52 protein-coding genes, 4 tRNA genes and 2 pseudogenes (2 of these 58 only partly in view) are annotated in these 57,671 nt (G+C 55.3%); 43 read left to right on the forward strand and 15 right to left on the reverse strand.

The features are described 5' to 3' along the window. From FQ179_RS15350 to rpoC, 14 genes are all read left to right on the forward strand, one after another. Positions 1–454, forward strand: the 3' end of a protein-coding gene (locus tag FQ179_RS15350) for a short-chain fatty acid transporter (RefSeq protein ID WP_149398175.1). Its footprint begins 857 nt before the window's first position; 454 of the gene's 1,311 nt are visible here — the last part of the coding sequence; its start codon lies off the left edge, out of view; its stop codon occupies positions 452–454. A gap of 92 nt (positions 455–546) precedes the next feature. Next, positions 547–633, forward strand: a tRNA-Tyr gene (locus FQ179_RS15355). Between the two features lie 69 nt (positions 634–702). Then, positions 703–776 (forward strand) — tRNA-Gly (locus tag FQ179_RS15360). Between the two features lie 47 nt (positions 777–823). Beyond that, positions 824–898, forward strand: a tRNA-Thr gene (locus FQ179_RS15365). 41 nt (positions 899–939) lie between these two features. Continuing rightward, a complete protein-coding gene (tuf, locus tag FQ179_RS15370) occupies positions 940–2,130 on the forward strand; it encodes an elongation factor Tu (RefSeq protein WP_149398176.1) in 1,191 nt (396 codons plus the stop codon). Positions 2,131–2,214: 84 nt separating this feature from the next. Further along, positions 2,215–2,290, forward strand: a tRNA-Trp gene (locus tag FQ179_RS15375). A gap of 48 nt (positions 2,291–2,338) precedes the next feature. After that, positions 2,339–2,719 (forward strand): preprotein translocase subunit SecE, encoded by a 381-nt coding sequence (secE, locus tag FQ179_RS15380; protein WP_149398177.1) that lies wholly within the window; start codon positions 2,339–2,341, stop codon positions 2,717–2,719. 9 nt (positions 2,720–2,728) lie between these two features. Further along, entirely contained in the window at positions 2,729–3,262 is a 534-nt protein-coding gene (gene nusG, locus FQ179_RS15385) for a transcription termination/antitermination protein NusG (RefSeq protein ID WP_149398178.1), read from the forward strand. 65 nt (positions 3,263–3,327) lie between these two features. Next, the gene (gene rplK / locus FQ179_RS15390) at positions 3,328–3,759 is read left to right on the forward strand and encodes a 50S ribosomal protein L11 (RefSeq protein WP_149398179.1); all 432 of its coding nucleotides are present in this window, start codon (positions 3,328–3,330) and stop codon (positions 3,757–3,759) included. 2 nt (positions 3,760–3,761) lie between these two features. Then, a complete protein-coding gene (gene rplA, locus FQ179_RS15395) occupies positions 3,762–4,457 on the forward strand; it encodes a 50S ribosomal protein L1 (RefSeq protein ID WP_149398180.1) in 696 nt (231 codons plus the stop codon). 267 nt (positions 4,458–4,724) lie between these two features. After that, the gene (rplJ, locus tag FQ179_RS15400; RefSeq protein WP_149398181.1) at positions 4,725–5,249 is read left to right on the forward strand and encodes a 50S ribosomal protein L10; all 525 of its coding nucleotides are present in this window, start codon (positions 4,725–4,727) and stop codon (positions 5,247–5,249) included. A 72-nt stretch (positions 5,250–5,321) separates the two neighbouring features. After that, the gene (gene rplL / locus FQ179_RS15405; RefSeq protein WP_149398182.1) at positions 5,322–5,696 is read left to right on the forward strand and encodes a 50S ribosomal protein L7/L12; all 375 of its coding nucleotides are present in this window, start codon (positions 5,322–5,324) and stop codon (positions 5,694–5,696) included. Between the two features lie 164 nt (positions 5,697–5,860). Continuing rightward, positions 5,861–9,973 carry a DNA-directed RNA polymerase subunit beta gene (gene rpoB / locus FQ179_RS15410; protein WP_149398183.1) on the forward strand — a complete coding sequence of 1,371 codons (4,113 nt, stop codon included), beginning with the start codon at positions 5,861–5,863 and terminating at the stop codon, positions 9,971–9,973. After that, positions 9,973–14,223, forward strand: a complete 4,251-nt coding sequence (gene rpoC, locus FQ179_RS15415) for a DNA-directed RNA polymerase subunit beta' (protein ID WP_149398184.1) — start codon at positions 9,973–9,975, stop codon at positions 14,221–14,223. Before rpoB ends, rpoC begins: the two co-directional genes overlap by 1 nt. Before the next feature lie 95 nt (positions 14,224–14,318). Here rpoC and rocF read toward each other — a convergent pair whose 3' ends face one another. Together rocF and FQ179_RS15425 are read right to left on the reverse strand one after the other, a co-directional pair. Continuing rightward, complete coding sequence (gene rocF / locus FQ179_RS15420) at positions 14,319–15,272, reverse strand: arginase (protein ID WP_149398185.1); 954 nt, start codon at positions 15,270–15,272, stop codon at positions 14,319–14,321. Then, positions 15,269–16,357, reverse strand: coding sequence for an ornithine cyclodeaminase (locus tag FQ179_RS15425; protein ID WP_149398186.1), 1,089 nt, complete (start codon positions 16,355–16,357; stop codon positions 15,269–15,271). The genes rocF and FQ179_RS15425 overlap by 4 nt, the downstream gene beginning before the upstream one ends. Positions 16,358–16,500: 143 nt before the next feature. On the opposite strand from FQ179_RS15425, the gene FQ179_RS15430 reads away from it, so the two are divergent. Next, a complete protein-coding gene (locus FQ179_RS15430; protein ID WP_149398187.1) occupies positions 16,501–16,956 on the forward strand; it encodes an Lrp/AsnC family transcriptional regulator in 456 nt (151 codons plus the stop codon). Positions 16,957–17,032: 76 nt separating this feature from the next. On the opposite strand, the gene FQ179_RS15435 is transcribed toward FQ179_RS15430, so the two are convergent. Genes FQ179_RS15435 through FQ179_RS15445 form a run of 3 tightly spaced genes read right to left on the reverse strand, consistent with a single transcriptional unit; the run spans position 17,033 to position 20,850 of the window. Next, positions 17,033–19,027 carry a CHASE2 domain-containing protein gene (locus FQ179_RS15435; RefSeq protein WP_149398188.1) on the reverse strand — a complete coding sequence of 665 codons (1,995 nt, stop codon included), beginning with the start codon at positions 19,025–19,027 and terminating at the stop codon, positions 17,033–17,035. A 3-nt stretch (positions 19,028–19,030) separates the two neighbouring features. Beyond that, positions 19,031–20,137 carry a FecR domain-containing protein gene (locus FQ179_RS15440; protein ID WP_149398189.1) on the reverse strand — a complete coding sequence of 369 codons (1,107 nt, stop codon included), beginning with the start codon at positions 20,135–20,137 and terminating at the stop codon, positions 19,031–19,033. Further along, positions 20,134–20,850: a response regulator transcription factor gene (locus tag FQ179_RS15445; RefSeq protein ID WP_149398190.1), complete on the reverse strand. Its 717-nt coding sequence runs from the start codon at positions 20,848–20,850 to the stop codon at positions 20,134–20,136. Before FQ179_RS15445 ends, FQ179_RS15440 begins: the two co-directional genes overlap by 4 nt. A 407-nt stretch (positions 20,851–21,257) precedes the next feature. On the opposite strand from FQ179_RS15445, the gene rpsL reads away from it, so the two are divergent. The 8 genes and pseudogenes from rpsL to FQ179_RS15480 all read left to right on the forward strand — a co-directional run bounded on the left by rpsL (position 21,258) and on the right by FQ179_RS15480 (position 29,068). Further along, positions 21,258–21,635: a 30S ribosomal protein S12 gene (gene rpsL, locus FQ179_RS15450; protein ID WP_088602190.1), complete on the forward strand. Its 378-nt coding sequence runs from the start codon at positions 21,258–21,260 to the stop codon at positions 21,633–21,635. A 139-nt stretch (positions 21,636–21,774) separates the two neighbouring features. Then, on the forward strand, positions 21,775–22,245 hold the full coding sequence (rpsG, locus tag FQ179_RS15455) for a 30S ribosomal protein S7 (RefSeq protein WP_149398191.1): 471 nt from the start codon (positions 21,775–21,777) through the stop codon (positions 22,243–22,245). A 15-nt stretch (positions 22,246–22,260) separates the two neighbouring features. Further along, entirely contained in the window at positions 22,261–24,363 is a 2,103-nt protein-coding gene (gene fusA / locus FQ179_RS15460; RefSeq protein ID WP_149398192.1) for an elongation factor G, read from the forward strand. 79 nt (positions 24,364–24,442) lie between these two features. After that, entirely contained in the window at positions 24,443–25,633 is a 1,191-nt protein-coding gene (gene tuf, locus FQ179_RS15465) for an elongation factor Tu (RefSeq protein ID WP_149398176.1), read from the forward strand. 66 nt (positions 25,634–25,699) lie between these two features. Further along, positions 25,700–26,011 (forward strand): 30S ribosomal protein S10, encoded by a 312-nt coding sequence (rpsJ, locus tag FQ179_RS15470; protein ID WP_149398193.1) that lies wholly within the window; start codon positions 25,700–25,702, stop codon positions 26,009–26,011. A gap of 151 nt (positions 26,012–26,162) precedes the next feature. Next, positions 26,163–27,128, forward strand: a pseudogene (locus FQ179_RS22950) (ABC transporter substrate-binding protein); the annotation flags it as partial. 255 nt (positions 27,129–27,383) lie between these two features. After that, a complete protein-coding gene (locus FQ179_RS22955) occupies positions 27,384–28,250 on the forward strand; it encodes a proline/glycine betaine ABC transporter permease (RefSeq protein ID WP_223146282.1) in 867 nt (288 codons plus the stop codon). Continuing rightward, complete coding sequence (locus FQ179_RS15480; protein WP_149398195.1) at positions 28,250–29,068, forward strand: betaine/proline/choline family ABC transporter ATP-binding protein; 819 nt, start codon at positions 28,250–28,252, stop codon at positions 29,066–29,068. The genes FQ179_RS22955 and FQ179_RS15480 overlap by 1 nt, the downstream gene beginning before the upstream one ends. A gap of 20 nt (positions 29,069–29,088) precedes the next feature. Here FQ179_RS15480 and FQ179_RS15485 read toward each other — a convergent pair whose 3' ends face one another. The 3 genes from FQ179_RS15485 to xsc all read right to left on the reverse strand — a co-directional run bounded on the left by FQ179_RS15485 (position 29,089) and on the right by xsc (position 32,741). Beyond that, positions 29,089–29,841: a sulfite exporter TauE/SafE family protein gene (locus FQ179_RS15485; protein WP_149398196.1), complete on the reverse strand. Its 753-nt coding sequence runs from the start codon at positions 29,839–29,841 to the stop codon at positions 29,089–29,091. Then, positions 29,838–30,848: a phosphate acetyltransferase gene (gene pta, locus FQ179_RS15490; protein WP_149398197.1), complete on the reverse strand. Its 1,011-nt coding sequence runs from the start codon at positions 30,846–30,848 to the stop codon at positions 29,838–29,840. Before pta ends, FQ179_RS15485 begins: the two co-directional genes overlap by 4 nt. Before the next feature lie 75 nt (positions 30,849–30,923). Then, positions 30,924–32,741, reverse strand: a complete 1,818-nt coding sequence (gene xsc / locus FQ179_RS15495) for a sulfoacetaldehyde acetyltransferase (protein ID WP_149398198.1) — start codon at positions 32,739–32,741, stop codon at positions 30,924–30,926. Positions 32,742–32,926: 185 nt separating this feature from the next. Between xsc and FQ179_RS15500 the strand changes: the two genes are divergently transcribed. Together FQ179_RS15500 and FQ179_RS15505 are read left to right on the forward strand one after the other, a co-directional pair. After that, the gene (locus FQ179_RS15500) at positions 32,927–33,904 is read left to right on the forward strand and encodes an AAA family ATPase (RefSeq protein ID WP_149398199.1); all 978 of its coding nucleotides are present in this window, start codon (positions 32,927–32,929) and stop codon (positions 33,902–33,904) included. Between the two features lie 14 nt (positions 33,905–33,918). Further along, entirely contained in the window at positions 33,919–35,619 is a 1,701-nt protein-coding gene (locus FQ179_RS15505) for a cobalt chelatase (RefSeq protein WP_149398364.1), read from the forward strand. Here FQ179_RS15505 and FQ179_RS15510 read toward each other — a convergent pair. Beyond that, complete coding sequence (locus tag FQ179_RS15510; protein WP_149398200.1) at positions 35,616–36,428, reverse strand: IclR family transcriptional regulator; 813 nt, start codon at positions 36,426–36,428, stop codon at positions 35,616–35,618. The genes FQ179_RS15505 and FQ179_RS15510 overlap by 4 nt on opposite strands. A 179-nt stretch (positions 36,429–36,607) precedes the next feature. Here FQ179_RS15510 and FQ179_RS15515 point away from each other — a divergent pair, with 179 nt between their 5' ends. The 18 genes and pseudogenes from FQ179_RS15515 to FQ179_RS15600 form a co-directional block, all read left to right on the forward strand. Further along, the gene (locus FQ179_RS15515; RefSeq protein WP_149398201.1) at positions 36,608–38,113 is read left to right on the forward strand and encodes a PLP-dependent aminotransferase family protein; all 1,506 of its coding nucleotides are present in this window, start codon (positions 36,608–36,610) and stop codon (positions 38,111–38,113) included. Between the two features lie 149 nt (positions 38,114–38,262). After that, a complete protein-coding gene (locus FQ179_RS15520; RefSeq protein WP_149398202.1) occupies positions 38,263–38,655 on the forward strand; it encodes a nuclear transport factor 2 family protein in 393 nt (130 codons plus the stop codon). Between the two features lie 36 nt (positions 38,656–38,691). After that, positions 38,692–40,131: an FAD-binding oxidoreductase gene (locus tag FQ179_RS15525; protein ID WP_149398203.1), complete on the forward strand. Its 1,440-nt coding sequence runs from the start codon at positions 38,692–38,694 to the stop codon at positions 40,129–40,131. A 56-nt stretch (positions 40,132–40,187) separates the two neighbouring features. Continuing rightward, the gene (locus FQ179_RS15530; RefSeq protein WP_255475012.1) at positions 40,188–41,174 is read left to right on the forward strand and encodes a TRAP transporter substrate-binding protein; all 987 of its coding nucleotides are present in this window, start codon (positions 40,188–40,190) and stop codon (positions 41,172–41,174) included. 95 nt (positions 41,175–41,269) lie between these two features. Next, the gene (locus tag FQ179_RS15535) at positions 41,270–41,818 is read left to right on the forward strand and encodes a TRAP transporter small permease (protein ID WP_149398204.1); all 549 of its coding nucleotides are present in this window, start codon (positions 41,270–41,272) and stop codon (positions 41,816–41,818) included. 14 nt (positions 41,819–41,832) lie between these two features. Further along, a complete protein-coding gene (locus tag FQ179_RS15540) occupies positions 41,833–43,173 on the forward strand; it encodes a TRAP transporter large permease (protein WP_149398205.1) in 1,341 nt (446 codons plus the stop codon). A 15-nt stretch (positions 43,174–43,188) separates the two neighbouring features. After that, on the forward strand, positions 43,189–44,142 hold the full coding sequence (locus FQ179_RS15545; RefSeq protein ID WP_188074626.1) for a cache domain-containing protein: 954 nt from the start codon (positions 43,189–43,191) through the stop codon (positions 44,140–44,142). Positions 44,143–44,374: 232 nt separating this feature from the next. Further along, positions 44,375–45,064 (forward strand): 50S ribosomal protein L3, encoded by a 690-nt coding sequence (rplC, locus tag FQ179_RS15550; protein ID WP_180117806.1) that lies wholly within the window; start codon positions 44,375–44,377, stop codon positions 45,062–45,064. Between the two features lie 2 nt (positions 45,065–45,066). Next, positions 45,067–45,687 carry a 50S ribosomal protein L4 gene (gene rplD / locus FQ179_RS15555; protein ID WP_149398208.1) on the forward strand — a complete coding sequence of 207 codons (621 nt, stop codon included), beginning with the start codon at positions 45,067–45,069 and terminating at the stop codon, positions 45,685–45,687. Further along, a complete protein-coding gene (gene rplW / locus FQ179_RS15560) occupies positions 45,684–45,980 on the forward strand; it encodes a 50S ribosomal protein L23 (protein WP_137238742.1) in 297 nt (98 codons plus the stop codon). The genes rplD and rplW overlap by 4 nt, the downstream gene beginning before the upstream one ends. After that, positions 45,981–46,808: a 50S ribosomal protein L2 gene (rplB, locus tag FQ179_RS15565; protein WP_149398209.1), complete on the forward strand. Its 828-nt coding sequence runs from the start codon at positions 45,981–45,983 to the stop codon at positions 46,806–46,808. A 12-nt stretch (positions 46,809–46,820) separates the two neighbouring features. Next, positions 46,821–47,096, forward strand: a complete 276-nt coding sequence (gene rpsS, locus FQ179_RS15570; protein WP_149398210.1) for a 30S ribosomal protein S19 — start codon at positions 46,821–46,823, stop codon at positions 47,094–47,096. 3 nt (positions 47,097–47,099) lie between these two features. Then, a complete protein-coding gene (gene rplV, locus FQ179_RS15575) occupies positions 47,100–47,429 on the forward strand; it encodes a 50S ribosomal protein L22 (protein WP_149398211.1) in 330 nt (109 codons plus the stop codon). A 10-nt stretch (positions 47,430–47,439) separates the two neighbouring features. Beyond that, positions 47,440–48,246 carry a 30S ribosomal protein S3 gene (gene rpsC / locus FQ179_RS15580; RefSeq protein ID WP_149398212.1) on the forward strand — a complete coding sequence of 269 codons (807 nt, stop codon included), beginning with the start codon at positions 47,440–47,442 and terminating at the stop codon, positions 48,244–48,246. Between the two features lie 2 nt (positions 48,247–48,248). Further along, the gene (gene rplP, locus FQ179_RS15585; protein WP_137238738.1) at positions 48,249–48,665 is read left to right on the forward strand and encodes a 50S ribosomal protein L16; all 417 of its coding nucleotides are present in this window, start codon (positions 48,249–48,251) and stop codon (positions 48,663–48,665) included. A 10-nt stretch (positions 48,666–48,675) separates the two neighbouring features. Then, a complete protein-coding gene (gene rpmC / locus FQ179_RS15590) occupies positions 48,676–48,867 on the forward strand; it encodes a 50S ribosomal protein L29 (protein ID WP_149398213.1) in 192 nt (63 codons plus the stop codon). Between the two features lies 1 nt (position 48,868). Then, positions 48,869–49,150 carry a 30S ribosomal protein S17 gene (rpsQ, locus tag FQ179_RS15595; protein ID WP_149398214.1) on the forward strand — a complete coding sequence of 94 codons (282 nt, stop codon included), beginning with the start codon at positions 48,869–48,871 and terminating at the stop codon, positions 49,148–49,150. Between the two features lie 262 nt (positions 49,151–49,412). After that, a pseudogene (locus FQ179_RS15600) lies at positions 49,413–49,583 on the forward strand (4-hydroxy-2-oxovalerate aldolase); the annotation flags it as partial. A gap of 128 nt (positions 49,584–49,711) precedes the next feature. On the opposite strand, the gene FQ179_RS15605 reads toward FQ179_RS15600, so the two are convergent. The 6 genes from FQ179_RS15605 to FQ179_RS15630 form a co-directional block, all read right to left on the reverse strand. After that, entirely contained in the window at positions 49,712–51,406 is a 1,695-nt protein-coding gene (locus FQ179_RS15605; protein WP_149398215.1) for an AMP-binding protein, read from the reverse strand. After that, the gene (locus FQ179_RS15610; protein ID WP_149398216.1) at positions 51,403–53,082 is read right to left on the reverse strand and encodes an AMP-binding protein; all 1,680 of its coding nucleotides are present in this window, start codon (positions 53,080–53,082) and stop codon (positions 51,403–51,405) included. Before FQ179_RS15610 ends, FQ179_RS15605 begins: the two co-directional genes overlap by 4 nt. A 3-nt stretch (positions 53,083–53,085) precedes the next feature. Then, positions 53,086–53,598: a PaaI family thioesterase gene (locus FQ179_RS15615; protein ID WP_149398217.1), complete on the reverse strand. Its 513-nt coding sequence runs from the start codon at positions 53,596–53,598 to the stop codon at positions 53,086–53,088. Between the two features lie 21 nt (positions 53,599–53,619). Then, positions 53,620–54,879 carry an OmpP1/FadL family transporter gene (locus FQ179_RS15620; RefSeq protein WP_149398218.1) on the reverse strand — a complete coding sequence of 420 codons (1,260 nt, stop codon included), beginning with the start codon at positions 54,877–54,879 and terminating at the stop codon, positions 53,620–53,622. 79 nt (positions 54,880–54,958) lie between these two features. Then, positions 54,959–57,010 carry a 3-hydroxyacyl-CoA dehydrogenase NAD-binding domain-containing protein gene (locus FQ179_RS15625; RefSeq protein ID WP_149398219.1) on the reverse strand — a complete coding sequence of 684 codons (2,052 nt, stop codon included), beginning with the start codon at positions 57,008–57,010 and terminating at the stop codon, positions 54,959–54,961. Positions 57,011–57,019: 9 nt separating this feature from the next. Then, positions 57,020–57,671, reverse strand: the 3' portion of a protein-coding gene (locus FQ179_RS15630) for an acetyl-CoA C-acetyltransferase (RefSeq protein WP_149398220.1). Its footprint extends 641 nt past the window's final position; only the last 652 of its 1,293 coding nucleotides appear in the window; its start codon lies off the right edge, out of view; its stop codon occupies positions 57,020–57,022.

The raw sequence follows: 57,671 nt of genomic DNA on the forward strand, positions 1-57,671 counted from the left end.
TCGACTACTTGATAGTCTTAACGAAGCCATTAAAGGCACGTCGGGCATTGTCATCCAGTTCCCTTTCTATGCCGGCATCATGGCCATCATCATGCATTCGGGACTGGCTGCAAGCCTGTCTGACTGGCTCACCTCGTTTGCCACGGCAACCAGTCTGCCGTTCTGGACGTTTCTCAGTGCCGGTATCGTCAACGTATTTGTGCCATCGGGAGGCGGGCAGTGGGCGGTGCAAAGCCCCGTCGTCATTGCCAGTGCTCAGGCGCTGGGTGCTGACATGCCGCGGGTAGCCATGGCCGTCGCCTGGGGCGATGCATGGACCAATCTGCTGCAGCCTTTCTGGGCCTTGCCAGTACTCGCCATTGCTGGTCTGAAGGCAAAAGATATCATGGGGTATTGCCTGATTCAGTTATTTATTACGGGTGCCATTATCGCCATTGGCCTGACCTGGTTTTAGATCGTGGGCTTTATCTGACAGTCAAATAGATATTTTGAATAGATCCATTTGACACAGTCGAAAAAAACTTGCATAATTCGCAGTTCGCTTTCGGTGGGATTCCCGAGTGGTTAAAGGGGGCAGACTGTAAATCTGTTGGCCTTGCGCCTACGTTGGTTCGAATCCAACTCCCACCACCAAACACGTTATGCTGGCTCTCTGGCCATTTTTAAAAATGGCCAGAGTGCAGCGGGTGAAATGAATCTATCGCGGGTGTAGCTCAATGGTAGAGCAACAGCCTTCCAAGCTGATGACGAGGGTTCGATTCCCTTCACCCGCTCCAGTAAGTTTATTTAGGTTTCGCTGTATAGCGAGAAGCATTTGATAGTTGCCCATGTGGCTCAGTGGTAGAGCACTCCCTTGGTAAGGGAGAGGTCACGCGTTCGATCCGCGTCATGGGCACCACACATTTTATTTATAGCTCAATCCATCGTCAGGAGTCAGCCATGGCAAAAGGCAAGTTTGAACGGACCAAACCGCACGTCAACGTAGGTACGATCGGGCACGTTGACCACGGCAAGACCACGCTGACGGCAGCGATAACGACAGTGCTTTCGACGGCATTCGGTGGCGAAGCCAAAGGCTACGCCCAGATCGACGCAGCGCCTGAAGAAAAAGCGCGCGGCATCACGATCAACACCTCGCACGTTGAGTACGAAACCAAGGCACGTCACTACGCACACGTAGACTGCCCGGGCCACGCTGACTATGTCAAAAACATGATCACCGGCGCAGCGCAGATGGACGGCGCTATTCTGGTGGTTTCGGCCGCTGACGGCCCCATGCCGCAAACGCGTGAGCACATCCTGCTGTCGCGCCAGGTGGGCGTGCCTTACATCATCGTGTTCCTGAACAAGGCTGACATGGTTGATGACGAAGAGCTGCTCGAGCTGGTCGAAATGGAAGTGCGCGAGCTGCTCTCCAAGTACGACTTTCCGGGCGACGATACGCCCATCATCAAGGGTTCGGCCAAGCTGGCTCTTGAGGGTGACGAAGGTCCTCTGGGCAAGCAAGCCATCATGCAGCTGGCCGACGCACTGGACAACTACATTCCTACGCCTGAGCGTGCCATTGACGGCGCATTCCTGATGCCTGTTGAAGACGTGTTCTCCATCTCGGGTCGCGGCACGGTGGTTACCGGTCGTATCGAGCGTGGCATTGTCAAGGTCGGCGAAGAAATCGAAGTGGTCGGTATCAAAGACACCATCAAAACGACCTGCACGGGCGTTGAGATGTTCCGCAAGCTGCTTGACCAGGGTCAGGCAGGCGATAACGTGGGTGTGTTGCTGCGCGGTACCAAGCGTGAAGACGTCGAGCGTGGTCAGGTTCTGGCCAAGCCCGGCTCGATCAAGCCGCACACAGACTTTGACGCTGAAGTGTACATTTTGTCCAAAGATGAGGGTGGCCGTCATACGCCGTTCTTCCAGGGCTATCGTCCACAGTTTTACTTCCGTACTACCGACGTAACGGGTACGATTGAGCTGCCGGCCGACAAAGAAATGGTTCTGCCAGGTGACAACGTGTCCATGAAGGTTAGCCTGATTGCACCGATCGCCATGGAAGAAGGCCTGCGTTTCGCTATTCGTGAAGGCGGCCGTACTGTTGGTGCAGGCGTTGTAGCCAAGATCCTCAAGTAAGTATTGCTTGACCGGCCGGGTGGTATATCCGGCCAAAAAGTTCGAAAAAGCGTTGGTGTGTAAACGCCATCGCTTTCAGAGTCTAGGGGTATAGCTCAATTGGCAGAGCGTCGGTCTCCAAAACCGAAGGTTGTAGGTTCGATTCCTACTGCCCCTGCCAGACATTTAGTCACATCGTAGCCATCGGGGCTACGCCATAAGCCGAAATATGTCTAACAGCAATGTAGAAACCGTAACCAGCACAGCAGATCGCCTAAAGCTGGGGCTCGCTGTGCTCGTTATCGTAGCAGGCATAGTCGGCTATTCGATGCTCGAAGGCCAGCCCACGTTCGCCCGCGTTGGCGTGTTTATTGGTGGTTTGGTTGTCGCTGCCATTATCGCCTGGTTCAGTGAGCCAGGTAGGCGCACACTTAGCTTCGGGCGCGATTCATACAACGAAGTCAAACGTGTTGTGTGGCCGACGCGTAAAGAAGCCACGCAGATGACGGGCATTGTTTTTGCATTCGTCATTGCCATGGGCATCATGCTCTGGGTCGTTGACAAATCGCTAGAGTGGATCATCTACGGTTTGCTGCTAGGCTGGAAATAAAGGGCACACATGAGCAAACGCTGGTATGTCGTCCACGTTTATTCCGGTATGGAAAAAAGCGTGCACAAGGCGCTCGTAGAGCGTATCGAGCGTGCCGGGCTGCAAACCTCTTTTGGAAGCATCCTGGTCCCCTCTGAAGAAGTCATTGAAATCAAGGGCGGAAAAAAATCCATCACTGAGCGCCGTATTTTCCCAGGCTATGTTCTGGTCGAGATGGATCTCACTGATGAAACCTGGCACTTGGTAAAAAACACCAATCGGGTTACTGGGTTTTTAGGCGGTTCAGGTAACCGACCAGCACCGATTTCAGAGCGTGAAGTTGAGAAGATTCTTTCGCAAATGGAAGAGGGCGTCGAAAAGCCCAAACCCAAAGTTCTGTTTGAGGTGGGCGAAATGGTCCGCGTCAAAGAAGGTCCCTTTGCCGACTTCAACGGTAACGTTGAAGACGTCAATTACGAGAAAAACAAAGTGCGTGTATCGGTCACCATTTTTGGCCGTGCCACCCCTGTCGAACTCGATTTTGCTCAGGTCGAAAAAACCTGAATTTTCAACCCCGGGGAGCCTGCCATCACGTATGGCTTGGCGTTATCACCCGCAAGGAGTAAAGCATGGCGAAGAAAATCGTTGGCTTTATCAAGCTGCAAGTACCAGCTGGTAAGGCAAATCCATCACCCCCTATCGGTCCGGCGCTGGGTCAGCGCGGTCTGAACATCATGGAATTCTGCAAGGCGTTTAACGCCAAGACGCAGGGCGTTGAGCCCGGTCTGCCGATTCCTGTGGTCATCACCGCCTACGCAGACAAGAGCTTCACCTTCATCATGAAGACGCCGCCTGCCACTATCCTGATCAAAAAGGCCAGTGGTGTGCAAAAAGGTTCGGCACGTCCTCACCTTGATAAGGTTGGCACACTGACTCGCGCTCAGGCAGAAGAAATCGCCAAGACCAAGCAGCCCGATCTGACGGCTTCTGATCTTGACGCTGCCGTGCGTACGGTAGCCGGCACAGCCCGCAGCATGGGCATTACGGTTGAAGGGGTATAAGCATGGCCAAGTTGAGCAAGCGCGCGGCCGCTATTGCCGCCAAAATCGATCGCAATAAGTTTTACCCGGTTGCCGAAGCTCTGGCGCTGGTTAAAGACACCGCCACTGCCAAGTTCGATGAGTCCATCGACATCGCTGTGCAGCTGGGCGTAGACCCTAAAAAATCCGACCAGATCGTTCGTGGTTCGGTGGTTCTCCCAGCAGGCACCGGTAAGTCGGTACGCGTTGCTGTCTTTACGCAAGGCGAAAAAGCCGAAGCTGCCAAAGCAGCAGGCGCTGACATCGTCGGTATGGAAGACCTGGCTGAAGCCATCAAGGGCGGCCAGATGGATTTCGACATCGTCATTGCATCACCAGACGCCATGCGTGTCGTGGGTGCTTTGGGTCAGATTCTGGGCCCACGTGGACTGATGCCTAACCCTAAGGTTGGTACGGTTACGCCTGACGTGGTTACGGCCGTGAAAAACGCCAAAGCCGGTCAAGTGCAGTACCGCACTGACAAGGCTGGCATTATTCATGCCACCATTGGCCGCGCCTCATTCGAGGTTGAGCAGTTGCAAAGCAACCTTAATGCGCTGGTCGAAGCTCTGAACAAGGCACGTCCTACGGCTGCCAAGGGCATTTACATGCGCAAGCTCGCTGTGTCGTCCACCATGGGTGGCGGTGCGCGTATAGAAGTAGCTTCACTCGCTGGCTAATCAAGCCCGCGAGGTAAACAGACTTTGGGCTGTGTCTGGGGGTTTCTCCAGACATTGCTGTCAAAGACCGCTGGAGCCCTGCGACAAGGCAAGATGCTATGTCATCACGCCTTATCCAGAGCTTAATTCCAAGGCTACTTGTGCTTGGGTCCAGCGCAGACGGCGCCCATGGAAGAATTCTTGTAGTTTGAAGAACTCGACCAGGTGCGCCGCATTCGGTAGACACACGAGACCCTCTTGTGTGTCGTTAGATGGAGTGTTCAAACCGTGAGTCTCAATCGTGAAGAGAAAGCGGTAGTTATCGAAGAAGTCAACGCGGAAATCGCGAAGGCTCAATCGATCATTATCGCAGAGTACCGTGGTCTGGACGTCGCCTCCGTTACCGTATTGCGCAAAAACGCGCGTGAGTCAGGCGTGTATCTGCGTGTTCTCAAAAACACGCTAGTTCGTCGAGCACTGTCCGGCACCCCTTTCGAGGGTATCGCCGAACAGCTTTCCGGTCCGTTGATGTATGCAGTCAGCACGGATCCGGTTTCGGCGGCAAAAGTACTTGCTGAGTTCGCAAAAACCAACGAAAAGCTGGTCATCAAAGGCGGGGCATTGCCCAATAGCCTGCTTGACCAAGAAGGCGTCAAGGCTCTTGCCACCATGCCTTCCCGCGACGAGTTGCTTGCGAAACTTTTGGGTACGATGCAGGCACCTATCACGCAATTTGTGCGTACGCTCAACGAAGTTCCAACCAAGTTCGTTCGCGGCCTCGCGGCTGTGCGCGATCAGAAAGAAGCCGCGTAAGCGGTTTGTCTGGTCTTCGTTTAACTGGGCGATACCCAACCCTGGCATTTATATATATCTGGAGTTCTTAAAATGGCATTAAGCAAAGTTGAAATCCTCGACGCAATCGCCGGCATGACCGTGCTTGAGCTGTCCGAGCTGATTACTGAAATGGAAGAGAAGTTCGGCGTGTCGGCTGCTGCCGCTGCTGTTGCAGTTGCTGCACCTGCTGCTGCCGCTGCTGCTGCTGAAGAGCAGACCGAATTCACCGTGTTCCTGAACGAATTTGGCGCCAACAAAGTTAGCGTTATTAAGGCTGTTCGCGAAATCACCGGTCTGGGCCTCAAAGAAGCCAAAGATCTGGTTGACGGTGCACCAAAGCCTGTTAAAGAAGGCCTGTCCAAGGCTGATGCTGAAGCAGCACAGAAGAAGCTTGAAGAAGCTGGCGCAAAAGTCGAACTTAAGTAAGACTTTTCTTGCCTGCCCGGGGAGCGCATTTGCCTTCCCCGGGCTTTTGCGTCTCCAGAAAACCTGCAATTTAGTGTGGGTATTTATTACCCGAGTTGGGTTTTCTGGAGTCGTAAACCAGGGCCGTGGTTGACGGCCCATGTAACCCTCGAGTCGGAGTGCTCATGCCTTATTCGTATACCGAAAAAAAGCGCATACGCAAGAGCTTCGCCAAGCGTGAAGACGTTCAAGACGTCCCGTACCTTTTGGCGACGCAGCTGCAATCGTATATAACTTTTTTGCAGGCGGATACTACACCTTCCAAACGTAAAGATGAAGGCCTTCAAGCGGCTTTCACCTCCATTTTTCCAATAGTAAGCCATAACCAGATGGCGCGCCTTGAGTTCGTAAGCTACGTGCTCGGTGAGCCTGTGTTTGACGTCAAAGAATGCCAGATGCGGGGCCTGACGTTTGCGTCGCCCCTGCGTGCCAAGGTGCGCCTGGTGCTCATGGACCGCGAAGTTAGCAAGCCCACGGTCAAAGAGGTCAAGGAGCAAGAAGTATACATGGGCGAAATCCCGCTCATGACCAATACGGGCTCATTTGTCATCAATGGTACTGAGCGCGTCATTGTTTCGCAGCTGCACCGTTCGCCCGGCGTGTTCTTTGAGCATGATCGAGGCAAAACACACAGTTCGGGCAAGCTGCTGTTCTCGGCACGGGTAATTCCGTACCGTGGTTCGTGGCTCGACTTTGAGTTCGATCCGAAAGACGTGCTGTTCTTCCGCGTCGACCGTCGACGCAAAATGCCCGTCACCATATTGCTCAAAGCTATCGGCATGATGCCCGAAGCCATTCTGGCCTGCTTCTTTGATTTCGACAATATCGAAATCCAGAACGAAGGGGGCATGCTCGAGTTCGTGTCTGAGCGTTGGAAGGGTGAAGTCGTTCACTTTGACATTACCGATCGCGACGGCAAAGTCATTGTCGAGAAAGACAAGCGTATCAATGCCAAGCATTTGCGTGATCTGGCTGCCGCCAATATTGAATACGTCTCGGTACCTGAAGACTTTCTCCTTGGCCAGGTGCTTGCCAAGGCACTGGTTAACGAAGAAACCGGCGAAGTCATCGGCAATGCCAATGACGAAATTACCGAAACCATGCTGGCCGAGATTCGTGCTGCTGGCATACGCAACATCCAGACGCTGTACATCAACGACCTGGATCGCGGCGGTTATATTTCGCAAACGCTACGCACTGACGAAACCGCAGACCAGATGGCTGCACGTGTCGCCATCTACCGCATGATGCGTCCTGGTGAGCCACCTACCGAAGATGCGGTCGAGGCTTTGTTCCAGCGCCTGTTCTACAACGAAGACGCTTATGATCTTTCACGCGTAGGTCGCATGAAGGTCAATAGTCGTCTGGGCCGTGGTGATGACATCACCGGTCCGCTGACGCTCACCGATGAAGACATTCTTGAAACCATCAAGGTGCTCGTCGAGTTGCGTAACGGCCGAGGCCAGATCGATGACATTGATCACCTGGGTAATCGCCGTGTGCGCTGTGTGGGCGAGCTTGCCGAGAATCAGTTCCGTGCTGGTCTGGTGCGCGTAGAACGCGCCGTCAAAGAGCGTCTGGGCCAGGCTGAGGCTGAAAACCTTATGCCGCACGATCTCATCAACTCCAAGCCTATCTCTGCGGCCATCAAAGAGTTTTTTGGTTCGAGCCAGCTGTCGCAGTTTATGGACCAGACCAATCCATTGTCCGAGATCACGCACAAGCGTCGCGTCTCGGCGCTTGGGCCTGGCGGTCTTACGCGTGAGCGTGCCGGTTTTGAAGTGCGTGACGTGCATCCTACTCACTACGGCCGCGTCTGCCCCATCGAAACACCTGAAGGCCCGAACATCGGCCTGATCAACTCGATGGCACTGTACGCCCGTCTCAATGAGTATGGTTTTCTCGAAACGCCATATCGCAAAATTATTGACGGCAAGGTCAGCGCACAGATCGACTATCTGTCTGCTATCGAAGAAAGCAACTACGTCATTGCACAGGCCAACGCGCATCTTGACGAAATAGGTCAGTTTACCGACGATCTGGTCGCGTGCCGTCAGGCAGGCGAAACCATGTTGACGGCACCGTCCAACGTGCATTACATGGACGTGGCGCCTTCACAGATCGTTTCGGTCGCTGCATCGCTCATTCCGTTTCTTGAGCATGATGACGCCAACCGTGCGCTCATGGGTGCCAACATGCAACGCCAGGCTGTTCCTTGCCTGCGTCCTGAAAAGCCTCTGGTTGGCACCGGCATCGAGCGCTCCGTAGCGGTCGACTCGGGCACCACGGTGCAAGCACGTCGCGGTGGCGTGGTTGATCACGTTGACGCAGAGCGTGTGGTTATTCGCGTCAATGATGACGAGAACGTCGCGGGTGAAGTGGGTGTAGACATCTACAACCTCATCAAGTACACGCGTTCCAACCAGAACACCAACATCAACCAGCGTCCCATCGTCAAACGTGGTGACCTGGTAGCGCGTGGTGATGTGCTGGCTGACGGCGCTTCGACCGATCTGGGCGAGTTGGCGCTGGGTCAGAACATGCTTATCGCCTTCATGCCCTGGAACGGCTATAACTTCGAAGACTCGATTCTCATCTCCGAGAAAATCGTGGCCGACGATCGTTATACGTCCATCCACATTGAAGAGCTCACGGTTGTCGCCCGCGACACCAAGCTTGGGCCTGAAGAGATCACGCGAGACATCAGCAACCTGGCCGAAACTCAGCTTAATCGTCTTGATGACTCTGGTATCGTTCACATCGGCGCTGAAGTGCGTGCCGATGACGTGCTGGTTGGTAAGGTAACGCCCAAGGGCGAAACCCAGCTCACACCAGAAGAAAAACTGCTGCGCGCCATTTTTGGCGAGAAGGCATCAGACGTCAAAGACACGTCGCTGCGTGTGCCCTCGGGCATGGTCGGCACGGTTATCGACGTGCAGGTCTTCACGCGTGAAGGCATTGATCGCGACAAGCGCGCACAGTCCATCATTGATGACGAACTGCGTCGCTATCGCCAAGACCTCAATGACCAGCTGCGTATTGTCGAAGACGACGCTTTTGATCGTATTGGCAAGTTCCTGGTCGGCAAGGTCGTCAATGGCGGCCCGCGCAAGATGGCCAAAGGCACCGAGATCTCCAAAGAGTATCTGGCTGACCTCGATCGCTGGCAGTGGTTTGACATTCGTCTTTCCGACGAGGCGCACGCCGTACAGCTTGAGCAGACCAAAGAGTCACTCGAGCAGAAGCGTCACCAGTTTGATCTGGCCTTCGAAGAAAAGCGTAAGAAGCTTACGCAGGGCGACGAGCTGCCTCCTGGCGTGCTCAAGATGATCAAGGTGTATCTGGCCGTCAAGCGTCGTCTGCAGCCTGGCGACAAGATGGCTGGCCGTCACGGTAACAAAGGTGTTGTGTCCCGCATTACGCCTGTCGAAGACATGCCGCACATGGCCGATGGTACGCCTGCCGACATCGTTCTTAACCCGCTGGGCGTGCCTTCGCGTATGAACGTCGGGCAGGTGCTCGAAGTTCACCTTGGCTGGGCAGCCAAGGGCATTGGGTATCGTATCGCCAACATGATCGATGACGAGAAAGCACTGCAGATTAAAGATCTGCGCGACTATCTCGGACAGGTCTACGACACCACGGGTTCGGGTGCTCACCTTGAGCGGCTTACCGATACCGAGCTGATCGAAATGGCGCGTAATCTCAAGAGCGGCTTGCCGGTTGCCACGCCTGTGTTTGACGGTGCGACCGAAGAAGAGATCACCCAGATGCTCGAGCTTGCCTATCCTGACGACATCGCCGAAAAACTCAAGCTTACGGGTACGCGTACGCAGGCTTGGCTTTACGACGGTCGTACCGGTGAACAGTTCGAGCGTCCGGTCACCATCGGGTACATGCACTACCTCAAGTTGCATCACCTGGTTGACGACAAAATGCACGCCCGTTCTACTGGTCCTTACTCGCTGGTTACGCAGCAACCACTGGGTGGTAAAGCCCAGTTTGGTGGTCAACGTTTCGGTGAGATGGAGGTCTGGGCGCTGGAAGCCTACGGTGCTTCGTACACGCTGCAAGAGATGCTTACGGTCAAGTCTGATGACATTGCCGGCCGCACCAAGGTGTACGAGAACATCGTCAAGGGTGACCACGTCATCGAAGCTGGTATGCCCGAGTCGTTCAACGTTCTGGTCAAAGAAATTCGATCCTTGTCCCTGGACATGGATCTGGAGCGTAAATAATGAAAGCGCTACTCGATTTATTTAAACAAGTCTCGCAAGATGACCAATTCGATGCCATCAAAATTGGCATCGCATCGCCGGAGAAAGTGCGGTCGTGGTCTTATGGTGAGGTGCGCAAGCCCGAAACCATTAACTACCGCACTTTCAAGCCCGAGCGTGACGGTTTGTTCTGCGCCAAAATTTTCGGGCCAGTCAAAGACTATGAGTGTCTGTGCGGCAAGTACAAGCGCCTGAAGCATCGTGGCGTTATCTGCGAAAAGTGCGGTGTCGAAGTTACCGTAGCCAAAGTGCGCCGCGAGCGCATGGGTCATATCGAGCTGGCCAGCCCCGTCGCGCACATCTGGTTCCTCAAGAGCCTGCCGTCGCGTCTGGGCATGGTGCTCGACATGACGCTGCGCGATATTGAGCGTGTGCTCTACTTCGAAGCCTGGTGCGTTATCGAACCTGGCATGACACCGCTCAAGCGCGGTCAGATCATGTCCGATGATGACTATCTCGCCAAGACCGAAGAGTACGGTGACGACTTCCACGCACTCATGGGTGCCGAAGCCGTTCGCGAGTTGCTGCGCACGATCGATATCGATCGTGACGTAGAAACCCTGCGCGCCGAACTCAAGGCCACGTCATCAGACGCCAAGATCAAAAAAATCTCCAAGCGCCTCAAAGTGCTTGAGGGTTTCCAGAAGTCGGGCATCAAGCCTGACTGGATGATCATGGAAGTGCTGCCGGTGCTTCCGCCTGAACTGCGTCCGCTGGTGCCGCTTGATGGCGGCCGTTTCGCTACGTCCGACCTGAACGACCTTTATCGTCGCGTCATCAACCGCAACAATCGTCTGAAGCGTCTGCTTGAGCTCAAGGCACCAGACATCATCTTGCGCAACGAAAAGCGCATGCTGCAAGAGTCGGTTGATTCGCTGCTCGACAACGGTCGTCGCGGCAAGGCCATGACAGGCGCCAACAAGCGTCAGCTCAAGTCGCTCGCCGACATGATCAAAGGCAAAAGCGGTCGTTTCCGTCAGAACCTGCTGGGCAAGCGTGTTGACTACTCCGGCCGTTCGGTTATTGTGGTGGGCCCGCAGCTTAAACTGCATCAGTGCGGTCTGCCCAAGCTGATGGCGCTTGAGCTGTTCAAGCCGTTTATTTTCAATCGTCTTGAAATGATGGGTTTGGCGACCACGATTAAGGCTGCCAAGAAGCTGGTTGAGAGCCAGGAACCTGTGGTGTGGGACATCCTCGAAGAGGTGATCCGCGAGCACCCCGTTATGCTCAACCGTGCGCCTACGTTGCACCGTCTGGGTATTCAGGCGTTCGAGCCGGTACTGATCGAAGGCAAGGCCATTCAGCTTCACCCGCTGGTTTGCGCTGCCTTTAACGCCGACTTTGACGGTGACCAGATGGCCGTTCACGTGCCACTGTCGCTTGAAGCCCAGCTTGAGGCCCGCACTCTGATGCTGGCTTCCAATAACATACTGTTCCCGGCCAACGGCGAGCCCTCCATCGTGCCGTCGCAAGACATCGTGCTGGGGCTTTACTACGCAACACGCGAGCGTATTAACGGCAAAGGCGAAGGCATTTTCTTCACCGATGTAGCAGAGGTTCAGCGCGCTTACGACAACCACGAAGTCGAGCTGCAATCTCGCGTTACCGTGCGTTTGCCTGAGTACGAAAAAGACGAAAATGGTCAATGGCAGCCTATCGTGCGCCGTTTCGAAACCACTGTCGGCCGTGCTTTGCTTTCCGAGATTTTGCCTCAAGGGCTGCCTTTCTCCGTGCTTAATCGCGCGCTCAAGAAGAAAGAAATCTCGCGTTTGATCAACCAGTCGTTCCGTCGCTGCGGCCTGCGTGCCACCGTAATTTTTGCTGACAAGCTGATGCAATCGGGTTTCCGTCTGGCAACTCGTGGCGGTATTTCTATTGCCATGAGCGACATGCTGATTCCCTCGGCCAAGGAAGGTATTCTTGCCCAGGCCAGCAAAGAGGTCAAAGAGATCGACAAGCAGTATTCGTCAGGTCTGGTAACTGGTCAAGAACGCTACAACAACGTGGTCGACATCTGGGGCAAGGCTGGCGATAAGGTCGGCAAGGCCATGATGGAGCAACTGGCGACCGAGCCTGTGATCGACCGTCATGGCGAAGAAGTTCGTCAAGAGTCGTTCAACTCCATCTATATGATGGCTGACTCTGGCGCGCGGGGTTCCGCTGCACAGATCCGCCAGCTGGCTGGTATGCGCGGCCTGATGGCCAAGCCTGACGGTTCCATTATCGAAACGCCTATTACCGCCAACTTCCGTGAAGGCTTGAACGTACTTCAGTACTTCATTTCCACACACGGGGCGCGTAAAGGTCTGGCTGATACGGCGCTTAAAACGGCGAACTCGGGTTACCTGACCCGCCGTCTGGTCGACGTGACGCAAGATCTGGTCATTACCGAAATGGATTGCGGCACGACACGTGGCTACACCATGAAGGCGCTGATCGAGGGCGGTGAAGTGGTTGAGCCCCTGCGCGAGCGTATTTTGGGTCGAGTGGCGGCGATTGATATCGTCAACCCCGAAACTCAGGAAACCGCTGTAACGGCTGGCACGCTGCTTGACGAAGACACGGTCGAGTACATCGACAGTCTCGGCATCGACGAGGTCAAGATCCGTACGCCGCTCACTTGCGAAACGCGTCATGGCCTGTGCGCACACTGCTATGGTCGTGATCTGGGTCGTGGTTCTATGGTTAACCGTGGCGAAGCGATTGGTGTTATCGCTGCGCAATCCATTGGTGAGCCCGGCACGCAGCTTACGATGCGTACCTTCCACATTGGTGGTGCGGCATCACGTTCGGCCCTGGCCAGTTCGGTCGAGACCAAGTCTGCAGGTACCATCGGCTTTGCCATTGGCCTGCGTTATGTCACTAACGCTAAAGGCGAACGTGTCGCCATTTCGCGTTCCGGCGAGATCGTGGTGTTTGACGATAACCGTCGTGAGCGCGAGCGTCATAAAGTGCCATACGGTGCAACGATTGCCGTGGGCGATGGCGACGTCGTCAAGGCAGGTGCACGTCTGGCTTCATGGGATCCGCTCACGCGACCCATCGTGTCAGAGTACGCCGGTACAGTTCGCTTTGAGAACATCGACGAGGGCGTTACGGTTGCCCGCCAGGTCGATGATGTAACAGGCTTGTCGACGCTGGTTGTCATTACGCCCAAGACGCGTGGTGGCAAGATCGTCATGCGTCCGCAAATCAAGATCCTCAACGAAGCAGGCGATGAGATCAAGATTGCCGGTACTGATCACTCGGTCAATATCTCGTTCCCGGTTGGCGCATTGATTACCGTGCGTGATAACCAGCAGGTAACGGTTGGCGAGATTCTGGCGCGTATTCCGCAAGAATCGCAAAAAACCCGCGATATTACCGGTGGTCTGCCCCGCGTGGCCGAACTGTTCGAAGCTCGTTCCCCGAAAGATGCCGGTATGCTGGCAGACGTTACGGGTACGGTTTCCTTCGGTAAAGACACCAAGGGCAAGCAGCGCCTGGTCATCACCGACATGGACGGAATCAGTCACGAGTTTCTTATTCCCAAAGAGAAGCAGGTTCTCGTGCATGACGGTCAGGTCGTGAACAAGGGCGAGATGATCGTCGACGGCCCCGCCGATCCGCATGATATTCTGCGTCTCAAGGGCATCGAGCAGCTTGCCAACTACATCGTTAATGAAGTGCAAGACGTATACCGTCTGCAGGGCGTAAAGATCAACGACAAGCACATTGAAGTGATTGTTCGTCAGATGCTGCGTCGCGTAAACATTACCGATGCGGGCGATACCGACTTCATCACGGGTGAGCAGGTCGAGCGCTCCGAGTTGTTGAATGCAAACGATCGCATGGAAGCCGAGGCAAAAATTCCAGCCAAGTACGACAACGTACTGTTGGGTATTACCAAAGCATCACTGTCGACCGATTCGTTCATCTCTGCGGCGTCCTTCCAGGAAACCACACGCGTACTTACCGAGGCTGCCATTATGGGCAAGCGCGATGATCTGCGTGGCTTGAAAGAAAACGTTATTGTGGGTCGTTTGATTCCTGCGGGTACCGGGATGGCCTTCCATCTTGCCCGTAAGGATAAAGAGGCTAACGAGGCGGCAGAGCGCAAGGCCGCCCGTGCCATGGCTAACCCTTTTGAAGATGCTCCGGCCGCCGAAGCGGTTGAAGTTCATCAAGAAGCCCAGCCTACTGGCGAAGCTGAAGGGTCTGCAACCGAGTAAGCAGTGTTCGTGGCAATGTAAATGCAAAAGCGCCAGGTTTAAAAGCCTGGCGCTTTTGTTTTTGGTTCAGCCAACGTCAATGGGCGCTCACTTTGCTATACAGATCGCAGCAAGGTTGTTTTGCCGAACAAACTCTGGATCAGTTCGACAACCAGTGTGGCCGTCTGGTTGCGCACATCGAGGGCGGGGTTCAGTTCCACCACATCCAGGGATCCCAGGCACGCTGTTTCGGCGATCATTTCCATGCAAAGCTGGGCCTCACGGTAACCGGGGCCGCCACATACCGTCGTACCGGTGCCGGGAGCAATCGAAGGGTCCAGGAAGTCGACGTCGAAACTTACATGCAAATGCACATTGCCCTGGCGTATGTCGCGCAGCGCACGACGCATCACCTTATACATGCCTAGCTCGTCAATAAGACGCATGTCGTAGGCTTCAATACTTAATGCGCGAATCATCTGCTTTTCGGCGTCGTCCACGCTGCGCAGCCCTATCAGTTTAAGTTCGCCTGATGTAAGCGCGGGCGCTGAGCCAGCCAGGGTGGTCAGTTGCTCAGGACCCATACCATGCAGGCAGGCCACGGGTATGCCGTGAACATTGCCCGATGGCGAGATTTCGGGCGTATTGCAGTCTGCGTGTGCGTCCAGCCAGAGAACACGCAGAAGTTTGCCGTGTTTGCGGCAATGTTGTGCCACTGCACTGATAGACCCGATGGCCAGGTGATGATCGCCACCGAGCATAATAGGTGTTTGCCCATTGTCGAGTTCGTTCAGCACGGCGTCGAAAACCGTGTGGTTCCAGTGTGTACACTCGGCGAGATTACGTAGCCCATATGGCTTATCGCGTGGCCCTCGTGGGTTGGGTGGGCCCGATAGGTTGCCTAAGTCACTCACTCGTATGCCCAGTGTTTCAAGTGCAGACCCGAGCTGGGCCACACGCAAGGCCTCAGGCCCCATGCAGGAGCCAATGTTCGCTGCTCCTGCATCAGAGGGTGCTCCGATCAGCGATACGGAAGGTTGTGCTGCACGTGATGCCGCTGCGGTTCTCACGCTATCACTCGGTCAAAGAGCAACGCACCAGCCGCCTGTGCATTGAGCAGACCAAACAGGTTCTTCGGGTCTTGCAGTGCAGGAATCAGCTCAAGCGGCTGCAGTATCCCGGCTTCCTGGGCGCGCGCATACATGTAGCGCAGGGCAGAGTAGTCTTCCAGTGCAAAGCCGACCGAATCAAAAATAGTGATCTGGGTGGGTGACAGACGGCCAGGGGACGATTTTTGTAGTACCTGCCAAAGCTCAGTGACGGCGAAATCAGCAGGCATTTGCTGCAGTTCGCCTTCAATACGTGTCTGGGGCTCAAACTCGACGAAAACATTGCCTTTGTAAAGCAAGCTAGCCTCAAGCTCTGTTTTTCCGGGGCAGTCACCCCCCACGGCGTTGATATGCGTGCCGGGTGCCACCATGTCCGCTCGCAGAATGATGGCGTTGGTGTTATCTGCGGTGATCGTAGTGATAATGTCTGCGCCGCGCACGGCTTCGGCGGTGCTGGAACAACAAACCACTTCGATCGGGTAGGGAGCAAGGTTTTGATGAAGTTTGTGCATGGCCATCCCATCAATGTCGTAGATGCGAAGCGTATCAATGCCCAGCACGCCATGAAAGGCCAATGCCTGGAATTCACTTTGTGTCCCGTTTCCGATAAGCGCCATACAGTGGCTTTCTGGACGCATGAGTTGGCGCGCCGCCATGACGGATGTCGCTGCTGTGCGTAGTGCCGTGCTTAGCGTAAGTTCGCTGAGAAATATCGGCATGCCATTGGCCATATTGGCCAGGGCGCCAAAAGCCATTACCGTGGGCAAACCGCGGTGTGTATTTATGGGATGGCCATTGACGTACTTAAAGGCGTAGTCGCTGGCATCGGATATGGGCATGAGTTCAATGACACCATCTGGGCTGTAGTTGCCGATGCGCACTGATTTGGTGAAATCTTGCCAGCGCATGAAGTTATGTTCAATGGCTTGTGCCATACCTTGCAGGCATTCTATGACACCAACGCGTGTAACCAGTTTGGCTGCCTGGTTGTAGCCCAGAAAATCAGTATGTATGCCAAACGGTGTCAAATTTGCAGTGTGTGTCATGAGCGTGATCTCCTGTGCGTGTTGTACAGCGGCATATGCGCCACCTTACTTAACAGGTTGCCACAACACCTCTTCAATTCAAATCAGGCTAAATGCGTGCATAACGGTAGAATGTTGTCATTATGGCAACCTAATTTAACGAAATGGATCAAGTTGACCAGCAACTCATTGCGCTTTTGCGCAACAACGCCCGTTCGGGCGTAGCAACGCTCGCAAAGCGATTGGGCGTGTCGCGCGGCACGGTGGCCAATCGCATCCGTAAACTTGAAGACAGCGGCCAAATCGTGGGCTACACCATACGGCTGCGGCCCAAGTCCGAGGCGGCCGATATAGTTGCGTGGATGAGTATTTCCATAGAAGGCAACGACGCCCGCCGCGTGTCCTTCAGCCTGCTGGGTGAGCCTGGGGTGTCTTCATTGCATAGCACCAATGGGCAGTGGGATCTGCTGGCCGAATTGCGGGTGGCCAGTCTGGCAGAACTTGCCCAGGTGCTCGAAAGAGTGCGGCTCATCAAGGGTATTAGCAATACAGAAACCAGCATCCACCTTGAAACCTATCGGGCGTCGTTGAAGCAGGATAGGTCGCAAGAGCGAGCCTGACCTGGCGTGCACCATCGGACGAGGGGGCATGCAGTGGCAGACAAAACAGGGTTTTGATGATTGTCCGGAAATCCGGTTATTCGTCGCCCTCGGTATCCGGCGGCGGCGGGGCGCAAGCAGGTAAATGCACAATAAATTCTGTGCCATCACCTGGCTGGCTGCGCGCTTCAATGGTGCCGCCGTGGCGCTCGATAACGGTTTTGACAAAGGAAAGTCCCAGGCCAGCGCCTGTGGGGTTGTCAGCAGAATCAGTACCAAGGCGCTGGAAGCTGTGAAACAGCAGCCCAATCTCTTTTGCAGCAATGCCCCGACCCTGGTCCTTGATCTTTACCAACCAGTGTTGCCCCGAGGCAGAAGGTGTAATCGTGCAGCTTATACGGGTGTTCCCAGGGCTATATTTGATGGCATTGTCGATCAGGTTAGACAGTGCGCGACATAACAGCGTCCAGTCGCCGCGAACCCAGGCCTGTTCAGGGTGCTGTTCAATTTCGACAGTTATTTGTCGCCGCGTGGCCTGGGCCCAGAAATCATCCACAGCATGTTCTGTTAAATCGACCAGGTTAAAGACGGTATTCTGGAATTGCATGGCTTCTGCACGCGCCAGCTGCACAAAGCCATCAACCAGGTTAAGAGTTTTCGTGGCGTATAGCTGTACCCGTTTCATGGCCTCGGGCTGGCTCAGCGCCGTCGAAGGGTTGTTTTGCAATTGCGCCAACGCGATGATGGAGTTTTGTGGCGCGCGCATATCATGCGAGAGGAACCGCAGCGTGTCGTCACGTTTTTGCTGCGCCAACCGCAGTTGCCTGATCGCATTATGCAGTTGCGAAACACGTGACGAAAGGGTTTCATCCCCGGAAGATGGGTCGGTGGGTACCAGCTCTTCACCCAAGGCGAGCCGGTCTCCGGTCAGCGTTTCGAGCTCGCGGTCGAGCTGCTGCAGCGATACCTCTTGATTGCGCCAGCTCCATAACGGATACGCAACCGCCACGCCTATCAGCGAAGCGGTAATTGGCAGCCAGATGCCCGCAAAGTACATAACCAGTATGCAGCTTGTCGCCGTCAGTATTAAGGTACTGGCGGCGGCCAGAAATGCTCGGCGCGGAGACAGGCGTCGGAAAGCCAGACAGGCCAGCAAAACAGGCAGTGTGGACAATAATGCGGCCAACAGGCGGTTGGGCGTGTGAATCCAGTTATTTTCAAGAGATGAGTTCAGGGCGTTGGCGAGCACCTCCACGCCTGCCATGGTTTCTCCGTGCCGGGTCAGTGGCGTCGGAAAGGCGTCACCCAAGCCCGAGCCCCAGGAACCAACGAGTACATATTTGTTGCGGAAGGTTGCTGGAGGGATGTCGCCGTTCAATACATGGGCGTAAGGATAGTGTGTGTAATGCCCAGGTGGGCCTGCATAAGGAATTAGCAGAGCCTGGTCAGGGCGTGATACCACCCGTGCAGACGAATCAACGCCAGCAACGTCGAGCATGGACAGCACCAGGTGTTGAGCGGAAAGCCCTGACGGCAGCTCCATGCGCGGGATGATCGAGCGTATGACGCCGTCTTCGTCAGGGTAGATATTGAAGTAGCCCTGCTTGGCCGCCGCATTTATCAATGACGGCCTGGCTCGAATTAGTGCAGTCCCGTCATTGGTGACCATGGACGGCAGTACGACGCGCCCCTGGATGGCGATTGCTTTGGCCAGTAAGGAATCATCCAAGGGATATGCGGGGTTGGTATCGCTGAGCAGCAAGTCAAAACCGACGACCCGGGCTTGTTTCAGTTGCCCCAGCAGTCGCGCGTGTACCGCGCGTCGCCACGGCCAGTATCCGAGCGCTTCGATGCTGCTGTCATCAATTGTGATAATGACTATGTCGTTGTTGTGTGAGGGCTTCAGGGTATTGGCCAGCACCCTGTCGTAAAACGTGTGATCTATGCGGGCAATACCTGTTTGTGCGCCAAAATAGCTGAGCGTCAGGGTTAGCAGTACCATGAGCACGGTGACCAGCAGCCATTCTGTCTGAACACGACGGTCAAGGTTTCCCCAGAAATCCCCCGGCGTTGGTGCTTCGGACCCGGCCATGAATCAGTAGTCGTTAAGCATTATAGGCAAGCCAAAGCCCGACATGACGGGCTGGCCATCACCCCAACTTAGCACCGACTGCCCAAGAAAAGGTTGTGCTGCATCAGGCCCGCTCAGGCCATCGGCGTCAGTAGCCCGTACGAGTACATAGAAACTGCCGGCCTCTGGCGCATGGAATGTTACGTCTGGCTGAGAAAATGTCTGGCTGGAATACACACGCGTGCCGTTTATATCATCGGCTACATGGACGAGGTAGGACGCGGCTCCTGGAACTGCAGGAAACTGCAGACCCCAACCGCTGGGGCCTCGTTCAGGGGCGGACAGTTCTGGCGCGGGCAGAAGCGACCGCACGGCTTTAAGTGTGCCAGATGCATCTGTGACGGCACCCTGGCCTGCACGCAAGTTAGCCTGCCCCTGGCCCGAAGCCGCGAGAGCGGCGCGTCCTTCGAGCACTTCGGTGTGTGAGCCTTCGGGGTCTGCGCGCACACGCAGATCGGTGCCGCGCACCCCTGTGATGGTGACCGGAGTCCGCACCTCGAAGCGGCCCACGCCAGCTTTTTCTGGCGCCACCTGTGCCTCGAGAGCGCCGTCTTGCACGTGCATGATGGAGTCTGTGAGCCGGGCGCCTCTGAATACTTGCAGACGCTCAAAGCTGATCGACGAGTCGGCCGGGATGGATAAGGTGCTGCCGTCTTCGAGCTGCAGGGTTGCGTAGCTGTTGTCGCCGCTGGTGATAACCCCTGTTTCATCGACGCTGTCGCCGATCGACAACGGTCGGCCCGCAAGCGTTACCGTGCCTTGTACATGAAGCACGCGTGCCTGCGAAGGGTCTTCGGGAATCATCGAGAAGGGGATATGGATGGCTTTACCTATCTGCAACTCTGTGGGCTCGGGCACGTTGTTCAGGGTTTGCAGCACACGCCAATTGCTTGTGGCTTCAGTAAACCGTTGTGATACACCGCCAAGCGTGTCTCCGGGTTGCGCCAGATAGATAAAATTTTCGCCCTGGGCTCCGGCAGGCTGCGCACTGGTTAATGCAGGCACTAGCATGACCACCAGGGCCACAGCCGCTATCAGACTGCTCCCCATGTTTATCGATTTGGCAATCATGGTGTGGGGTCGTCCTGATTGTCTGCAAGTAGTTCTAGCCGGTAACCCAGCGCGTACGACGCAGTAAGTCGCACGCCGTTTTCAGGGCGCAACTGCAGCTTGCGGCGGATATTGGATAAATGCGTGTCCAGCGTACGTGACGTTGCGGGGATCTCGCGGTTCCATACGTTGTTGCTCAGAACATCTCTTGAAAACAGTCGCCCGGGGTTGCGAAAAAACAGCAAAGCCAACTCGTATTCTTTGGGAGCCAGTTCAACGAGAGCGCCATGAAGAGAGATAGTCTGTGCGGCGGGGTGTACAAGATAGTTGGCGCAATTGAAAGCGTCTTCCTGGCTGGCCACCGGCGTAGCTATGCGACGGTGCAGTGCATTGATACGGGCTATGAGTTCGCCTGTGCGCAAAGGCTTGACCACATAATCGTCAGCGCCGGCCTGCAGACCAGTAACCAGGTCGGATTCTTGCGTGCGATTGGTTAAAAACATGACGGGGATGCTCTGGCCAAGATTGCCACGCACCCACCTGACAATATCCAGACCGCTTATATCGGGAACTTGCCAGTCAAGCAGTAGAAGATCAAAATCGTGGTCGCGGCTAAGGGCCGCCAGAAAAGCTTTGCCTGTTACGAACAAAGTACAGGTATGCCCGGCCTCCTGGAGTACAGCCTGGATGAACCGACCTTGGACTTCATCATCTTCAAGGGAAGCTATGTGCATGTATGCGATAAATAAACGATTTTAATAACCTGAACCGCTATGTTACGACACATGTCTCTATAGTGTCGAGCAAGCTAACTATAAGCGGTATGGGTTCTCAGGCAGCAATGCTGAGTAATCAAAAGCATGTTGACGATTAACTTGTGCACGTGCTACTATGGCGAGCTTACTTTCAGGGCCTCTGTGCTATGGCACTAAAAGTAATACACCCAGCTTTGCTGCAAGACCCGCTCTTTTACGTATTTCGTGCCAGGCGGTTTTTGCGCAAACCGCCTGAGGCTGTAGTGGTAAGGCATCTCTTCAATTTATAGAGATATAGCCGGCCAGCAGCGACAGGCGTTTATCACTCATACGTCTAACAGTACGCAAGTACCGAATGCGTAAAAGTCACAGGATGCGTAAAGGTTATGCCAACCATTAGCCAACTCGTGCGTAAGCCGCGCGAAGTCAGCCGCGCAAGCAGCAAGAGCCCCGCGCTCGAAAACTGCCCGCAGCGCCGTGGTGTTTGCACTCGCGTGTACACCACCACCCCCAAAAAACCTAACTCAGCTTTGCGTAAAGTCGCCAAGGTTCGTCTTACCAACGGTTTCGAAGTTATTTCGTACATCGGCGGTGAAGGCCACAACCTGCAAGAACACTCAGTGGTTCTTGTGCGCGGCGGTCGTGTAAAAGACTTGCCAGGTGTGCGTTACCACATCGTTCGTGGCTCGCTCGACTTGCAAGGGGTCAAAGACCGCAAGCAGTCGCGCTCCAAGTACGGTGCAAAACGCCCCAAGAAAGCTTAAGTTTTTCCTCTGTCCGGCAAGTCCGGGCGTCTCAGTGCAGCCGTGGGCAGTCCGCCCGCAGCATGTAAGTGATCATCTTTAATGGGTGATCAAGGCCGCAATAACGCGGTTCAACTGAACAGTCACAAGGAAGTTAAAAATGCCTCGTCGTCGCGAAGTTCCCAAACGTGAAATTCTTCCCGATCCTAAATTTGGCAGCGTAGATCTTGCCAAATTCATGAACGTTGTCATGCTGTCTGGCAAGAAAGCCGTAGCCGAACGCATCATCTACGGCGCCTTTGATCACATCCAGGCTAAAACTGGCAAAGAGCCTATCGAAGTGTTCAATACTGCCATCAGCAACATCAAGCCTCTCGTAGAAGTGAAAAGCCGCCGTGTCGGTGGCGCGAACTATCAAGTGCCGGTTGAAGTGCGCCCTGTGCGCCGCCTGGCCCTTGCCATGCGCTGGTTGCGTGAAGCAGCCAAAAAACGTGGTGAGAAATCGATGGATCTGCGCCTTGCCGGCGAACTGCTTGACGCCTCCGAAGGTCGTGGCGGCGCCATGAAGAAGCGGGAAGACACGCACAAGATGGCAGAGGCCAACAAGGCATTCAGCCATTTCCGTTGGTAATCTAAGGACACAATCATGGCCCGCAAAACCCCGATCGAGCGCTATCGCAACATTGGTATTTCCGCGCATATCGATGCCGGCAAAACCACGACCACCGAGCGCATCCTGTTCTATACCGGCGTCAACCACAAAATTGGCGAAACCCATGAAGGCTCCGCCACCATGGACTGGATGGAGCAGGAACAAGAACGCGGCATCACCATCACGTCGGCTGCCACCACCGCCTTCTGGAGCGGCATGGCAGGTGATCGTCCTGAGCATCGTATCAACATCATCGACACCCCGGGGCACGTTGACTTCACCATTGAAGTTGAGCGTTCCATGCGTGTGCTCGATGGCGCCTGCATGGTTTACTGCGCTGTGGGTGGTGTTCAGCCCCAGTCTGAAACCGTATGGCGTCAGGCCAACAAATACGGCGTGCCCCGTCTTGCCTTCATCAACAAGATGGACCGCACCGGTGCAAACTTCTTCAAGGTCTACGATCAGCTCAAGTTGCGCCTGAAAGCCAACCCTGTGCCTATCGTTATCCCAATCGGGGCTGAAGACACCTTCAAAGGCGTGGTCGACCTCGTACTTATGAAAGGCATCGTATGGGACGAAGCCACCCATGGCACCAAGTTCGACTACATCGACATCCCCGCTGACCTGGTTGATCAGGCCAACGAGTGGCATGAAAAGCTGGTCGAGTCGGCGGCCGAAGCCAACGAAGAACTCATGGACAAATACCTTGAGTCGGGTGCGCTTTCTGCCGAAGAGATCAACGAGGGTATCCGCCTGCGCACCATTGCTGGCGAAATCCAGCCCATGTTGTGCGGTACTGCCTTCAAAAACAAGGGCGTGCAGCGCATGCTCGACGCAGTGCTTGACTACCTGCCTTCGCCAGTTGATATCCCGCCTGTCAAGGGCATGGATGATGACGGCAACGAAATCAGCTTGCCTGCTGATGACTCCGCCAAGTTCTCCGCACTTGCGTTCAAACTAATGAGCGACCCCTTTGTGGGCCAGCTTACATTTGTGCGCGTGTATTCGGGTGTTCTGCATTCCGGCGAGACGGTTTACAACCCGATCAAGTCGAAAAAAGAACGTATTGGCCGCATCTTGCAGATGCACGCCAATAACCGTGCCGAGATCAAAGAAGTTCTGGCGGGCGACATCGCCGCTGTGGTTGGTCTGAAAGACGTCACCACTGGCGAAACACTGTGCGACGTCGGTCAGCACATCTTGCTTGAGCGTATGGAGTTCCCCGAGCCTGTTATTTCGCAGGCTGTCGAGCCCAAGACCAAGGCTGATCAAGAAAAAATGGGTGTTGCTCTTTCGCGTCTGGCACAGGAAGATCCTTCTTTCCGTGTCACCAGCGACGAAGAGTCGGGCCAAACCATTATTTCGGGTATGGGCGAGTTGCACCTTGAGGTTCTGGTTGACCGCATGCGCCGTGAATTCGGTGTTGAGGCCAACGTCGGTAAGCCACAAGTGGCTTACCGTGAAACCATCCGCAAAACTTGCGAAGAAATCGAAGGCAAGTTCGTCAAGCAGTCGGGCGGTCGTGGTCAGTATGGTCACGTTGTGCTCAAGCTTGAGCCTCTCGAACAAGGCGGTGGTTACCAGTTCGTTGACGCAATTAAGGGCGGCGTGGTGCCACGCGAGTACATCCCTGCTGTCGACAAGGGTATTCAAGAAACTCTGCCAGCTGGTGTGGTTGCGGGTTACCCGGTCGTAGACGTAAAAGTTACGCTTTTCTTCGGTTCGTACCACGATGTTGACTCGAACGAAAACGCGTTCCGCATGGCTGCTTCCATGGCTTTCAAAGACGGTATGCGCAAGGCCAGCCCTGTGCTGCTCGAGCCCATGATGGCTGTCGACGTTGAAACTCCCGAAGAGTATGCCGGTACGGTCATGGGCGATCTGTCCTCCCGTCGCGGTATGGTTCAGGGCATGGATGATATCCCTGGCGGCGGTAAAATCATCAAGGCTGAAGTGCCTCTGGCTGAGATGTTTGGTTACTCGACCAACCTGCGTTCACAAACGCAAGGGCGTGCAACCTACTCCATGGAGTTCAAGCATTACGCCGAGGCTCCGAAGAACGTCGCTGAAGAAGTTATCAGCGCACGTGGCAAGTAATTAATCAATTCCTGCCCGTTTTGTGTAAACGGGCAGGTAACTTTTTTATGTTTCCTTGAAAACATTGATGGGATAAATCATGGCAAAAGGTAAGTTTGAACGAACCAAACCGCACGTCAACGTAGGTACGATCGGGCACGTTGACCACGGCAAGACCACGCTGACGGCAGCGATAACGACAGTGCTTTCGACGGCATTCGGTGGCGAAGCCAAAGGCTACGCCCAGATCGACGCAGCGCCTGAAGAAAAAGCGCGCGGCATCACGATCAACACCTCGCACGTTGAGTACGAAACCAAGGCACGTCACTACGCACACGTAGACTGCCCGGGCCACGCTGACTATGTCAAAAACATGATCACCGGCGCAGCGCAGATGGACGGCGCTATTCTGGTGGTTTCGGCCGCTGACGGCCCCATGCCGCAAACGCGTGAGCACATCCTGCTGTCGCGCCAGGTGGGCGTGCCTTACATCATCGTGTTCCTGAACAAGGCCGACATGGTTGATGACGAAGAGCTGCTCGAGCTGGTCGAAATGGAAGTGCGCGAGCTGCTCTCCAAGTACGACTTTCCGGGCGACGATACGCCCATCATCAAGGGTTCGGCCAAGCTGGCTCTTGAGGGTGACGAAGGTCCTCTGGGCAAGCAAGCCATCATGCAGCTGGCCGACGCACTGGACAACTACATTCCTACGCCTGAGCGTGCCATTGACGGCGCATTCCTGATGCCTGTTGAAGACGTGTTCTCCATCTCGGGTCGCGGCACGGTGGTTACCGGTCGTATCGAGCGTGGCATTGTCAAGGTCGGCGAAGAAATCGAAGTGGTCGGTATCAAAGACACCATCAAAACGACCTGCACGGGCGTTGAGATGTTCCGCAAGCTGCTTGACCAGGGTCAGGCAGGCGATAACGTGGGTGTGTTGCTGCGCGGTACCAAGCGTGAAGACGTCGAGCGTGGTCAGGTTCTGGCCAAGCCCGGCTCGATCAAGCCGCACACAGACTTTGACGCTGAAGTGTACATTTTGTCCAAAGATGAGGGTGGCCGTCATACGCCGTTCTTCCAGGGCTATCGTCCACAGTTTTACTTCCGTACTACCGACGTAACGGGTACGATTGAGCTGCCGGCCGACAAAGAAATGGTTCTGCCAGGTGACAACGTGTCCATGAAGGTTAGCCTGATTGCACCGATCGCCATGGAAGAAGGCCTGCGTTTCGCTATTCGTGAAGGCGGCCGTACTGTTGGTGCAGGCGTTGTAGCCAAGATCCTCAAGTAATAAAGGCATAGCCGCTGATGGCGGGAGCAATATTGCTCCCGTCTAATTCGTTCTTTAGGAATACCCATGAAAAACCAGAAAATCCGCATCCGTCTCAAGGCTTTTGACTACAAACTGATCGATCAGTCGGCAGCAGAAATCGTCGAAACCGCCAAGCGCACGGGCGCGGTAGTGCGTGGTCCAGTACCGCTGCCTACCCGCATTCGTCGTTTAGACATACTGCGTTCGCCTCACGTCAACAAGACGGCGCGCGACCAGTTTGAAATGCGTACGCACCAGCGTCTGATGGATATCGTGGATCCAACCGACAAAACTGTTGATGCGCTCATGCGTCTTGACCTGCCAGCAGGTGTAGACGTAGAAATCGCATTGCAGTAAGCTGTTGGGCAAGCGCCATGGGCTTCGCGCCCCCGGCGCAATAAACAAAACGCCATGCTTGTCGCATGGCGTTTTGCGTTGTATCAGGCACCACATGACATGGCACTCGTAGCCGGGCCAATAAACGTCCGCAACTCCAGGAGACAACGACATGGCAGGATTTCGGGCTTTTCTTGGCGGGGTGGCTTCGGTCGTTCTTGCGGCCTGTTCTCTGTTACCACAAGCGGTGCAGGCACAGCCCGCAGCGTCATCGTGCAATGGCGGGCATCCCATAAAGCTGGCAGACCAAACTTGGGAGAGCGCCAGTTTTACCACCCATGTCATCAGTGACCTACTTGAACTGGCGTTTGGCTGCCAAACTGAAGTCGTGCCTGGCACGACTGCGGCTACCGAATCTGCGCTGGCTCAGAACGACGTGCAGATTATTGCCGAGCAATGGACTGGGCGCTCGCCCATTATCGAAAAGGCCATTGATGCGGGTGATGTCAGCGTCGTGGGCGACACATTGGCTGGCGGAGCCGTTCAAGGTTGGTATGTACCTGATTACGTCGTACACGGTGATCCAGCGCGGGGTATCGAACCCATGGCGCCAGAGCTTGAGTCCTGGAAAGACTTGCCACGCTATAAAGAGCTATTTCGTGATCCCGAAGTGCCGTCTAAAGGGCGCTTTCTCAATTGCCCTACTGGCTGGGTCTGCGAGCAAACCAATACGCGACTGCTTACGGTGCACGGCTTAAATGATGATTACAACAACTTTCGTGCGGGCACCGGCGCCGCCCTCGATGCAGCCATAAGCTCCGCCTATGATCGCGGCAAACCCGTGCTGTTTTACTACTGGCAACCCGCCGGTTTGATGGCCAAGTACAAGTTTTTCAAAATCAAGCAAGATCCCTTTAACCAGGCTTGCTGGGACACCATTGTCAGCGGCAAGGGTAAGCTGTGTTCCAGCGACTTCCTGGTAGCCCACCTGGGGATCGGTGTGTCGACACCGTTCGTCAACGCCAACCCCCAGCTTGTCACCTTTTTTAAGCACTTGCAGTTTCAGCCTGCGCTGCTTAACCAGATGATTCTTGAAATAACCGAAACGCGGGTCAGCGGATCTGACATGGCAGAGCAGTTTCTGAAGAAGCACCCGCAGATATGGAGCGCCTGGTTGCCTGCAGATGCTGCTGCCCGCGCTAGCGCTGCATTAGGCATAGCCCCGGCAGCGCATGAGGCCACAGCCGAAGGCGCAACGTCCACGATTGTCTCTGAACAGAAGTCAGGCTCAGACAATGCTTCCGATCGGGCAACTGACGCAAAGACCGGTGAAGCCACAACGCAGCAACAATCCGTGAATCCGTTTGCAGCCGCCGGGAATGCGGCATCAGGCATTTTTCCTGACTGGTCTGTAGCCGGGTTTGTGAATGATCGACTGGTACAAATAGTTAAGCGTTACGGCGGCGTATTCCGTGACGTCAGTGAGCGTATTCTGGTCACTATATTGCTGCCGTTGGAACGCGCGTTGCAGGCGGTGCCGCCGTGGTTGTTTCTGGCGTTCGTTGCGGGGCTGGCGTGGCATGCCACGCGTAAGCCCCTTTCAACCGTGTTGTACGTCGTCTGTTTGTACCTGATTGGTGCGGTAGGTCTTTGGGACAAACTTATCCAGACATTTGCGCTGGTACTGGTGTCGACGGCGTTTTCCATTGTGATAGGCATACCCGTGGGCATTATTGCGGCACGCAGTCGTATCTTGCGCCGCCTGCTCACACCCGTGCTAGACGTTATGCAGACGCTGCCCAGCTTCGTCTACCTTATCCCTGTGCTTATGCTGTTTGGGCTAGGCAAGGTGCCAGCCCTGTTCGCAACCGTTATTTATGCTGTGCCGCCGCTTATCCGCCTGACTATTCTGGGTTTGCGACACGTTGATCGTGATGTCATGGAAGCGGCGCAGGCTTTTGGTGTGACACGATGGCAGATGCTGACCCGGGTTAGTCTGCCACTGGCGCGCCCAAGCATTATGGCGGGTATCAACCAAACGACCATGATGGCCTTGGCCATGGTCGTGGTGGCGTCCATGATCGGTGCACGGGGGTTGGGCGAGGACGTACTGGCGGGTATTCAGACGCTGGATGTGGGGCGCGGATTGCAGGCGGGTGTAGCCATTGTGATTCTGGCCATCGTGATTGACCGTATTACCCAGGCGTATGGCAGGCCGCGTCGGCGGCGGCTTGCTATGAAGCGGCAGGAGCAAGAGTGATGGACGCTATCAAAATACAGATCCGTAACGTTTACAAGGTATTCGGCCCGCGTGAAGCCGAGGCTGTGGCCATGTTGCACCAAGGCGTCGAGAAAGAAGTGGTGCAGGGTGAAACCGGCTGTAATGTGGGGCTCGCGGGTGTTAACGCACAAATTCCCACGGGTCGTATTACATGCATCATGGGGCTTTCGGGGTCAGGCAAATCAACATTGGTGCGCCATCTGAATCGTCTGATCGACCCCTCGGCCGGTGAGATCCTGGTCGACGGTGAAAATATTCTCGCACTGAGTATGCCTGAGCTGCGAGAACTGCGTCGTTATAAAGTAAGCATGGTGTTCCAGAGCTTCGGGCTTCTGCCGCATATCAATGTTCTTGATAACGTAGCCTTTGGTCTGTCTGTGCGCGGAGAAAACAAGCCAAAGGCGCGCGAGTCAGCCATGCTTTGGCTGGAGCGGGTTGGTCTGACCGGTTACGAACAGAACTACCCCGATGAGCTTTCAGGTGGCATGCGGCAGCGTGTGGGTTTGGCGCGTGCGCTTGCTATCGATGCCGAGGTGTTGTTAATGGATGAGGCGTTTTCAGCGCTGGATCCACTCATCCGTTACGACATGCAGGATCAATTGCTGGTCTTGCAGCAAAAGCTCCAAAAAACCATTGTGTTCATTACGCACGATATTGATGAAGCCCTCAGGCTGGGACAGCATATTGTTATTTTGCGTGATGGTAAGGTCGAACAGGCGGGCACTCCCGACGATATCCGTGATCATCCGGTAAACGAATACGTTGAGCGGTTTGTGGTCCGGCGAACTGTTGCCTGATGTTGGAAATGACCAGCACGTCAGCCCACCGCCGCGCTGACGAGCAGGCCAATGCCTATGATGACCAGCACGCTGTAGGCCAAACGGCGTAGTTGCGCTGCCGGAAGAGGGGGTGGATATTTGCGCCCGATGATCGTCATGACCGCCACAATAGGTATAGCCATTAGCGCCACGCTTAACGAGTGGCTGTCTTGCTGGCCCTGGCTGACAACGTATACCGTGCGTACGGCAGCCGATGCTGCAAAAATAAGCAGCAGCATGCTGCGTACGGCGACAAGTTTCATGGGTTGCCGATAAAAAAGAAAGATGACCGGTGGGCCTGCCATGCCAAATAGTCCACCAAACAAGCCTGACAGCAAGCCGCTGATCATAAAGCTTGCACGCGTTGATGTGTGTTTTAGCTGAGTGGGGCGAAAGGCAAACTGCACGCCGCTGTATATGATGACAATACCCAGCATTAACTGCAGTACCCGCGAAAAGCCATCATTAAGGTAATCAAGCAGCAGTACGCCGGCTACGCTCGACGGTATCAGGCCAATCATGACGGCGCCGATTATCCGTCTATCAAGATGGTGAAGTTTGCCGTGCAATGCCACACCGCTGTTCACCAGTGTGACAATGCTAACGACATTGGCAATAAATGGAACTGAAACCAGGTCGAAGCCGCTGCTGACTCCGATAATAATCATCCCGAGGCCGAAACCGGTCACCGTCTGGAAATAGCTGCCTGTGGCAATGACCAGAAAGAGGGCGGCATAGACCCAAAGACTCATAGCGACTGGCTGTTAGACGCTGCTTGCAACGCGGTGACGGCAATTACGTAGTAAATGTCATTGGCGCTGCAGCTGCGCGACAAATCGTTGGCCGGCTTTTTCAAACCCTGTAGCAGTGGGCCGATTGCCACGGCCCCGCCTATATGTTCTGCAAGCTTATAACCGATATTACCCGCGCCCAGATCCGGAAATACGAGTACGTTGGCGCGGCCTTGTACTTTGGATGTTGGGAGCTTGCGCAAAGAGACTTCGGGCCGGATGGCGGCATCAAGCTGCAAATCTTCATCGATCAGGATGTCGGGCCGGGCTTGCTGCACGCGCCTGGAGGCATTAACAACTTTGTCGACCAGCGGATGGCTTGCGCTACCCGCCGTAGAAAACGACAACATGGCGATGCGGGGCGCTTCACCCAGCAGCTGTTGTGCGCTATCGGCTGCTGCCAGAGCGATGTCGGCAAGCTGTTCTTCGTCAGGGTCGATAACAAGGCCGCAATCAGAAAATATCATGCCGCCCGGACACGAATGCCAGGGCTTGTCGAACAGCATCAGAAAGAAACTGGAGACGGTTCTGGTCATGGGCGCTTTGCCGATGATCTGCAGTGCTGTGCGTACCACGTTGGCAGTGGTATGAACCGCACCCGCCACCGACCCATCGGCCAGGCCGCTGTGCACCATGAGGTTGGCGAAACACAGGGGGTCGAGCACTGCCTGCTGCGCCTGTTCGCGCGTCATGCCTTTGGCGGCACGGAGCTCGTATAGCGTTTCAGCAAGCTGTGGAATAAGTGGGGAAGATGTCAGGTCAATGACCTGTATATTGTCCAGGTTTACGTTTGCCTGGCTGGCGCATTCAACAATTGCTTTGGCGTCGCCCACCAGACTGATACGCGCAATACCTTCATTTGCTGCACGTGCAGCCGCTTGTAGTATGCGGGGGTCTTCGCCCTCGCACAGCACGATGTGGGAGGTATGCTGGCGTGCGCGTGTGACGATAGAATCGAGGATATTCAAAGGTCGGCTCCCACCAAAAATAAAGAAGGGCCCGCTGCCCGAAAAGAGGCGGGCGGACCCTTTAACTCGACTGAGTTAGACGTAGTCTTTGTACTTGTCCAGCAGGCGAACCGGCTTCGAGAGTGCGTCACGACGGAACGGGTCGCCCAGTTCGCGGGTGCACATGATCTCGAGAATGCATGTTTTGCCTTCGTTCATCTGCATGTCGATGGCACGTTTGAATGCCGGGCCGACGTCTTCGATGCGGTCGACAGTGATGGCTTCTGCACCCATGGCGCGCGCGATATCTGCGAAGGACGGGTTTTCGAGTTCCCCTGCAACAAAACGGCGGTTGTAGAAGTCGACCTGGTTCTTCTTCTCGGCACCCCATTGGCGGTTGTGGAAGACCACGGCGGTGACGGGAATGTTCTCACGTACGCACGTCATGGTTTCCGACAGGCTCATGCCCCATGCGCCGTCGCCGGCGTAGGATACGGCAGGGCGGTGCGGTGCAGCGACCTTGGCGCCGATGATGGTCGGGAACGCGTAGCCGCAGTTGCCAAAGGACATGGCAGCGAAGAAGCTGCGTGGCTTTTCAAAACGCAGATAGCTGTTAGCGACCGAGTTGATGTTGCCGATGTCGGTGGACACCATAACGTCTTCAGGCATGGCTTTTTCAAGCTCGCGCAGAACCTGACGTGGGTGCAGGTATTCGCCACCCGTGTAGGTTTTTTCTTCCTTAGCTTCGGCGATAACGTCGAGGCTGTAGGGATCGCGCTCGTGGGTCCAGTCGTCAAGCTCTTTTTCCCATGCTGCTTTTTCGCTGGCAATTTTCTCGGCGCGTGCTTCGCGGGTGCTGTCGCAATCGAGCGTACGATCTTGCAGGCGTTGGGACAATGCTACGGCGGCAGCGCCGGCGTCGCCGCAAATACCTACCGAAATCTTCTTGACCAGACCCAGCATCTTGTTGTCAGCGTCGACCTGGATGATCTTGGCGTCTTTGGGCCAGTAATCCATGCCGTGCTGGGGCAATGTGCCGAATGGTCCAAGACGTGTGCCAAGTGCCAGCACTACGTCGGCCTGGGCCATTAGCTTCATTGCAGCCTTGGAACCTTGATAGCCCAAAGGACCGCACCATAACGGATGGCTGGCGGGGAAGGAGTCATTGTGCAGGTAGCTGTTGACCACGGGTGCACCCAGACGCTCGGCCAGTGCCTTGCACTCTTCGATCGCATCGGCCATGACGACACCGCCGCCCGAGATGATGACTGGGAACTTGGCCTTGGCCAGCAGCTCAGCCGCTTCGTTCAGGCTGCTTTCGCCGCCGGCGCCGCGATCCAGACGTGAAGGCTTGGGGATTTCGCAGGTGATCTCACCGTAGAAGAAATCGCGCGGAATGTTCAACTGCGTGGGGCCCATTTCACTCATGGCGCGATCGAAACAGCGACCGGTGAACTCAGCCATACGGCTGGCGTTGGTGACGTGGCCCTGGTATTTGGTGAATTCCTGGAACATAGGCAACTGATTGCATTCCTGGAAGCCGCCCAGGCCGATGGTGCCGGTGCCGGTTTCGGGTGTAATAATGACAACTGGGCTGTGGGCCCAATAGGCGGCGGCAATGGCAGTAACGCAGTTGCTGATGCCGGGGCCGTTTTGCCCGATGACGGTGCCGTGACGGCCAGAGACGCGTGAGTAGCCGTCAGCCATGTGGGCGGCGCCCTGTTCATGCACGACCGGAATCAGACGGATTCCAGCAGGAGCAAAAATGTCCATGGCGTCCATAAAGGCTGAGCCCATGATGCCGAACATTTCGGTCACGCCATTGGCGACCAGGGTTTCAACAAAGGCCTCAGATGGGGTCATCTTAGTAGGGCCGGCGACTATATTGCGGGAATGCGTGGGAGCTTGGCTCATCCGGTTCTCCAGTTTTTATCAATTAATGGGACGTAAAATATTGTTTTTCTAACTTATGTTTGTTATTTAACGTGTTTTACCCCAAAGAGTCAATCTAAATCTCGAAATGCGGAATGAAATGGATCAAAAATCGTAAATAAGGTACGATTCAGACATTCTGATACCTGATAAACACGGAGACAACCATGCAACACTCGCTCACGCAGCCAGACATACGCTTGCCTGTCCGCGATGTTTTTGGAATCGACAGTGATCTGCTCGTACCGGCATTCAGCCAGGCCGATGAGCACGTGCCCGATATCGACGAAGCCTATCGTTTCAACGCCGAGGTCACACTGGCGATACTCGCAGGCTTTGCTCACAACCGTCGTGTCATGGTGCAGGGTAGACATGGCACCGGAAAATCCACGCATATTGAGCAGGTGGCTGCACGCTTGAACTGGCCATGCTTGCGAGTAAACCTCGATGGACACATCAGCCGACTGGATATGGTTGGCAAAGATGCCATTGTGATCCAGGATGGCAAGCAGGTCACCGCCTTTCAGGAAGGGATTCTGCCGTGGGCATTGCAGCGCCCGGTGGCCCTTATTTTTGATGAGTACGATGCAGGTCGGCCGGACGTCATGTTTGTTATTCAACGTATTTTGGAACGTGACGGCAAATTTACGCTGATGGATCAGAACCGTGTACTGACGCCGCATCCGGCATTCCGACTGTTTGCCACAGCAAATACAGTAGGTCTGGGCAATCTGTCAGGCCTTTATCATGGCGTTCAGGTACTGAACCATGCGCAAATGGATCGCTGGAATATTGTCGCAACGCTTGACTATCTCTCCCCTGAAGAAGAAACCGAAATCGTGGCGGCCCGTGTGCCTTCCAAGAACACAGAAAAGGGAAGGACCCTGATCGCTGCCATGGTGGCGTTGGCCGGTCTTACGCGTAAGGGGTTTGCCGCCGGTGACCTGTCGGCTCTCATGTCGCCGCGTACTGTTATTACCTGGGCTGAAAACTGCGAAGTGTTTCGCGACCCTGCGCTGGCTTTCAGGCTGTCGTTTCTGAATAAGTGTGATGAAGCCGAAAGGCCACTGGTTGCCGAGTATTACCAGCGTTGCTTTAATGACGAGCTACCTGATGACTGGACGCGCGGCACGGGGTTGGTGTGACTGACCCCGCACGTATGTCACGGCGCCAGCAGCAGCTTGAGGAGCTCTGTGTAGCCAGCGCACGGGCGCTCACCGGCGACCCCGGTCTGTATTATCGCAACAGTATGCTGTATCGGGACAACGCGCCCGTTCGGGTGCGTGCGCCGCATTTGCGCGTAAATCCTGCTCAAAGAAACCTGGCGACGCTGCGCGGTCTCAACGATGCCTTGGCGTTGAGGCTTGTTCATTCCGACACGGCACTGTTTAAGCAGATGCAGCCCGAAGAGCCCGTGCAGAGGTTGATATTTGATCTTCTGGAGCAACTGCGTGTTGAGGCGCTGGCACCTGCTAGTTTGCCGGGAACCGGTGTTAATGTGCGTCGCCGCTTTCTGGACTGGTCTCACGAGTTTTATGTGTCGGGTCTTGCCGATTCGGCACTCGGGCTGTTGTTGTTTACTGTGGCGCAAATGGCGTGGTCACGGCTGAACGCGCTGCCGGTGTTCGCAGAAGCCGAAGACTTTATTGAGGCTACCCGAGCAGGTATTGCTCCCGTCATAGGTGGGGCTCTGGCTGGGTTGCGGCGCAACCGCCATGATCAAGCCAGCTATGCGCCCCATGCGCTGGAGTTGGCACGGCTTGTGTTTCAGTCGGTGCAGGATGCTGGGAAGGCAGATGGTGAAGATGACAACGCGGAAACAAGCGGCGCGTATAACGGCTTTGCGTTACTGCTCGATTTTGAAGAAGAACCCGAGTCGGTGCCACAGGCCCCCAGCGGAGTGAGCAGGGTATTTCACGAATCAGACAGCATCTACCGGGTTTATACGACTCAGTTCGATGTCGAAGTGGATGCCACTACTCAGGTGCGCCCGGAGCTATTACGTGAGTACCGCGATGAACTTGATCGTCTGGTGACAGCGCAGGGCTATAGCCGCGCCCGTCTCTTGCGGCTTTTGTCGGCATCACTGCTTGCGCCTCGTGTCGACGGGCGACTCTATGGTGAAGAGGAAGGCCTTATTGATGGCAGGCGTCTAGCCAGTCTGGTGGCATCACCAGCTGAGCGGCGGCTTTTTACCCTTGACCGCACTGTGCTGCATGCACAATGTATGGTGACGGTGCTGATAGACTGCTCCGCCTCCATGAAAGGGCAGATTCATCCGGTTGCCGTACTCATTGACACGCTGGTGCGCGCTTTAGATTCGCTGGGGGTTGTCACTGAAGTGCTGGGCTTTACGACGGGGGGCTGGAATGGCGGGCGGGCCTATAAAGAATGGCTGCGTCATGGGCGACCGCCGACCCCGGGTCGGCTCAATGAGATTACCCATCGGGTCTTTAAGCATGCGGAGCAAAGCTGGCGACAGAGTCGCACCGGCATCTCTGCCTTGTTTAAGCCTGATCTGTTTCGTGAGGGCATAGATGGCGAGGCGGTGCAATGGGCCACTGAGCGCATGCGCGGCCGGGATGAGCCGCGGCGCATACTGCTGGTCTTGTCAGATGGTTGCCCCATGGATGGCGCCACCACGGTGGCCAACGACGAGTTCTATCTTGACAACCATCTGCGACAGACGGTGCAGAACCTGGAGCGGGAGGGCAGCGTCGAGGTTCTGGGTATAGGTGTGGGCCTGGATTTAAGCGCGTTTTATCGACGCTGTCTGGCCGTCAATATCAGCAATGGGCTGGACAATGAAGTGATCTATGAGGTGGCTCGCATGCTGCACCCGCGCTGGCGGCCGGTTTAGTTTGATTCGTTAGCCTCAATATTGGCCAGTATTTGCGCGGCGCGTTGCAGTGCGGGAAGGCAAAGCAGTGCTTTGTCGGGTGTCATGCGCATGATGGGCGCCTGTATGGCGACGCCCATGTTTGATTTGCCTTCTGCTCGCGGTACCAGCACAGCGATGCAAAACAGCCCCGGTAAAAACTCTTCATTGTCGAAGGCATAACCGTTGGCGCGTACGCGGTCGATTTCTGCTTCGATCTGGTTAAGTTCAACCAGCGTGTTGTTGGTATAGCGTGTAAGCGGCGTGTGCCCCAGCAGCCGCATGCGTTGCGCCGCAGAAAGCTGCGCCAGAAACAGCTTGCCGCTGGCTGAGCAATGAGCGGGTACGCGCGACCCAGGCTGAAGATAAAAGCGCAGGGGTGCTGCAGTTTCGACGCGGTCTAGGTACAGCACTTCGTCACCGGATAGGGCCGTAATATTGCAGTTTTCGCCGACCTCCTCGAGGAGCGTACGCAATACAGCATGACGAGCGCCATGATGGCTGTCATTAAGCAGTACATTTTCAGCCAGCCGGCGCAGGCGCGACCCGGTGCCGTAATGACGTCCGTTGGTGTCACGTTGCAGCATGCCGCTCGATTCTAGTTGTTGCAGCATGCGGTGCAGGGTAGGCTTGGGTAATGTGGTTTCTTCTACCAGATCTTGCAGGGTAAATAGCCTGTCGCGTTCTGCAATGAACTCCAACAGGCCCAACAGCCGCATTGTGGGTGTATCACCGACGGGGCTTGTGGGCGAGTCCTCGAGCGAGCGTGGATTCGTCTTGGATGCTTTCATTGGGTTATTATCTCGAAATTTGATATTATTTGTATCATTTTAGGCGTTTTCTGTCCAGTGATGCAAATCGCCTATGATGTTGTCGACAGTAGGGCAATTGACTGGAGACGCCGTGGGTTGCGGCATATTGTACCGAGTCGGGTTGCTTGTACCCGCTACATTTTCAATATAGGTCTGCCATGACTAAACCGCGTTCGCATGCCATGTGGATATTGCTCTTTCAGCGATGGGAAGCCACCGGTCTGAGCTTGCAGGGGCAGATCCGTCAGATGCTGGTATCTGCCGTTCTGGACAGCCAGGTACCTGTTGATGTGCCTTTGCCATCATGCCGTGATATGGCCAGCATATTGCGGGTGTCCCGCAATACCGTTGTCAGTGCGTACCAGCACCTCGTTGATACGGGGTATCTGATATCACGTGAGCGCAAAGGGTTTTTCGTTAACCCAAATATCTTGCAAGGTCGTGTGGCCACACCACCCAGCCAGCAGATGCCCGAGGTTACCCCAGGCAGTCAGACCCAATGGCGGTCACGTTTTCGCTACCTGCCTTCTGGTCAGCGCAATATTGGCAAACGCGCAGACTGGCAATCCTATCCATACCCTTTTCTGTATGGGCAGTTTGATGCCAACCTGTTTCCTGTGGCCGAGTGGCGAGAGTGCTGTCTGCGCACATTGGGCAGTATGGAGGTTCGAGAGTGGGCGCAAGATATGATTTTGCGCGATGACGAATCTTTGCTTCAGCAGATTCGCACACGTCTGTTGCCGCGGCGTGGGGTATGGGCGGCCGATGACGAAATTATCATTACCGTGGGCGCGCAGCATGCACTGTATATGCTGTCTGATCTGCTCATCGGGCAAGACACCCTCATAGGCATTGAAGACCCGGGTTACCCCGATGCGCGCAATATTTTTAGTACACGGTCCAATCGCATATTGAGTTTGCCAATTGATGAAGAAGGCCTCATGATCACGCCGGCGTTGGGCGGTTGCGAGTATGTTTACACCACGCCCAGCCATCAATGCCCGACGACTGTCACCATGTCGATGGCGCGGCGCGAAGTTCTGCTTGAGCAGGCCGAACGCTCTGATTTCATTCTTATCGAAGATGATTACGAAAGCCAGACCAGTTTTCACGGAGAGCCGCTCCCTCCTCTCAAAAGTATAGATCGCAGCGGGCGCGTTATTTACATAGGCAGTCTTTCAAAAACCATGGCGCCAGGCATGCGTTTGGGCTTTGTGGTGGCACAGCGTGAACTCATTCATGAGCTGCGCATGGTGCGGCGACTCAACATTCGCCATCCCAATGCATTCGTTCAGCGCGCTTTTGCTCTGTTTTTGTCTCTGGGCTATTACGACTCATTGTTGCGTCGGCTCACGACAGCGAGCCATCAACGTGCCAACACACTGCTGGCTGCCCTTGAAACACATATGCCCGAAGTGCGGTATGTGCCGATCTCGGGCGGTTCATCCTGCTGGGTCGAAGGGCCAGCATGGCTCGACGTAACACGCCTGACCGAAGATGCGGCAGCACTGGGCGTACTCATCGAGCCCGGTGCCATATTTTTCCGTGATCCGGGAAAACCCCGTAACTGCTTTCGACTGGGCTATTCATCGATTGATGCGACCCGTATCGAAGAGGGGATACGTCTTCTGAGCGTTGCCATGCACAACCAGCGCCCTGCCTGAACTTGCATCGTTATCGCTGGCACAGGCTGGGCCAATAGAAAGGTGCCAACTGGCCCTATGGTCTTCAGGCGCAATCTCTTATCTTACAGACTCAATAGTTCAACCTTGAAGGTTGTTCGCAAAAGTCTGTTCAAAGAGGGAGACACAGAATGAGTCAGGCCACAGTCCAACTACTGGAAGCATTTGGTGATGCATGGAATCGTCACGACATTGACGCATTGATGAGCATGGTTACCGACGATTGTGTGTTCTACACGGTGGCCGGTCCTGGTGTTCTGGGCTCTACCTTCAAGGGAACCGAGGAAGTTCACAAGGGTTTTGAGATGGCATGGCAGACCATACCGGATGCCGCCTGGAAAGACGCCACGCATTTTGTGACCGGCGACCGCGGTGTATCTGAGTGCACCTTCAGTGGCACTAACGCCGACGGCACACGCATCGAGGCCCGTATGGTCGATGTGTTCACCTTCCGTGATGGCAAGATTGCAGTCAAGAACGCGTTTCGCAAGAATCGCCCCGTTCAGCCCGCCGTTGCGGCCTGATACGCCACAAGCGTTTTCAAATTGCGAGATGGCACCATGGACACACAACGTACTGTAAATAGCATCGATACTGACCGCGCCACAGACGCGCAAGGGCCGTATGACCCTCAGTATGATCCTCTGGTAGACACGTCGCCTGGCAAAGGCCGTGACTACGCATCGACTTACTGGATAGGCACAGCGGGCGAGCCACCCGGCGACGATGGCCCAATCGAGCATGACATAGAAGTTGACGTGGCCATTATCGGTTCAGGCTATACCGGGCTGACCGCTGCCATCTTTCTCGCGCAGGAGCATGGTATCAAGGCGACTGTTCTTGAGGCCAATCGTTCGGCATGGGGCTGCAGTACACGTAATGGTGGCCAGGCGCAGTGTGCGTCGGGTCGCTTGAAGCGTTCGCAATGGATTGAGCGTTGGGGCCTGGACGTTGCCTTGAAGATGCACCAGGAATGCGTTGATGGCATGGAAACCTTCAAGACGTTGACCCGTGACATCGAATGTGAAGCACAGCCTGGCGGGCACCTGTACATCGCGCACCGCGACCGCATCATGCCCGTGCTGGAGAAGGAAGCCAAGCTGCTGCGCGATACCTTTAATTACGATGTGAAAATGCTCGACGCTCACACGGTGCGGTCAAAGTGGATAGATGACCATGAAGCCTGCGGTGCCATGCAAGAGCCTGAAGGTATAGGTATTCATGCCGGCAAGCTGGCATTTGGCTACCTGAAAAAGGCGCGCGCATTGGGTGCCAAGGTGCATCCTTCCAGCCCGGTTCAAGGGTGGGAAACGCGTGGGGGCTTTCATTATTTGAAGACGCCGGGTGGCACAGTGCGTGCACGTGCAGTTGGTGTGGCCACAGGCGGATACACGTCAAATGGTCTGCACCGCGAACTGAAAAATCGCATACTGCCCATTCTGTCCAACTCAATCGTGACACGCCCGCTCACTCAGGCCGAAGTCGAAGCAGCAGGCTTTCATAGCACGCAGTTTGCAACGGATACGCGGGTGCTGCGCCATTACTATCGCCTGATGCCAGATAACCGGGTGCAGATTGGCAGTCGCAGTGCAATCACAGGCCGTGATGCGCCAGAAAAAAAATACGAGCAGTTACTCATACGTGACCTGCACCGTAAGTTTCCTTCGCTCAAAGGCGTAGAAATTGACTACTCATGGTGGGGATGGGTCGATGTGAGCCATGACATGATGCCCCGCATCTATCAGCCGGATCCGTCACAAACCATTTATTACTCCCTGGGTTATGGCGGCAACGGTGTCATGTACTCGGCGCAGGCTGGTAAGCGACTGGCGCAATTGATAGCCGGAAAAGGCGGCGAACTGGACCTGCCCATTTTCAAGTCCCGACTGCCCTTTCCCAACATCCGTGAAAAAGTGGTGTCCGAGGCGTTTGCTCCATTTAGACGCATGGGCCAGCGCTTCCTGTACCGCTGGTATCACTATAAGGATGAGGCTGCATAAGTTTTCGCTGTACGGCGTGAATACGCCATTATTTTCTATAAAAATCGGAGACAACCTTGAATTTCAAAACAACATTGCTTGCTAATATTTTTGTTGCTGCCGCCGTCATGGCGTCATCGGCGCACGCTACAACCTTCAAGGTCGCTGTCGGTGATGCTGCCGGTGGCACCCAGTGGGAGATGGCCAGCAAGTTTGCAGAAGTCTTGCAGGAAAAGACCAAGCACGAAGTACAGCTCTTCCCTAACGGGCAACTGGGAGACGAGCAGGCCACGGTTAATGATGCGGCCATGGGCCTGCTTGATTTCTCGGTGCTGGCCATTAACAACATCACGCCTTTTTCACCAAGTGTTGCCGTACTGACTCTGCCTTATGTGATCCAGAGTGCTGATGAGGCATACAAACTGACGATGGGCGAAGTTGGCAAGGAGCTGACTGAAAACACGATCAGGGATGCCGGTGTGCGTATTTTGGGCTGGTCTTATTCAGGCTTTCGTGTGCTGACCAACTCCAAGCGCCCGGTGCGTACGCTCGATGACCTGAAAGAGCTGAAAGTGCGTGTGCCACAAAATGAAGTAATGATTGAGTCGTATAGGTCGTGGGGTATTAACCCGACCCCCATGGCATGGACGGAAACCTTCCCTGCCCTGCAGCAGAAAGTGGTGGACGGGCAAGATAACCCTTACATTACTGTGTCGGCGATGAAGTTCAATGAGGTGCAAAAGTACATCACCAACTTGCGTTATGTTTTCTCGCTTGAGCCGATTATCGTCAGTGAGCAAATATTTAAGTCGCAAGATGCCGCAACGCAGAAAGCCATGCTTGAAGCCGGCGTGGCCGCTAGCGAGCACAGTCTTGAGTGGCTTAAGCTAACCGAAGATCGCATCAAAAAAGAGCTGACAGACCTTGGCATGGAAATCGTTGATCCTGCAGACGATGAAAAGCCTTGGATTGAAGCGGCAACCACGAAAGTATGGCCTGTTTTCTATGACCAGATCGGTGGCAAGGCAAAGCTTGATCATGTATTGAAAGTGCTGGGGCGCTGATCCGCGTCACAGATGAACGGAGGGCGCGGCTATGCGCCCTTCGCTTTTCTGATTGATACGGGCGGCTCAAACGCAAAAAAAACACGGAGAGAGACATGTCTGCACCAGGATCCATTAAGAAATATTTAAGCCATATCGAAGAGCATGTCTGCGAGTTGCTGCTGGCTGTTTTCGTTACGTTGCTGTTCGTACAGATTATTGCGCGTCAATTTTTTTACTACACCATCCCCTGGGGTGAAGAGCTGGCTACCTACATGTTTGTATGGTTTGCCTACCTGGGCGCGGTGGTGGCTGCAAAAATGTCGGCGCACAACCGGGTTGCCTTTCAGTTCAGGTTTTTCCCGCCTATTGTCCAAAAAGTGAGTGAGACCTTTGCTGACCTGCTGTGGGTGATTTTCAATCTGTACTTTACCTGGCTCAGTTATGACTTTGTGTTTCATCGCATGAACCTGTTCTGGAAATCGCAGACGACCGGAATTCCAATGAAATATTTCTACATGATTTTACCGGTGACCTTTGTGTTGATGTCTGTGCACATTCTCTGGAACAACTACTTGAAGCTCTTCAAGCATGTCGAGCTGCTCGATCCAGAGGCAGAAGAGCTGGAAGCCCTCAAAGCAGTTGCCAAGTCACACGTCGTATAACGGGCAGACAAATCATGGAACAGTACACAGTTAGTATTCTTTTTGGCGGGTTTTTCCTGCTGTTGTTGATCGGTGCGCCGATTACGGTGTCTTTAGCCGGTGCCGCCATGGTGGCCTTTCTGGCACTCGGGAAAGACCCCATCTCTTTTGTTCAGATAGCCTTTACGTCAGTCGGGAAGTTTCCGTTGATGGCTTTGCCGGCGTTTGTTTTGGCGGGTGCGCTGATGGAGGCGGCCGGCATTTCAAAACGGTTGGTTGACCTTGCCGAGACCGTAGCCGGCCCGACTACGGGTGGTCTTGGTGTTGCCACGGTACTGGCCTGCCTTTTCTTTGGCGCCATATCAGGGTCGGGGCCCGCCACAACGGCGGCCGTAGGTATGCTGATGATACCTGCCATGGTCAAGCGGAAGTACGATGTGAAATACGCCTCTGCGATCACCGCTTCGGCAGGTGGCCTGGGCATTATCATTCCACCTTCCATTCCCATGGTGATCTTCGGTATTTCGGCGCTGGGTATGCAGCCGCCCTCCGAGGCCGTAAGCAAGTTCGGGCAGTTCAGTTCGGTATCCATATCCAAACTGTTTATTGCTGGCGTGGTGCCGGGTCTGCTCATGGCGAGCGCATTGTTGGTTATGAATTACTTTATCTCCCGCAAGAACAATTACGCGGGTCTGACGGAATCATGGTCCGTACCTGAAATGGGCCGTGCGTTGCGCAAAGGCGTGTGGTCTATCCTCGCTCCTATCATTATTCTGGGCGGCATTTACGCGGGTTTTTTCACACCTACTGAGTCAGCAGTTGTCGCGATTTTCTACACGGCTTTCGTTGGTATCTTTCTGCATCGTGAGTTGACGTTCAAGGCCATTTTGCTGTCGCTTCGCACAACAACCTGGATTACCGGGCGTGTGTTGTTGATTCTTTTTTCAGCGACGGTATTCGGGCGCCTGCTGGTCGAGCAGCGCATACCGGCCCAGATCGCCGAATCATTGTTGGCATTGACTAGCAATATTTATCTGATCTGGACCTTGTTGATTATTTTCCTGCTGTTTGTTGGCATGTTCATGGAAACGCTCGCGGCCATCATGATTCTCGTGCCCGTGCTGCTGCCTGTTATGTACATGATGGGTGCCGATCCTACCCATGTGGGTATCGTCCTGATCTGCACACTGTCTGTGGGCTTTATGACACCGCCATTGGGTGAAAACCTGTTTGTGGCATCTGGAGTAGGGGGGGCCAGCGTCGAGGATATTGTCTCGCGTATCATGCCGTTCGTGATCGCGCTCACGATAGCTATTTTCATCATCGCCTTTGTCCCGTCGCTGTCGTTATGGTTGCCGGGCCTGATGGGCTACTAAACAATGAGAGCAGCCATGCTTAAATACACAACCTCTACTTTTTGCCTGCTACTGGCCACGGTTGGGGGGCTCATCAACATGTCGCTCGCCGCCGCCCAGCCGGCGATACCTGAAGCCGGTTACATTCAATTGGCGCAGGCGGAGAACGTAGGCCTCGACGCCCCGCAAGTTACGCGACAGCGCGTGGTCTCGTTGGCAGAGCAACGGGCCCAGGCTCTACTTAACTCGGCGGAGCAGTATGTCCGCACTCACGGTACTGAAGGTGCTCGTGACTTTAGCCATCTGCCACAATTTGTTGATCGCGACCTGTATGTATTTGCGCTTGGCATGGACGGTGTGTTGCTGGGCAGCGGCGGATGGTCGGCATCGCTGGTGGGGCAGAACGTGGCGGACGAAACCGATACCCACGGCAACCACTTCTTTGATCGCATAATTTCGCTGGCCCGCGAGCAGCAACGCGGGCAGGTGCAATACTTTTGGTACAACCCTGCCAGCGCCAATGAAACACGCAAGGTCACAAATTTCGTAAGGGTGGGAGACGTTATCGTAGCGGTGGGGTTTTTCCCCGAGCGTGGCACGCGCACAGAGGCCAGAGCCATGTTGCGCGCTGCGCTACTTGAACTTGAGCAAAGGCCGTCAGAGGCACTAAGTGCCTTCCAAGATCCCAAAGGGCCTTTCAAGCACGATGATCTCTACGTGTTTGCCGTCGACACCCGTACCGGCACCTTTGTTGCTCATGGCGCTACACCCAGCCTGGTGGGCAGCAATGCCGTCGCGTTGCTTGACGCGAGCGGACGCAATCCCGTGCGTGAGATGGTCGAGGCCGCCCAACGCGATGGTCGCGGCTCGCTTGATTACTTATGGATCAACCCCATGACGGGTCGCATCGAAGGCAAACGTACCTATTTTCGAAAACAGGGTGATCTAATGATCGCCGTGGGTAGTTACGACCCCACCAATGTGCCCTGAAGGCCAATAAACTACGCCCACATCAGGGGCGTATGTGGCTTTGCTACTACAGGCATCACCGCCTGGCAAAGCTGCTCTGGTTTCGCTTGCACTACTTGCCATCAGCATGCTAAAGTGCAAGGCTTGACCAAAAAAGCATTTTGGATTCAAGAAATTTATGTGTGCAAGGGCTAGGCAGCCTGCGCGCACGGCAATTAGCCCCGACCAATCGTAGTCGGGAATGGAGAAAACGATGTCGAACTCGACACCTACGCCTGCCGCTTACCGGCTGGGCCTTGTGGGGCGTAAAGTCGGCATGACCCGTATTTTTACCGAGGAAGGCGAGTCCATCCCGGTGACAGTACTGGACGTGTCGAATAACCGCGTTACTCAGGTCAAGTCGCCAGAAGTTGATGGCTATGCGGCTGTACAACTGGCTTATGGTACTCGTCGCGCAAGCCGCGTTACCAAGCCACAAGCAGGGCATTACGCCAAAGCCGGTGCAGAAGCCGGTAGCATCCTGAAAGAATTCCGTCTCGATCCCGCCAAGGCCGCTGAGTTTGCAGCCGGCGCAGTGGTGGCTGTCGAAAGCGTATTCGAAGCAGGGCAAAAAGTTGACGTTACAGGTACCACGATTGGTAAAGGCTTTGCCGGCACCATCAAGCGTCACCACTTCAGTGGTCAAAACGCTTCCCATGGTAACTCGCGTTCGCACCGCGTTCCAGGTTCTACGGGTATGGCCCAGGATCCAGGTCGCGTCTTCGCCGGCAAAAAAATGTCGGGCCACTTGGGTGATGCTACCCGCACCGTCCAAAACCTCGACATTGTGCGTGTCGATGCCGAACGTGGCTTATTGTTGGTTAAGGGCGCAGTCCCCGGCCACAAAAATGCCAACATCGTCGTGCGTCCCGCTATCAAAATGTCGGCCGTAAAAGGAGCCTAATCATGGAACTCAAGCTCCTGAATGACCAGGGTCAATCTGCTTCCACATTTGACGCACCTGACACCGTGTTCGGTCGCGACTTCAACGAAGCGCTCGTGCATCAGGTCGTCGTGGCCTTCCAGGCCAACGCTCGCCTGGGTAACCGTGCGCAAAAGGGTCGTGACACCGTCAAGCACAGCACCAAGAAGCCTTGGCGCCAAAAAGGTACGGGCCGCGCCCGCTCCGGTATGACGTCCTCGCCTATCTGGCGTGGAGGTGGTCGTGCATTTCCTAACTCGCCCGACGAAAACTTCTCCCACAAAGTCAACAAGAAGATGTATCGCGCTGGTATTCGTGCGATTCTCTCTCAGCTGGCTCGTGAAGACCGTATCGCCGTGGTTGACACTTTCTCGCTCGACACTCCCAAAACCCGTCTTGCTGCTGAAAAGCTGAAAAGCATGGGTCTTGAGTCGGTGCTTATCATCACTGACGTGCTCGACGAAAACGTGTATCTCGCTACCCGCAACCTGCCGCATGTTGCCGTGGTTGAACCGCGTTACGCCGATCCGTTGTCGCTGATCCACTACAAAAAAGTGCTGATCACCCGGCCGGCTATCGCTCAACTCGAGGAGATGTTGGGATGAACGCCGAACGCTTATTGCAAGTTATCCTGGCTCCCGTCGTAACTGAAAAAGCTACGCTGGTCGCCGAAAAAAACAACCAGGTCGCTTTCCGGGTTGTGGCTGACGCCACCAAGCCCGAGATCAAAGCCGCCGTCGAGCTCCTTTTCAAGGTCGAAGTCGAGTCCGTGCAAGTTCTTAACCGCAAGGGTAAAGAAAAGCGCTTCGGCAAATTCATGGGCCGTCGTCGCAACGAGCGCAAGGCTTATGTTTCGCTCAAGCCGGGTCAAGAGCTCGACTTTACGGAGGTGAACTAAATGGCACTCGTAAAAGTCAAGCCTACTTCAGCTGGCCGCCGCGGCATGATCAAAGTGGTTCATGCCGAACTGCACAAAGGTCCAGGCTACGCGCCATTGCTCGAAAAGCAAAAACGCGGCTCGGGCCGTAACAACAATGGTCACATCACTGTGCGCCATCGTGGGGGCGGTCACAAGCAGCATTACCGTCTCGTCGATTTCCGTCGCAACAAAGACGGCATTGTTGGCAAGATTGAACGCCTCGAATACGACCCCAACCGTACTGCGCATATCGCGCTGGTTTGTTACGCTGACGGCGAGCGCCGCTACATCATCGCTCCCCGTGGCCTGGCAGTTGGTGCATCGGTTCAGTCTGGTATGGATGCTCCCATCCGTCCCGGCAACACCTTGCCCATCCGCAACATTCCTGTTGGTACCACCATTCATTGCATTGAGATGCTTCCCGGCAAAGGCGCGCAGTTGGCCCGCTCGGCAGGTGCCTCGGCAGTCCTGATGGCTCGTGAAGGCACATACGCCCAAGTGCGTCTGCGCTCCGGTGAAGTTCGCCGCGTGCATATCGATTGCCGTGCAACCATTGGTGAAGTCGGCAATGGCGATCACAGTCTGCGTCAATACGGCAAGGCTGGCGCAATGCGCTGGCGCGGTATTCGTCCGACTGTTCGTGGTGTTGCAATGAACCCTGTCGATCACCCGCACGGTGGTGGTGAGGGTCGTACCGGTGAGGGCCGTGAGCCCGTCAGCCCATGGGGTACGCCGGCCAAGGGTTACAGAACCCGTCGTAACAAGCGCACAGACAATATGATTGTCTCGCGCCGCAAGCGCAAGTAAGGGGCGTAGAACATGTCACGTTCGATCAAAAAAGGCCCATTCGTCGATGCGCATCTGATCAAAAAGGTCGATGCGGCCGTCGAAGGCAAAGAGAAAAAGCCGATCAAAACCTGGTCGCGCCGTTCAACCATCCTGCCCGAGTTTATTGGGCTGACGATTGCTGTGCATAATGGCCGCCAGCACGTTCCCGTTTATATCAACGAGAACATGGTCGGTCACAAACTCGGCGAGTTCGCGCATACCCGTACGTTCAAGGGTCACGCTGCGGACAAGAAGTCCAAGAGGTAAGTGATGGAAACTAGAGCTATTATCCGTGGAGTCCATATTTCGGCCCAGAAGACACGAATTGTTGCGGATCTCATCCGTGGCAAGTCTGTTGCCCAGGCGCTTAATATCTTGACGTTCACCCCCAAAAAAGCCGCGGGCATCCTTAAAAAGGCGCTAGAGTCCGCGATCGCCAACGCCGAGCACAACGACGGCGCTGATATCGATGAACTCCGCGTTACCACTATTTATGTGGACAAGGGCCCTTCGATGAAGCGTTTTTCCGCACGTGCCAAAGGCCGCGGTAACCAAATCGAGAAGCAGACTTGCCACATTGTGGTCAAAGTCGGCGCGTAAGGGAGTCACAATGGGACAGAAAATACACCCGATTGGGTTCCGCCTTGCGGTCAACCGCAACTGGAGTTCGCGCTGGTATGCTGACGACAAAGCTTTCGGTGGCATGCTGGCCGAAGATATCCGCGTACGCGCTTATCTTAAAAAGAAGCTGAAGTCTGCTTCGGTTGGCCGTGTGGTAATCGAACGCCCCGCCAAAAATGCTCGTATCACCATTTACTCGGCACGTCCGGGTGTGGTTATCGGCAAGCGCGGCGAAGATATCGAAAGCCTGAAGTCTGATCTTCAACGCCTGATGGGCGTGCCTGTGCACGTCAACATCGAAGAGATCCGCAAGCCTGAAACCGACGCCCAGCTCGTTGCCGATTCTATCGCGCAGCAGCTCGAAAAGCGCATTATGTTCCGCCGCGCCATGAAACGCGCCATGCAGAACGCCATGCGTCTTGGTGCCCAGGGCATCAAGATCATGAGCGCTGGTCGACTGAACGGCATCGAGATCGCCCGTACCGAATGGTATCGCGAAGGCCGTGTGCCACTGCACACACTGCGCGCTAACATCGATTACGGTACGGCCGAAGCCCAAACGACTTACGGCATTATCGGTATCAAGGTATGGGTCTACAAGGGCGACATGCTGCCTAACGGCGAATACCCCGCCGAGACAGCCGCTCCCCGTGAAGACGACCGTCGTGCGCGCCGCCCCCGTGGTGACCGTCCAGACAGTCGCCGTCCGAGTGGTGGTCGTGGTCGCGGAGGCCCTCGTAAAGACGCTGCTGCGCCGGCCGCTGCTTCGGCTGCGCCCGCTGCAGAAGGAGAATAAACATGCTGCAACCTTCACGCAGAAAGTACCGCAAAGAGCAGAAAGGCCGCAACACGGGTCTGGCAACACGCGGTGCACAGGTTTCATTTGGCGAGTTCGGTCTCAAGGCCACAGGCCGTGGCCGACTGACTGCTCGTCAAATCGAAGCTGCACGTCGTGCGATCAACCGCCACATCAAGCGTGGTGGCCGCATCTGGATCCGCATCTTTCCTGACAAGCCCATCTCGCAGAAGCCTGCCGAGGTCCGTATGGGTAAAGGCAAGGGCAATCCTGAATTCTGGGTCGCCGAAATTCAACCCGGCAAGGTGTTGTACGAAATGGAAGGTGTAAGCGAAGAGCTTGCACGTGAAGCTTTCCGCCTGGCCGCCGCCAAGTTGCCAATCTCCACGACATTCGTGTCGCGGCGAGTTGGTGCTTAAGGAGCCTGATATGAAAGCCAGCGAACTCCGTTCCAAAGACGCCACCGAGCTCAACACAGAGCTCGAGAGCCTGCTGAAGGCACAATTTAACCTGCGCATGCAGCGTGCCACCCAGCAGCTTTCCAACACCAGCCAGCTTGGTCGTGTACGCCGTGACATTGCGCGTGTACGCACCATCTTGTCTGAGAACGCAGGAAAGTAACATGAGCGAAACCCAAACTACACAACCAGCAAAACGCCAGCGTACCCTCGTGGGCAAGGTTGTTTCCAACAAAATGGACAAAACTGTCGTGGTCCGCGTTGAGCGCCGCGTCAAGCATCCAGTTTTTGGAAAAATCATCGTGCGCTCCAATAAGTACAAGGCGCATGACGAAACCAACCAGTACAACGAAGGCGATACCGTCGAAATCGCAGAAGGTCGTCCGATCTCCCGCGACAAAACTTGGACGGTTGTACGTCTTCTCGAAGCCGTACGTGTAATCTGATGCGAGCCAACGTCTGTCGCCAGCGGCAGGCTTACTAGCCCAGTCTGCACGGGCCCATAGCTGCACGTGGGCCGCACAGCTGATAAAAGCCCCCGACTATTCGGGGGCTTTTTGTCGTGGTACGCCCAGGTTGAACAGAGCTCAAGAAGTTGGGCTATTTAGCATATGCATCACTTGAAGGTGCTGATGTTCCGCTAAGCTGATCATGGCGAACGAAGTGATGCGCCACAACATCAAGGCCACCAATTGCCGAACGTACACGCTGACTCTGGGCTATGCCGGCGTTTATAGTTCATTTCTGCTGATTGCCAAGCGTGGTGAACAGAAGTATGGCGTTCCGGTTCGTGAAATTTTGGTTGAGATGGGGTGCCGTGGCATGGTGGGTGGGGAAGAAGACATGATTGAAGATACTGCTCTGTCATTGTCGCGGTAGAAGAAAGCGGCTCGGGCAGACGCCTGAACCTCTGCACCAGAAACCTGCGTGCGTATGTAATAGATGAGCGCGCAGCCTGGTGCCAGCTGTGAGCAGTGCCATGTCAATGAGAAAATCTGTCGGGGCGATCAATCATCGGCCCGCTTGGCCGCAGACGCTTCAAAACTGCGCAGTTCACGCCGTAGTATTTTGCCTACGTTGTTGTGTGGCAACTCATCGCGAAACTCGACGTGTTTGGGTGCTTTGTAGCCGGTAAGCAGGCTGCGACAGTGTTTAATGACTTCGGCCTGAGTAAGGTTGGGATCTTTGCGCACCACAAACAGCTTCACGGTTTCACCTGAGCGCTCGTCCGGCACCCCTACGGCAGCGGCCTCGAGCACGCCAGGGTGCTGCATGGCTGCCGCTTCGACCTCATTGGGGTACACGTTAAACCCCGACACAATAATCATGTCTTTCTTGCGGTCGTTGATAAACAGATACCCGCGCTCGTTGATGTAGCCGATATCGCCGGTGTGCAGATAACCGTCACTGTCGAATACCAGAGCGGTTTCTTCGGGCCGATTCCAGTAGCCTCGCGTGACTTGCGGGCCTCGTATGCAGATCTCGCCACTTTGGCCCTGCGGCACATCGTTGCCGTCGTCATCGCGAATAGCGATATCGGTAGAAGGTACCGGCATGCCGATGGAGCCATCAAAATCAGTTCGGTCCAGTGGGTTCAGGCTGACGGCAGGTGAGGCCTCGGTCAGCCCGTAGGCCTGTGCTATCGGATGGCCGGTAACCTTGAGCCAGCGCTCTGCAATCACGGTTTGCACAGCCATCCCCCCGCCCAGGGTCACCTTAAGTGATGAAAAATCGAGGGAAGCAAAACCAGGGTTGTTGAGCAGGGCATTGAACAGTGTATTAACACCTGTAAGGGCAGTGAACCGTTCATTTGCAAGCGTTTTGACGAACCCTGCGATATTGCGCGCATCAGCAATAAGTACGTTGCGCCCGCCCAGCTTGATAAAGGTGAGGCAGTTGGCCGTTAGTGCAAACACGTGATACAGCGGCAGCGCGGTGACGACACACTCTTGCCCCGGTTTCAGGTACGGCCTGACCCAGGCATGGGCCTGGCATACGTTGGACACCATGTTGCCGTGTGAAAGCATGGCACCCTTGGCAACGCCCGTGGTGCCCCCGGTGTACTGCAGCAGGGCAAGGTCATCATGGGTAAGCGTGGGGCGTGTGTAGGACGCAGTACGGCCCAATGCTAGCGCTTGCTTCAAGGGGACAACATTTGGCAGGGTATAGCGGTGGACCAGCTTTTTGATATAACGGGCCGCAAAGTTGGTGATGACGCCTTTTAGAGGGCCGAGCAAATCACCCAGCGTCGCCAACACAATATGCTGCACGTCAGTTTTATGCAGCACAGGCTCAAGTGTGTGGGCAAAATTTTCGGCAATGATAAGGGTTTGCGCACCCGAATCGGCCAGCTGATGCGCCAGTTCTGAAGATGTATAGAGTGGGTTGGTATTGACTACCACAGCGCCCGCACGCATGGCCCCGAACATGCACACGGGGTAGGTCAGCAGATTAGGCATCATGAGCGCCACGCGGTCGCCTTTTTGTACGCCGACATTCTGCAGCCACGCGGCAAACTGGCGCGTTAGTGCGTCGAGTTCAGCGTAGGAGATGCTGGTGCCCATGCTGCTGAATGCCACATTGTCGGCGAACTGTCTGCAGCTTTCTTCGAACAAGGCAGGTAGTGAGTCGTAGCGCTGAGCTTCATCGGTGATATCGGCAGGTACGCCGCGTGGGTAATTTTGCGTCCAGATGTCTTTCAAGAGGGTCTCGTAGGTTCATTCTTTAGTTCGCGACGCAGTACCTTGCCTACGTTGCTGCGCGGCAGATCTTCACGAAATTCGACATACTTTGGGGTCTTGTAGCCGGTCAAACTGCTGCGGCAATGCTTGATCAGGGCCTCTTCAGTGAGGCGATTGTTCTTTCGTATGACAAACAGCTTAACCACTTCGCCGGAGTGCTCGTCCGGTACACCTACTGCAGCGACTTCGCGCACGTCAGGGTGCTCCATGGCCACCGCTTCCACTTCATTGGGGTAAACATTAAACCCTGACACATTAATCATGTCTTTTTTGCGGTCAAGCAGAAAGACATAACCTTCTTCATTTACATACCCGATGTCGCCGGTATGAAGAAACCCGTCAGCGTCAAACACCTTGCTGGTTTCGTCGGGGCGCTGCCAATAGCCAGGTGTGACCTGCGGCCCACGCACGCAAATTTCGCCGGTTTCGCCCTGGGCCACGTCGTTGCCGTCGCCATCACGTATGGCAATTTCAGTGGAGGATACAGGCAGCCCGATGGAGCCAGTGAATTCCTTTTTGTCGAGCGGGTTAATGGTTACGGCGGGCGACGTCTCGGTAAGCCCATAGGCCTGGGCCAGAGGTTTGCCAGTTAGCTTGAGCCAGCGTTCGGCAATGACTTGCTGCACCGCCATACCACCGCCCAGCGTGAACTTTAAGTTTGAAAAATTAAGCTTGGCAAAGTCAGGATGGTTGAGCAGGGCATTGAATAGTGTGTTGACGCCGGTAATGGCGGTAAACCTGACACTGCCCATGCTCTTGATGAAGGCTGGGATGTCACGTGGGTTGACGATGAGCAGATTGCTTGCACCCAGGGTGATAAAGGTAAGGCAGTTCGCCGTCAGGGCAAAGATATGATAAAGCGGCAGTGCAGTGACGACGCACTCTTTGCCGCCATCGAGATTAGGGCGTATCCATGCATGTGCCTGGCAGACGTTGGACACCATATTGCCGTGCGTTAACATGCAGCCCTTGGCAACGCCTGTGGTGCCGCCTGTGTATTGCAGCAAGGCCAGATCATCGTGACAAAGCTTGGGCCGTGAATAAGGTGACGTGCGACCTTTGGCCAGCACATGCTTGAAGCTGATTGTGTTTGGCAGCGTATAGGCCGGCACCATTTTCTTGACATGGCGCACTACCAGGTTGGTAATGGCACCTTTGACAGTGCCGAGCATGTCGCCCAGCCCAGTAACCACGATGTTCTTGATTTGTGTTTTGGGCAGGGCCTCTTGCAGCGTATGCGCAAAGTTTTCGGCGATGACAATGGTTTCGGCGCCGGAGTCGTGCAGCTGATGTTCGAGTTCGGTGGCGGTATAAAGAGGGTTGGTATTGACCACGACAGCGCCAGCACGCAATGCGCCGTACAGGCATATTGGATACTGCAGCAAATTGGGCATCATCAATGCCACGCGGTCGCCTTTTTTTATTCCAATGGATTGCAGCCATGCGGCAAAGTACCGTGATTTTTCATCTAGACCTGCGTACGACATATGCGCGCCCATGCTGAAGTAGGCGATTTTTCCGGCGTGCTTTGCGCAACTCTGTTCGAAAATTGCGGCCAGTGAATCATAGGCGGCAGCCTCTTCATTGATGTCGGCTGGCACCCCTTGCGGGTAATTCTTGAGCCAGATGGGTTCCATACGCTATCCCCCTTTTGATACCTTGGATTGCTTGTAATAAGCCTTGTCAGCAATGTATATCATGCGTTCTACCACGGTGTATATGTCGCCGTTCTGATCTTTCAGCTCTACGGTATATTTGCGTGATGTCTCTCCATTCTCTTCAATCTCCTTGCAGATGTCATCGATTTCTTTTTGATTGATGCAAAATTCGGCGAACAGACTGGTGTATGCAGGTCGCCGATAGCGTATGGCAGCGGCCTTGTCCCAAACAATAAAATTGCTGCTCAATCGGGCCAGCAGCATGGCAACATGTACGCCATCGGTAATGGCAAACAATGAGCCGCCATACAGTGAGCCAACCAGATTGCGCGTGCTTCGTTTAAAGGGCAGCTTGATTCGTACACGCGACAGATCGGGTGAGATCAACTGGATGCGGCCTCCCGAGCGCCGAAAGGCCGGATGTAAAGCAAAGCCAGCGCGCATAGCCCGGGCCCGCCACTTTATTGGAATACGCAGAAGCAGTGACAGGTTCATGATCATGCGCGCCCGGGTAGCTTAAAAACGATACGACACCTGTACGCCAATGAGGTCGGCCTTGGAGTTGTACTTGCCTTTGACATGACCCTTGGTGGCATCGGTGTTGTTATCGATTTTTGTGCTCTTTACGAAAAGATGGGCATAGCCAATGTCGACGCTAAGCTTGTCATTGGGGCTATACCGCGCGCCTATCGATGCCCAGTAACGATCGTTGTCAGGTAGCGAGGTTGGTCGGTACTTGTCGCTTCGTATGGGCGACTGATCCCATGCCAGACCGCCGCGCAGTGTCCAGCGTTCGTTGTACTTGTAGTTGGCGCCCAGGGCGACCCGCCACGTATCGCGGAACTTGAGCTCGAGCTCATCATCGAAAGGTGCGCCACCGTTGTTGATATCAAGCGACTTGATGCTGCTCCAGCCTGTCCATGAAACGTCTGCCAGCAGTTGCCATTTTTCGTTCAGATCGTGCGCCACGCTGAGAATGGCTGTGTCTGGCAGTTTGACGGTTGTGCTGGCGTCGCGTTTGGCGATAAGGCCCGCCATGTCGTGCGTTATTTTGGTGTTGCCGTCGACATTGATTTTGACGGTAGAGCGGTATGAAAGCCCTATGCGCGTCGCGGGCGTAACCTTGTAAAGCAGGCCTGCATTCCAGCCCCAGCCATCGCCGTCGGCTTTCAGCTTGGCGTTAAGGTCACCCACGCCAGGCATGTAGGCCGCACGGCGGTAGGTTGCATCGAGCTTGGTGTAATTGACCCCGGCGCCAATCGAAAGCTGGTCGTTCACCTTGTAAGAAACCGAAGGGTTGATGTTAATGGTTTTGATGTCAAATTCGCGCGATTGGTAGCGCCCAACCCAGTCATCGTCGTATTCGGTTCTCAGGCCGAAGGGGGCGCCAATGCCAAGACCAACATGCCATCGTGGTGCAAGTTGCCATGATGCATACAGATTGGGAACAAAGCCCCACGAGCCTGCATCGCCGCCGTTGTTGGTGCCTAAGGGAACGACGCCCCCTGGCCCTGTGCTGCCGTCGTTCTTGAACTTGAACGACGGGCGAATAGCCGTTAAACCACCTGATAGCTGAACGCCTTCAAGTTCGCTCATGCCGGCCGGGTTGAAGTAAATAGTGCTGGCATTTTCGGGGTTGGCCGCCGAGCCTGCGTAGCTGTTGCCGATACCGCTTGCCGTCTGTTCTAGCAGATTGAAACCTGCAGCTTGAGCACCGGCAGCGCCTAGCCCCAGAACGAGGGCTGAAACAATGCGTAGCGATGTTTTGAGCTTCATGGTGCTACCTCCTGTTGAATGACTGTATTTGTAAGGCATGGCTTCATCGGCGTATGGGTTAGTGCCGTAGCGCTTGTGGTTATTGGGGTGGCGTTGCCCCATCGCTTTGGGGGGTACTGCCCTGTTCGTTACCTGGCCCATGCGCTTGGGGTTGTTCTGGATGCTTTGTTTGGCTTTGCGCGTAAGGCTGCCCGTCTTTAAGCGTGGCCAGATAGTGCAGAGGGCCTCCGGTAAAGGGTGCAAACCCTGTGCCGAAAATTACCCCTGCATCTGCCAGATCGGCATCGGCCACGACCCCATTGGTCAGCTGCGCTTGTGTTTTTTCGATTAACGGCATAACCAACCGCTGGGCCAGGCCTGAAGGCGCTATTGCAGCCGAGTGTTTCACAGGCTTGTCGTCCTTCCAAACATAAAACCCTTTGCCTGTTTTACGGCCCAGGTTGTTGCGTGCCAGACGGGTTTCCAGGCAGCGGGGCAAAGGCGTATCGGGTGAAAGCTGTTGCCCGGCATCGCGTGCAATGTCCAAGCCCACTGTGTCGATGAGCTCGATGGGGCCCATGGGCATGCCAAATGCCGTCATGGCGGCATCGATGGTTTCGCTACTGATGCCTTCGTCAATGCAGTGCATGGCTTCGAGCATATAGGGTGCAAGTACGGCATTGACGAGAAAGCCAGGTGTACTGCGCACGGGCAGAGGCAGCTTGTCGATCTGGCCTGTGAATGCGCACGCCGCTGCCAGGGCTTCGGGGGTAACCCCATCGGTTTCTACTACTTCAACCAGTGGCATGCGGGATACGGGGTTAAAAAAATGCAGGCCAAGAAAGCGCTCAGGTCGTTTGAGTTCTGTGCGCAAGGTTTCGAGCGACAGGCTCGATGTGTTGGTGGCCAGAATGGCGGTGGGTTTCATGCGCGCTTCAAGCTCGCGATACAGTTCGCGCTTGGCCTCGGCATTTTCGAAGATGGCTTCGATGACAATATCGGCGTGCGCCACCCCATTGCCGTCGAGATCGGGCACCAGACGGTCAAATGCCGCCCTGGCTTCGCGTGGGTCTTTCTTTTTGCGTGCAAACAGTTTGCCGGCGCGGCCTTGAGCGAGGGCAATGCGGTTACGATCCTGGTCTTGCAGGGTTACGTTAAGACCTTTCAGGGCGCACCAGGCGGCGATGTCACCCCCCATAACCCCCGCACCCACGACATGCACGTGGCCGGCGCGGGTGACCCCATCGGCCTTCTTGCCGAACGCCTTCAACCTTTCCTGCAGACGAAATACCCGCACCAGATTGCGCGCGGTATCGGAGCGTACGATGGCGTCGATCAGGCCGGGCGCCTCAAGCGCATTGCCGTTGTGTTTGGCCCAGATTTCGAGAATGGCACGTGGTGCGGGATAATGTTTTTTGGGATCGCGTTGGTCGAGTTTTGCGGTAGCCTGCCTGACGACCAGTGGGCGCGCCAGCTTATGATTCATTAAGGCAGGGATGCCGCTCGCTCGGTGACGCTTTTTGCCGCTGAGTACCAGTTGCGAGGCGGCCTGTTCCATCAGGCGCGGCGCGACGATGCCATCGGCAAGACCCAGACGTTTCGCCTTGCGTGCGTCTGCGGAACGGCCTGTCAGCATCATGTCTAGCGCGGCAGGCGCACCGATGGTTTCAGGCAGGCGGCGCATGCCACCCCAACCCGGAAATATGCCCAGCATGACCTCGGGCAGTGCCAGTGATGTGCCAGGTTGATCGACCACCAGACGGTAACGGCATGCCAGGGCAAGTTCAAGCCCGCCTCCAAGGCAATGGCCCCGTATCAGTGCCAGGGTTGGGTAGGTAACTCTGGCAAGCCGATTGAACATGACCCAGCCGCGCTCGACGAGTTGTCGCGCTTTTTCTGGGGTGTCGAGCCCGGCGAATTCGTCGATGTCGGCGCCGGCGATAAAGCCGGCTTCTTTGCCAGACATAAACACCAGGCCTGCGGGAGTTTGTCGGTCGAAATAGTCGAGCAGTTGCCCAAGCTCATGCACGACCTCGCCCGATAGACGATTGACAGGTATGCCGGGGCAGTTGATTTCAACCCAGGCAATGTTTTGCGTATCAATGTGGCAGCGGAAACTGGATAAACCCAGGGATTTTAAGTGGTTTGTCATACTCATAGCTCAGACCTTTTCGTCGCAGGTTTCAACCAGCATGGCGCCGCCCTGGCCGCCGCCGATGCAAATGGTGGCCATGCCGCGCTTGAGATTGCGCGCGCGCAAGGCCTGTAGCAAATGCAGCACAATGCGTGCCCCCGATGCACCCACAGGATGGCCGATGGCAATGGCGCCGCCATCGACATTTAGCCGTGCCATGTCAAGTTGACCCAGCGCCGGCCTGCCCAGATGCTGCTGGCACCACGGGTCGTCATTCCAGGCGGCCAGACACCCCAACACCTGTGCGGCAAACGCCTCGTTGATTTCCCAGAGGTCCAGGTCATTAAGGCCAAGGTGGTGGCGCTCGAGAATGGGCGTAGATGCGAAGACGGGCCCAAGACCCATGGTGGATGGATCTAGCGCGGCCCATTGCACATCGACTATTCGCCCAATAGGTTTTAGGCCCATGTGTTGCACGGTGGCGGCGGAGGCAAGAATGAGCAGGGCCGCGCCATCGGTAACCTGGGAGCTATTGCCGGCCGTGATGTTGCCCCAGGGGCGGTCAAATACGGGCTTGAGTCTGGCGAGTTTTTCGGGGGTGGAGTCGTCGCGTACGCCATCGTCGGTTGCATACAGCTGACCTTTGGTGTCGGCAAGCGGCACGATTTCATCGAACGCG

Source organism: Pusillimonas sp. ANT_WB101 (genome assembly GCF_008369125.1).
GTDB lineage: Bacteria > Pseudomonadota > Gammaproteobacteria > Burkholderiales > Burkholderiaceae_B > Allopusillimonas.

Bases quoted from the DNA above. Each gene is read 5' to 3' on its own strand.
- tuf (WP_149398176.1), top strand. From the start codon at position 940: ATGGCAAAAGGCAAGTTTGAACGGACCAAACCGCACGTCAACGTAGGT.
- secE (WP_149398177.1), top strand. From the start codon at position 2,339: ATGTCTAACAGCAATGTAGAAACCGTAACCAGCACAGCAGATCGCCTA.
- nusG (WP_149398178.1), top strand. From the start codon at position 2,729: ATGAGCAAACGCTGGTATGTCGTCCACGTTTATTCCGGTATGGAAAAA.
- rplK (WP_149398179.1), top strand. From the start codon at position 3,328: ATGGCGAAGAAAATCGTTGGCTTTATCAAGCTGCAAGTACCAGCTGGT.
- rplA (WP_149398180.1), top strand. From the start codon at position 3,762: ATGGCCAAGTTGAGCAAGCGCGCGGCCGCTATTGCCGCCAAAATCGAT.
- rplL (WP_149398182.1), top strand. From the start codon at position 5,322: ATGGCATTAAGCAAAGTTGAAATCCTCGACGCAATCGCCGGCATGACC.
- rpoB (WP_149398183.1), top strand. From the start codon at position 5,861: ATGCCTTATTCGTATACCGAAAAAAAGCGCATACGCAAGAGCTTCGCC.
- rpoC (WP_149398184.1), top strand. From the start codon at position 9,973: ATGAAAGCGCTACTCGATTTATTTAAACAAGTCTCGCAAGATGACCAA.
- FQ179_RS15425 (WP_149398186.1), bottom strand. From the start codon at position 16,357: ATGACACACACTGCAAATTTGACACCGTTTGGCATACATACTGATTTT.
- FQ179_RS15430 (WP_149398187.1), top strand. From the start codon at position 16,501: ATGGATCAAGTTGACCAGCAACTCATTGCGCTTTTGCGCAACAACGCC.
- FQ179_RS15435 (WP_149398188.1), bottom strand. From the start codon at position 19,027: ATGGCCGGGTCCGAAGCACCAACGCCGGGGGATTTCTGGGGAAACCTT.
- FQ179_RS15440 (WP_149398189.1), bottom strand. From the start codon at position 20,137: ATGATTGCCAAATCGATAAACATGGGGAGCAGTCTGATAGCGGCTGTG.
- FQ179_RS15445 (WP_149398190.1), bottom strand. From the start codon at position 20,850: ATGCACATAGCTTCCCTTGAAGATGATGAAGTCCAAGGTCGGTTCATC.
- rpsL (WP_088602190.1), top strand. From the start codon at position 21,258: ATGCCAACCATTAGCCAACTCGTGCGTAAGCCGCGCGAAGTCAGCCGC.
- rpsG (WP_149398191.1), top strand. From the start codon at position 21,775: ATGCCTCGTCGTCGCGAAGTTCCCAAACGTGAAATTCTTCCCGATCCT.
- fusA (WP_149398192.1), top strand. From the start codon at position 22,261: ATGGCCCGCAAAACCCCGATCGAGCGCTATCGCAACATTGGTATTTCC.
- tuf (WP_149398176.1), top strand. From the start codon at position 24,443: ATGGCAAAAGGTAAGTTTGAACGAACCAAACCGCACGTCAACGTAGGT.
- rpsJ (WP_149398193.1), top strand. From the start codon at position 25,700: ATGAAAAACCAGAAAATCCGCATCCGTCTCAAGGCTTTTGACTACAAA.
- FQ179_RS15480 (WP_149398195.1), top strand. From the start codon at position 28,250: ATGGACGCTATCAAAATACAGATCCGTAACGTTTACAAGGTATTCGGC.
- FQ179_RS15485 (WP_149398196.1), bottom strand. From the start codon at position 29,841: ATGAGTCTTTGGGTCTATGCCGCCCTCTTTCTGGTCATTGCCACAGGC.
- xsc (WP_149398198.1), bottom strand. From the start codon at position 32,741: ATGAGCCAAGCTCCCACGCATTCCCGCAATATAGTCGCCGGCCCTACT.
- FQ179_RS15500 (WP_149398199.1), top strand. From the start codon at position 32,927: ATGCAACACTCGCTCACGCAGCCAGACATACGCTTGCCTGTCCGCGAT.
- FQ179_RS15505 (WP_149398364.1), top strand. From the start codon at position 33,919: ATGTCACGGCGCCAGCAGCAGCTTGAGGAGCTCTGTGTAGCCAGCGCA.
- FQ179_RS15510 (WP_149398200.1), bottom strand. From the start codon at position 36,428: ATGAAAGCATCCAAGACGAATCCACGCTCGCTCGAGGACTCGCCCACA.
- FQ179_RS15515 (WP_149398201.1), top strand. From the start codon at position 36,608: ATGACTAAACCGCGTTCGCATGCCATGTGGATATTGCTCTTTCAGCGA.
- FQ179_RS15520 (WP_149398202.1), top strand. From the start codon at position 38,263: ATGAGTCAGGCCACAGTCCAACTACTGGAAGCATTTGGTGATGCATGG.
- FQ179_RS15525 (WP_149398203.1), top strand. From the start codon at position 38,692: ATGGACACACAACGTACTGTAAATAGCATCGATACTGACCGCGCCACA.
- FQ179_RS15535 (WP_149398204.1), top strand. From the start codon at position 41,270: ATGTCTGCACCAGGATCCATTAAGAAATATTTAAGCCATATCGAAGAG.
- FQ179_RS15540 (WP_149398205.1), top strand. From the start codon at position 41,833: ATGGAACAGTACACAGTTAGTATTCTTTTTGGCGGGTTTTTCCTGCTG.
- FQ179_RS15545 (WP_188074626.1), top strand. From the start codon at position 43,189: ATGCTTAAATACACAACCTCTACTTTTTGCCTGCTACTGGCCACGGTT.
- rplC (WP_180117806.1), top strand. From the start codon at position 44,375: ATGTCGAACTCGACACCTACGCCTGCCGCTTACCGGCTGGGCCTTGTG.
- rplD (WP_149398208.1), top strand. From the start codon at position 45,067: ATGGAACTCAAGCTCCTGAATGACCAGGGTCAATCTGCTTCCACATTT.
- rplW (WP_137238742.1), top strand. From the start codon at position 45,684: ATGAACGCCGAACGCTTATTGCAAGTTATCCTGGCTCCCGTCGTAACT.
- rplB (WP_149398209.1), top strand. From the start codon at position 45,981: ATGGCACTCGTAAAAGTCAAGCCTACTTCAGCTGGCCGCCGCGGCATG.
- rpsS (WP_149398210.1), top strand. From the start codon at position 46,821: ATGTCACGTTCGATCAAAAAAGGCCCATTCGTCGATGCGCATCTGATC.
- rplV (WP_149398211.1), top strand. From the start codon at position 47,100: ATGGAAACTAGAGCTATTATCCGTGGAGTCCATATTTCGGCCCAGAAG.
- rpsC (WP_149398212.1), top strand. From the start codon at position 47,440: ATGGGACAGAAAATACACCCGATTGGGTTCCGCCTTGCGGTCAACCGC.
- rplP (WP_137238738.1), top strand. From the start codon at position 48,249: ATGCTGCAACCTTCACGCAGAAAGTACCGCAAAGAGCAGAAAGGCCGC.
- rpmC (WP_149398213.1), top strand. From the start codon at position 48,676: ATGAAAGCCAGCGAACTCCGTTCCAAAGACGCCACCGAGCTCAACACA.
- rpsQ (WP_149398214.1), top strand. From the start codon at position 48,869: ATGAGCGAAACCCAAACTACACAACCAGCAAAACGCCAGCGTACCCTC.
- FQ179_RS15610 (WP_149398216.1), bottom strand. From the start codon at position 53,082: ATGGAACCCATCTGGCTCAAGAATTACCCGCAAGGGGTGCCAGCCGAC.
- FQ179_RS15615 (WP_149398217.1), bottom strand. From the start codon at position 53,598: ATGAACCTGTCACTGCTTCTGCGTATTCCAATAAAGTGGCGGGCCCGG.
- FQ179_RS15620 (WP_149398218.1), bottom strand. From the start codon at position 54,879: ATGAAGCTCAAAACATCGCTACGCATTGTTTCAGCCCTCGTTCTGGGG.
- FQ179_RS15625 (WP_149398219.1), bottom strand. From the start codon at position 57,010: ATGACAAACCACTTAAAATCCCTGGGTTTATCCAGTTTCCGCTGCCAC.